Origin of the sequence: Thermopolyspora flexuosa, from assembly GCF_006716785.1 — a bacterium.
Lineage (GTDB): Bacteria > Actinomycetota > Actinomycetes > Streptosporangiales > Streptosporangiaceae > Thermopolyspora > Thermopolyspora flexuosa.
Window position 1 is genome coordinate 2,181,809 of sequence record NZ_VFPQ01000001.1, and the last position, 57,671, is coordinate 2,239,479.

Below are 57,671 nucleotides of genomic sequence, written 5' to 3' on the forward strand. Positions count from 1 at the left end.
GCGTCGAAGTGCTCCGCCTGGATGCCCAACCCCGCGTGCGCCTCGTCCATGGTCTTGCCCCGGTACGTCTGGGGCCCGCCGAGGGCGGCGGCGACGAAGCTGCGCTGGTGCGCCTTGAGCTTGCCCATGTCGGTGTTCGCGAAGAACCCGCTCAGCAACGGGTCCGCCAGCACGCGGTCGTAGAAGTCGTCGACGACCGCGGCGACGGCCTCGGAACCCCCGATCCGCTCGAAAATGGACGCCATGCTCGGCCCCCTCGTGTCACGCGGTTGACCTGATGTGTCACGAGGAGTGTCCACCCGGGCGGTTCCCCGATCATTAACGGTGTGAGACGGGGCGATTACGGCCTGCGCACTGCGGCGATTGCGTCGTCATCCGCCCTTCCGAAACCCGGGCAACGGCCGGTCCGGCCGGGGCGGTGAGCCGGACCTGGGAGGCGGGCGCATTCCCGGGCGAAGCGGCTCCGCGGCACCGAGGCGGCGGGCGCGGCGACAACGGGGATCCCGCCGCGCGCGCCCGCCAGGCGGCCACCACCGCGGGAGGGCCACCACGTCAGCGTGGGAGGGAGAGGACCGTTGGCCCGTACCGGGTCGGTCAGCCGGTGGTCCGGCACGTCCAGGGTGGAGGCCGGGTGCCGCCGGGGCGGCACCCGACGGCGGGCAGCGGCGGGGCGTGAACGGTCGGCGGCCTAGGCGGGTTCGGAGCCCTCACCGAACCGTGCGGCCACCTGCGCCCGCAGCTCGGCCGGAAGCAGCGGCACGGCCTCGGCGATCACCTCGGCGGCCGGGGCGAAGGCGTCGGCGTGGCGGAGCGCGATGTGCGCGGCGCGCTCCTGCACCTTGTGGGAGGGGTGCCCGAACGCGGCGGCGAGCGCCTTGGCGAGCTCGGCGGCGGTGCCGGGAGCGTCCCGTACCCGCTCCTCGAGCCAGCCGAGACCGGCGCGGGCCAGGGCGACCTCGGCGCGGACGGCGAGGGCGGCGATCGCCTCGACCGCGTCGGCGTCGTCGATCGGCCCGGCGGCGCGGATCCACCGCAGCGCCACCTCGGCGACCGGGGGGTGCGCGGCGGGCAGCAGCCGCAGGTAGTCTCGCCGCCGGGCGGCGATCTCCTGCGGGGTCGGGTCGATCGTCTCGTGCACCCGGAGGAAGAAGCCCAGATCCTGCGCCGACCCGCCGCGAAGGAACCGGCGGAGGCACGCGTCGAGCAGCCAGTCGCGGGACAGCCGGCCGCTGAAGGCCAGGTAGTGGATGGTGTCGGCCCAGATCCGCGTGAGTACGTCGTCACGCAGCGCGCGGCCCACGCCCTCGGCCTCGAAGAGCCTGGGCACCATCCTGTCGATCAGCGGATCGTCCATGCCGACGCCGGAGAGCAGCCAGGCCGACACGAGCGGGTCGTGCGCGGGCGGCTCGGCGCCGGTGGCGCGCAGCAGCTCGATGGCGAGGGGCGCGATCGCATCATGTGGGGTGCGGATCCGCCGGGCGAGCTGGACGGCGAGGTCGGCCTGCCACTCCCGCGGTCGCGCTGCGATCACCCGCATCAGGTGGCGGGATCCGGTGAGCGGCGGCGTCAACCGGGGGGGTGAGGTCGTCCCGCGCCAGCCAGTCCGCCGCCTCGGCCGGTTCGGGGATCGTGCCCGCGCCGGCGATGCGCAAGGTCCCCGCCAGCTCCCTCAGGACCCGGTCGGCGTGCTCCCGGGTGATCTGCCGGGCTCGCTCCCGGGCCCACTCGGGCCACTTGTTCTCGTTCTCGCCGTAGCGAACGGCCATTTCCCGGTGCGCGGCCTCCGCCGCGGCCTCGTAGATCTCGTCGATGCCGCCCGGTAGGTGCGCGGCCACCTCGGCCCGCTCGGCGGCGTCGAGTGCGATCACCCGGTCGGCGAGCGCCTGCTCGTTCCGCCCGGCGATGAGGGGGCCGATCTCCTCCATCCAGACGCTCACCGGACCACCTCCGCCCGGGCGCGGGCATGGGCGTCCTGCGCGCCCGCCCGGACGATGGCATCACACATCGGCGGGTTGCAGCCGACGTCGATGGTGCCGGGGTCGAACACCTCACCGTCGAGCGCGTCGCCGAGCAGGTTGAGCCGGGCGTCCCCGCCGCAGGTCACCACCGGATCGAAGAGCCCGGTCCGGCAGGGCTCGCCGTACCGGTCCATGACGGCGTCGGCGACCGCGAGGAGCGCGGCCGCGGCGGCGTCCGGCCGGGTCACGACACCGCTGAAGAACCGTGGGGCCACGGCGGGTCCGCTGCGCGTCCGGCCACCGCCGGTGGACGGCCCGAGCCTGCCACTGGCGAGCGCGGAGGGTGCGGCGTAGCCGAGGATCTGCGTCGCTGCGGTCATGGCGGCAGGTTAGTGGTCAAGAACGACATTTCCGGTCCGTGGCGCCGCAGGCCCTTCCTCACCTGCGGGTTTCCCGAATAGTGGAAGACCGGGCCGCATGTGGCCCACGGCTCTTTCACGCACTAGGGCGCCCGCACCGGCGGCCGACCCGCTACCGTACGGACGGGCGTGCGTCGGTTCCCCGCCGTGACCCGGCGAAACCGGCCGTTGGGCCGGTCGTTCGCCGTGATCACGGCGGCCGTGCGGCGCGCGCCGCCCGCCTTTTTCGCGGCTCGCCGGCAGGACACGGCGACGTTGCGTGTAGGCGGAAATGTCAACAGAATCGTGTTTGTCAACAGAATCTCTGGCATTATCGACAGGTAAGCGGCGTCATCATGACCGGGGCGGTACGCATGGCGGAAGAGAGCGGCGCGCTGGGGCGGGGAGCGCAGGGCAAGGCCATGGCGGTGAACTATCTCCGCTCGGCCATCCTGCGCGGAGACGTGGCTCCCGGCCAGCGTCTGGTGGAGGCGGAGCTGGTCGAGACGATCGGCGTGACGCGCGGCAGCGTGCGTGCCGCGATCGACGAGCTCGTCGCCGAGGGCCTGCTGGAGCGCATCCACAACCGCGGGGCGCGGGTGCGCACCATCACGCTGGACCAGGCGATCGAGATCCTCGAGTGCCGCAAGGTGCTGGAGGGGCTGATCGCCGCCAAGGCGGCCGAGCGCATCGGCCCGTGGGACGTGACGCGGCTGCGCGAGCTCGGCACCCAGCTCTCCGACGCGGTGCGCGACGGCGAGCTGATGAAGTACTCGACCCTCAACCAGGAGCTGCACGGCATGCTCGCCGAGATCTCCGGGCAGAGCACCGCGGCGAACCTCATCGGGCGGCTCAACGCCCAGGTCGTGCGGCACCAGTTCCAGCTCTCCCTGCAGCCGGGCCGCCCGCAGATCTCCCTCCAGCAGCACCTGGCGATCATCGACGCCGTCGTGTCCGGCGACCCGGCCGAGGCCGAGCGCGCCATGCACGCCCACCTCGACAGCGTGATCGAGACGCTGCGCGGGCTCTCCTCCTGACCTTTCCTCCGGTACGTCCTCTCGTACGGCCCGGGCGGGCAGGCCGGCCGGGCCAACGGTCATCGCCCTCGGACGACGGTTCGAGGGCTTCTCGTCTTCCCGGCGTCCTTCCGGTGCCCGTGGCGTACCCGTGGCCGCCACCGGGCCGATCCCGGGGCGGCCTCGGTACGGCCAGGCCCCGCGAGAGCCCGGGTGCCCCGGCGGGCCGCGCGATCAAGGCGGCCCGCCGTTCGGATCTCTCGCGCTGCGGCGGCCGAGTTTCGCATCACGCTACGTTTCGGAATGGCAGGCATATACTGGGCGCGTTCTTGAACCGTTTTTCCGCTGTCCGAAACGGCTCTTGTGGTGACATCGCCGGACTCGTACGGTCGGTCCCGCCTCCCGGAGCCCCGGGCGGCGGTCGAATCACGAGTACCCCCGCTTCCGGCCGTGTTCCCGCCTCCCTGGCCCACTCCGCGTGGCCAAGCGTCCGTTCTCCAAGGAGGAGATCCATGAAGGTGACCGCAGCGGTCGTCGACGAGCTGCATGGACCGTTCCGAATCGAGGAGCTGGAGCTCGACGAGCCCGGCCCCGGTGAGGCGCTGGTCCGCATCGTCGCCTCGGGCATCTGCCACACCGACGAGATCACCCGGCACGGCGACCTGCCGATGCCGTTCCCCGGCGTGCTCGGCCACGAGGGCGCGGGCGTGGTGGAGGCCGTGGGCGAGGGGGTCACCTCGGTACGCCCCGGCGACCACGTGGTGATCGGCTGGCCGTACTGCGGCACCTGCCGGAACTGCCGGGACGGCGAGCCGCGGTACTGCGCCCGGCTCGGCGAGGCGGTCGCCGGCGGCCACCGGCTGCTCGGCCCGCGGGCGGGCGAGCCCGCGTTCCGCCGGGCCGGCGGGTCGCGGGTGCACAGCCACTTCTTCGGCCAGTCGTCGTTCGCCACGTACTCGCTCACCTGGGCGGACGCGCTCGTCACGGTGCCGCAGGACGCCCCGCTCGAGCTGCTCGGCCCGCTCGCCTGCGGCATCTCCACCGGCGCGGGCGCGGTGATGAACACCTGCCGGCCCGGCCCCGGGGCGAGCATCGTGGTGTACGGCGCGGGCGCGGTCGGCCTCTCCGCGGTGCTCGCGGCCCGGCTCAGCCCGGCCACGAAGATCATCGCGGTCGACCTGCACGACAACCGGCTCAGGCTCGCCGAGGAGCTCGGCGCCACCCACACGATCAACGCCCGGGAGACCGACCCGGTGGCCGAGGTGCACCGCATCTGCGGCGGCCCGGCCGACTTCGCCCTGGAGTGCACCGGCGTGATCTCCGTGGTACGGCAGGCCGCCGACAGCGTCGGCATGCTCGGCACCTGCGTGCTCATCGGCGGCGCGCCCGCTGGCGCGGAGTTCTCCCTCGACCACACCACCACGCTGTGGGGCAAGCGGGTGGTCGGCACCCTCGGCGGCAGCGGCCGCAGCGAGACCCTGATCGGCACCCTGGTCGAGCTGCACCGGCAGGGCCGGTTCCCGTACGACCGGATGGTGCGGTTCTACGAGCTCGACGAGGTCGAGAAGGCGCTCGAGGACTCCCGCAAGGGCGAGGTGCTCAAGCCCGTGCTGCGCATGAAGCACTGATCCCGCAGGGCGGGCCGCCGTGCGCCCGCCGTCCGGGTACGGCCCGGCCGCCCCGCCGCGCACGCGGCCCCGGGCGGCCGGGCCGTACGCATGCCGGCACGAGGCCCGCGATGACGGTCACACCAGGACCGGGGCCGCGAAACCCGCGGGGCCGGGAATGCGCGCCGCGATGCGCGGGTTGGCTGGGAAAGGGGGTGCCGAAGTGGTTTTCACCCCCGCCGATAAAGTTGGGATGACCGGATGAGCGGACCATTGTCCCGCTCGGTACCGGCCGGTCAGCAGAACGTGCGCGCTCGCCTGACGCGCTCGATTCACTTGGGGAGTGCTGTGGCCAAGCCCATATTGCAGATCATCGTGGGAAGCACCCGGCCCGGCCGGGTCGGCCTGCCCGTCGCGGAGTGGTTCCGGGATCGTGCCGTGGCGCACGGTGGCTTCGACGTGGAGCTGATCGACCTCGCCGAGGTCGATCTGCCGTTCATGAACGAGCCGAACCACCCGCGGCTGCGGCAGTACGTCCACGCGCACACCAAGGAGTGGAGCGCGACGATCGAGCGGGGCGACGCCTTCGTGTTCGTCACGCCCGAGTACAACCACGGCTACAACGCCGTGCTGAAGAACGCCCTCGACTACCTGCACCAGGAGTGGGCGTACAAGCCGGCCGGGTTCGTCGGCTACGGCGGTGTGTCGGCCGGCACCCGGGCGATCCAGGCGCTCAAGCCCGTCGTGGCCGCGCTGCGGATGACGCCCGTGGTCGAGGCGGTCACCATCCCGTTCGTCTTCAAGCTCATCGAGGACGGGCGGCTGCGCGCCGACGACCTCCTGAACGGCGCCGCCGACGCGATGCTCGCCGAGCTCGCCCGGCTCGCCGAGGCGGGCCGCAGGCTGCGCGCCGAGGCCGCCGCGGTCTGAGCGCGGCCTGATCGTCGCCTCGACCGGCGGATCCGGCCGTGAGGAAGCGGCCGGCGCGGCTGGGGGACGCCGCGCGTTCGGGGGCACGGCCTCGGCCGTGCGGCCGGATCCGCGAACGGGCGGGCGCGACGCCGTACGGCCCGCCCGGGCCGCGCTACGGGGAGAGCTCGCCGTACCTTTCACGATCTTTCAGGGGGGCGTCCGTGGGCCGTCGCCGGGTGGCGGCCACATACCGGAAACTCCGGCATTCCCTTTCCTCCGGGTGCCGCGCACAATGTGCGGATGACGATGCGATCAACCAACTGGGCGGGCAACGTCGTCTTCCGGGCGAGCGAGCTGCACCGGCCGGCATCGATCGACGAGCTGCGCCGGGTGGTGGCGCGCAGCCCCAAGGTCCGGGTGCTGGGCAGCGGGCACTCCTTCAACGAGATCACCGACACCGACGGCACGCTGGTCTCACTCGACGCGCTGCCGCCCGAGGTGGAGATCGACGGCGCCACCGGCACCGCGCGGATCTCCGCCGGGCTGCGGTACGGCGAGCTGAGCCGCCGCCTGCACGCGGCGGGCCACGCGCTCGCCAACCTCGCCTCCCTGCCGCACATCTGCGTCGCGGGCGCGTGCGCCACCGGCACCCACGGCTCGGGGGACGGCAACGGCGGGCTCGCCACCTCGGTCACCGCGGTCGAGCTCGTCACCGGCGAGGGCGATCTGGTCACGCTGAGCCGGGACGCCGACCCCGACCGCTTCCCCGGCGCGGTCGTCTCGCTGGGCGCGCTCGGCGTGGTGGTCGCCATGACCCTCCGCCTGGTGCCCGCGTTCGAGGTACGGCAGCGGGTCTACGAGAACCTCCCGGCCGAGGCCCTCGCCGGCCACTTCGACGAGATCATGGCCTCCGGCTACAGCGTGAGCCTGTTCACCGACTGGCGCGGTGACCGCATCAGCCAGGTCTGGGTCAAGGAGCGCGTCGACGCGTCATCGGGTGCCCCGGGTGACGAGCGGGAGCCGGTGGTGGCCGCGCTCGGCGCCACCCCCGCCGACGGGCCGCGCCACCCGGTGCCGGGTATGCCCGCCGTCAACTGCACCGAGCAGCTCGGCGTCCCCGGCCCCTGGTTCGAGCGCCTGCCGCACTTCCGGCCCGAGTTCACCCCGAGCAGCGGCGACGAGCTCCAGGCCGAGTACCTGCTGCCGCGGCGGCACGCGGTCGCGGCCTTCCAGGCCCTCGCCGGCATCGCCGACCGCATCGCCCCGGTGCTGCACATCTCCGAGATCCGCACCGTCGCCGCCGACGACCTGTGGCTGAGCCCGTTCCACGGCCGCGACACCGTGGCGTTCCACTTCACGTGGAAGCGGGACGAGGCCGCGGTGCTCGACGTGCTGGGCCTGATGGAGGACGTGCTCGCCCCGTTCGAGCCACGCCCGCACTGGGGCAAGCTCTTCACCATCCCGCCGAAGGTGCTGCACTCCCGCTACGACCGCATGGCCGATTTCCGCGCGCTCGCCCGCGAGCTCGACCCCGCCGGAAAGTTCGCCAACGCGTTCGTTGCGCGTCATGTCCTCGAGATCGAGTGATGTATGTGAACTGATATCACACTCGATATTGCGGTTATAATGCCCTCAATTCGTTACCTGGTCGTTCTCGTCCGTCGTCTTCGTGTGGCTTGGATGGCCGCAGATCCGACGAGATCGGTACGGAGGGCATGTGGAGCCGGAGCCGTTGCTGCCGAGTGATCCGCGGGAGATCGGAGGCTACCGCGTCGTCGGCCGCCTCGGGAACGGCGGCATGGGCGTGGTGTACGCGGCCGTGGACACCTCCGGACGGCGCGTGGCGGTGAAGCTCGTGCACGACCATCTCGCGGTCGACCTCGAGTTCCGCCGCCGGTTCAGCCGGGAGGTCCGGGTGCTTCGGGAGGTCGAGGGCGCGTGCCTGGCACGGGTGCTCGACTCCGACCCCGGCGCCGAGCGGCCGTGGCTCGCCACCGAGTTCATCCCCGGTCTCACGCTCGAGCAGCACGTGCTCCGGCACGGGCCGCTCACCGGCGACCCGCTGTACGGCCTCGCCGCCGGGCTCGCCGAGGCGCTGATGGCGATGCACGCGGCCGGGGTGGTGCACCGCGACCTCAAGCCGTCGAACGTCATCCTCTCTCCGGAGGGGCCGCGGGTGATCGACTTCGGTATCGCGAAGGTCGTGGACGGCACCTCGGTCACCCATACCGGAATGCTGATCGGCTCGCCCGGCTGGATCAGCCCGGAGGAGTACGGCGACGGCCCGGTCGGCACCGCGGCCGACGTGTACGGCTGGGGCCTGCTCGTGCTCTACGCGGCGAGCGGCGAGCCGCCGTACGGGACCGGGCGGCCGGAGGTGCTCGCCGTACGGGTGCTGAAGGACCGGCCCGACCTGGAGCCCGTTCCCGAGGACCTGCGCGACCTGGTGCGGCGGGCGATCGCCAAGGACCCGGCCGAGCGGCCGCTCGCCGCCGACCTGCTCGCCGGCGTCGTGGAGTGCCGCCGCGACGCGTGGGACGAGGCGGAGAACGGCGGCGAGCGGCCGGGGGAGGACGACGCGGCCTCCGCCGTCACCGCGCTCCTGCTCCAGCGCACCTGGGTGCTGCCGCCGGAGGAGGCCCCCGACTGGCCCGGCGCCGGCACGCCGTCTCCCGGGGCCGAGCGATCCGCGGACGGCGAGGCGGACGCGCCGGAGCACACGCCGGACGCCGCGGAGGAGGCTGCGCCGGACGCGCGGGAGGGCACCGAGCAGGCCAGGGACGCCGAGAAGGAGGTGCCGAAGGACACGGCGGAGGCGGGCACGCCCGCGGCGACCGATGCGGGCACGGGCGAGCCCGCGGCGACCGGGCCCGCCGCTGCCGAGCGCCCCGGCGCCGAGGGCTCCGCCGGTAAGGCGCAGGACGGGGACACGGGCGAATCCGCCACGAAGGTCGAACCGTCCGGCGGTGCGGTGGCCCGCCGTCCCGAGTCGGCCGTTCCGCCGACCGTGCCGGTGGGAACCGTGCCCGCCCAGGCCGGCGCCGCGCGGCCCGGCGGCTCGTGGCTGCACGCGTACGTGGTCACCGTCGCGGCGATCACCGTGATCGCGGTCACCGCGATCATCGTGGGCGGGATGACGGAACGCTCCACCCCTGCGGCCGGCTCGGCGATCGTCCCGCACGCCGCGCCCACCGGTCCCGCGCCCGCCACCGCGGCCACCGGCGGCGCATCGGCCGCCCCGGCGACGCCGACGAGCACCCCCAGCGTGACGGCGAGCGCCACCGCGCAGGGGAAGCCCAAGAAGCGCAAGAAGCGCCGTCCCGCCGGAACGCGCGTCTCGTTCCGCGGCATCACCTTCACCCTGCCCAAGGGGTGGCGCATGGTCCGGATGCACAGCGATCTCGCCTGCATAGAGTCGCCCGGTGCCCAAAAGAGCGATCGCATCATGGACTATCACTGCCGCGCGAGTGCCATGGCGGTGGCCACCGACTCGCGCGCGGACGAGTGGCCGGGCATCGTCATCGACGACAAGGAGGACGGCTGGTACTTCCTCGGGAAGCACTGGGGCTGGTATTTCCTCGACAGCCCCGTTGTGCCATGCCTGCGGGACGGCCGGGTTTGGGTGGACGGCCAAGACTTCGTCGCCGCCCAGTACGCCACGCTGACCGAGTTCAGCCTGCGGCGGATGGCGGACGGCAGGCGCGCCGCCTACCGGGAGTGGTCGGTGACCTGCGCGGACTTCGGCTACTCGACGATGAAGATCTGGCACCTGCCCAAGTCGAAGGTCTCCCTCTACGTGCTGAGCGCGCTCGACGAGGACCTCGACGAGCTCGACCGGATCGCCGCCTCGGCCAACCTGCTCGGCTACAGGTACGCCGCGCCGGTGTGACGGCCGACGCGGTCAGTTGGTCCGGGTGTTGGGGAGGTGGTCGCCCAGGTAGCCGATCCAGATCTTGCCCGTGGCTCCGGCGGAGTCGTCGTGGAAGTACATGCGCGGCGCCGGGTACCCGACGGGACGCAGCTTGATGTGCGCCTCCATGAGGATGCGCCCGCTCGGGTCCACCTCCTCGGGGACGCGGAAGGTGCGCGCGCTGCTGAACTTGGCCCGGCTGGTCACCGACTGCGACTCACGCATCGCGATCATCCGGGCGGGGATGGTGAACCGGTCGTCACAGCCCTCGTTGCACCAGTCGAAGAACCCGCCGGAGAACTCGCCCGACGACCGGGCCTTGGCGTAGTCGTTGAGCGCGAGCAACGCCGACCAGGCCCGCGCCGCCCACACCCGGCTCCACTGCGGATGCAGCACGTCGAGCTGCCCGGCCTCCTCGGCCACCCCGTCACACAGGCGCACATGCTGCAGGCGCTCCTTCGCCGCCACCAGCACCGCGGCGATGCTGTCCGGCTCGAAGGCGTCCTCCTCGTCCCCGCGGCCGTACTCGGGACGGCCCGCGTCGACGAGCCTGCGTTCGAGGTAGCGGATGCGGGCCTTGAGCCTGCTGACGGTGTGGATCGTCTCGGAGTGCTCGGCGAGCAGGCGGTCGTGCTCCTCCTGCAGCCGTTTCAGGCGTTCGGCGAGCGAGCCCTGCCCGTCCTGCGGTCTGGCCTGGGCGTCGGCACCGGACAGCCGGGCGGCGAGCAGCTCGCGGATACCGGCGAGGTGGATGGCGAGGGTCTCCACCTGACGGGCGGCCCGTGCGCCCTCGTGGGCGGCGAGGGAGAGGGCCGTCTCCAGCTCGGGGCGGAGTTCCTTGACGACGTGCTCGGCCACGGCCTCGGCGAGGCCGGGTACGGCACCCGCGGCGGCGTCGGCCGGGTCGGCCGGCGGCTCGGTGTCCGTGGTCGCGGACGCGTCGGCGGCCGGCTGCGGTTCGGCGCCCGAGCCGTCGTCGTCCGCGGCCGGCTCGGGTTCCTGCCGCCGCGTCTCGGCGGCCGCCCGGACCACCTCCATCATGCGCCGGCGCAGGTCCAGCTTCGCCGGGTCGAGGTCGGGCCCGCGCGCGGCGGCCGCCTCGGCGAGCCGCCGGGGCTCGGCGCGGCCGAGGAGCAGGTTGTGCACCACGGGCAGCGTGCGCGCCACGTCGTCCGGCAGCTCCCGCCACAGCGTCTGCCCGATGACGCCGTCGACGAGCTGCTGCAGGGCCTGATCGCCCTGGCTGCGCAGCCGCTGGCCGCTCATCACCCGGTGCCGGCCGGCGGTGCGCCGGTCGGCCGGGTCGAATCCGGCCGCGTAGGTGCGCACGCCACCGCCGTACACGCGCAGATCGTCGGCCACCATCCTGTTGAACAGGTTCTGCGCGCGCAGGTCGGCGAACCGTGCGACGATCGCCACCCCGGCCGTCGCCTCGAATATGCGGGCCGCCCAGTGCCGGGACGCGTTCGCGTTCTTCGGGTCGATCGAGACGACCACGACCGGCACCCGGCGGTTCTGCTCGGTGAGCGTCTGGAGGAACCGCGGCACCTCCTGCTCGTCCACCGTCACCGGGCCGCCCTCCAGGTGCACCGCGCCGTCGGTGATCCGCGCGGTGTCGAGGTAGGCGGGGAGGAAGCCGGGCGCGTTGGCGGTCACGTGCTCGGGGCCGCCGACCTGCTCGACGTCCACCACCACCCAGCCGGTCATGTCGTCGACGGTCTCGGTGTAGGTGACCGTGGTCCGCAGCGTGCCGCCGTCGCACGGCTCCTCCAGGGTGAACCGGCCCGAATCGTGGCGGCGCTCCACGCGCAGCCGCGCGCCGTCCGCCTCCTGTTCGTCCCGCGGCAGCCCGGCGTTGATCGGCTCGAAGCCCTTGCGGGTCACCCAGTCCGAGAAGGTACGGCGCAGCCGGATCGAGAGCGGGGGTCGCGCGTCCCGCAGTACGGCCCGATAAAGCCTCGTCGTGCCCGCCGCCATCGTCGCATCACGCCCGCGCGTGCCCGGAGGCCATCACCCCGCCGGTACGTGCCCGGGAGCGGACCGCGGCGTGTCCGCCGTCCCCGCCCGTGCCCGGGAACGTCGCCGGAAGGGCGGTGACCTGGCCAGAATCGGGGGAGTAATCCGGGCTCATACCGCTATGCAACGACGTGCTCCTAAACCGGGGGTTGGGCGGTTCTTGCGCTAGATGCGTGATGATAGTGGCTCTCAATCCGTCGATGGCAGTGATGAAACCTGATCGGCGGTAGTGTCACCATAAATCCGACCGGTGGTTGCGTGGCGTCGTAAAGGGGCTGGGCTGTGCTCGCGTTCCGCCGTGTGTATGACCGATGCCTCGTAGCCCTCATGAGCCGGCCGTGCCGATCGACGTCGGCCGCAGGATGACCGCACCCTTGGACAGGAGGCGGCCGTCGAGTGGCTGTGGCTCGCGGACACGCGGGTCAGGGCCGCAACGCGGGCCAGGCCGTGCACGGGCATCGGCGCGGCCGCGTCGAGCCGGGCCCGCCGTACCGTACCGACGCCGGGCGCGGCCTGGGCGGCACGCGCGGCAGAAGCGGGGTAGGGCGGCTCGGCCGCGTCGAGCCGGGCCCGCCGGTGCCCGGCTGTCACCGTCGTGGTCTCGACGAACGGGTGGTCCGGGGGCGGGCGGCGGTTGTCCTCCGCCACGTGATCGTTCATCGTGGCACGAGGAGGCCCACGCGGCGTGCCCGTCGCCTCGGCCCGTTTCGCGCGCCTTCACGCATGGGAACGCGGTGGGTCGGCGGTCGGCCGTGTGCCCGGCCGGCGCGGCATCTGAGGAGGAGGCCCACGTGGTGAACCGCACCGATCAGATCGGCGAGGCAGTCGGATCGGCCGCGCGCATCGGCGCCGGGATCATGGCGTTCGCCTGCGGGGACGCGCTCGGCGTGCCGTGGGAGAACCGGCCCGTCTCCGAGATCGACGCCGGACGCCTGGACGAGCTGCCGCAGCGCCCGGGCTGGCCGCCCGGCGCCACCTCGGACGACACCCAGCAGCTGATCATGCTCGCCGAGAACCTGATCGCCACCGGCGGCGACGGCGACCCGCGCGCCTTCCTCACCGCGCTCGCGGCGGCCCGGGACACGATCCGCGGCATCGGCCCCACCACGCGCCGCGCGATCCTCCGCTTCACCGAGACCGGTGCGTTGCACGCCGGGGACGGATCGTCCAACGGTGCGGTGATGCGCGTCCTGCCACTGGGCTGGGCCACCCGCCCCGCCGACGCCGAGCGCCGCCGCGCCCTCGTCGAGAGGATGACCGTCACCACGCACGGCGCGCCCGCCGCCGTCGCCGGGGCGTGCGCGGTCGCCGCGATGGGCTCCTACGCCGTGGCGGGTTATCCGGCCGAGCGGCTCATCGCCGTCGCCCTCGCGGAGATCGAGCGGTTCGACCTCGGTGCCGCGGCCCGGCCGGTACGGCTCGCCGCCGAGGGCGAGTGGCGTCCCGGCCCCGGCGGTGTCACGCTGGACGTCCTCGACACGGTGGCCGCCGTGCTGCACACGATCCGCCAGGCCGGCGAGCCCGCGGAGGCGATGCGGCGGGCCGTCCTGCTCGGCGGCGACACCGACACGGTCGCCGCGATCGTCGGCGGGATCCTCGGCGGCAGGCACGACACCGTCGCGATCCCGTGGGCCGCCCGCGTGGAGCTCCCCGGCGACATCGACGCGCTCGCCACCGGCCTGTGGCACATCCGTGCCCGCCCCGCCGAGGCCCCGTCCTGAGTCGCCACCGCGGACTCGGGGCCGCCAAAGGGCGGCGTCAGTTCGCCCCCTCCCGCGGCATGCCGTACGAGGCGGGCACGAGCGCGGCGCTGAGCAGCCGGTCCACCGAGCGCACGGTGCGGCGGACCTGCGTCTCTTCCCCGTAGAACCCGATGTCCATCGCGAGCCCCCACAGCAGGTCCCCGACCAGCCGGGTGAGCGCCTCGATGTCGACGTCCGGCTCGACGTCGCCGTCCCGCCGGGCCGCCTCGAGGGTCTCCCGCACGAACCTGCCGGCCGTCTCCAGCGGCAGCAGCGCGTGGTCGCGCAGCTCGGGGTGCCGGGTGGCGTCCACGGTGGCGGTGACGAAGAACCGCACGAACGTCCGGTCGGTCCAGCCGAAGTCGGTCGCCGACTCCACCAGCGCCATGATCCGCCGGTGCGCGGGCCCCGGCACGGCCGACGCCCGGTTGATGATCCGCTCCACCGCGACCTCCTGCACGGAGGCGAGCGCGGCGAGATACAGGTCGATCTTGCTCGGGTAGTAGTTGGCGATCGCGTTACGCGTCAGGCCCGCGTCCGCGGCGATCTGCTTCAGGCTCGCCTGGTCGAACCCGATGGTGCTGAACACCTGGCGGGCACTCTGCAATATCCGCAGCCGGGTCTCTGCGCTGTCGGATCCGGGCGGGCGACCGGGGCCACGCCTCCTGGTCGGGCCACTCACTCACCGTATCGTACCGCATACTCCGCGCTCATATGCGGAGCGCGCAGGCTAGGCCATCTCCGCGATCCAGGCCGCCACCGCCGCCTCCAGGTCGTCGGCGGCGGCCCGGAGCAGCTCCCGGCCCTGCTCCGCGCTCGCCCCCGCCGGGTCGCCGAGCACGCCGTTCGGGCTCACCGCCCGCACCCCGCGCTCGCGCAGCGCGGGCATGAGCTCGGCGAGATCCCCGGCCGCGCCCGCCTCGGCCCGGTCCGCGCGCACCCGCTCCGGGCCGAGCGCGAGCTGCACCGACGTCTCGGTACGGCCCGCGTGCCAGTCGCCTCGCCACTTCGGCGACCAGGCGAGTACCCGGCGGCCCTCGTAGCGCAGCCGCCGCACCGCCCGCGACACCGCGAGCGCGTTGCCGCCGTGGCCCACCACGAGCAGCATCGCCCGGAAGCTGAGCGACGCCGACCTGCCCAGCTCGATCAGCACCAGCTCGAGCGCCTCGTGGCCGATCGACAGCGTGCCGGGGAAGTCCGCGTGCTCCCCGCTCGCCCCGTACGGCAGGGCCGGGGCGACCACCACGTCGGGGCGGCGGCGCGCCAGCTCGGCCGCGAGCGCCGCGGCCACGTCGGTGTCGGTGGACAGCGGCAGGTGCGGCCCGTGCTGCTCGGTCGAGCCGACCGGGACGGCGAGGGTGCGCCCCGCCATCCCCTCGGCCTCCGGCCAGGTCAGGTCGGCGAGCCGGGTCATCGCGCGGCCGCGTCGGCGGCGTCCTGCGCCTCGAGGTGCCCGGTGCGCCGCAGGAAGTCGAGCAGCGCGTCGGCCGCCTCGGCCGCGTCCACCGGGCCGATCACCGTGGGCGGCTCGTGCGTGTCGAGCACGCCGGTGAGCCGCAGCAGCCGCTCCCGCGCGCTCGCCCCGGCCGGCGGCGGCACCACCCGCGCCCGCGGCCGGAACGGCCGGGCCCGGCCCACGGTCACCTGCGGGCCACCGGCCGGGGCGGCCGCCGCGACCGGCACCTGCGCGGAGGCGGCGGCGAGCAGGCCCGGCAGGCCCGCCCGGCGCAGCCGTACCCCGGCCGCCTCCACCGAGCACACCGCGGGCCGCGGCACGCGCAGCCGCTCCCGGCGCCCGCCGTCGAGGCGGCGCTCGGCGACGAGGTGATCGCCTGTGGCCTCCAGGCCGACGAGGCCGAGCGCCTGGGCGGCGCCGAGCTCGTGCGCCAGGTAGGCGGGCAGCGCGCCGGTGCCGCGGTCGGCCGAGCGGTCGCCGGTCAGCACGAGCGCCGGGCCGTCCGGGCCGGTCGCCTTCCGGATCGCCGCGGCGAGCGCCGCCGCCAGGGCCCGCTCGTCGGCCGCGAGGTCGGCGACGTACTCCTCGTCCGCCGCGTGCCACGGCACCCGGAGCACCTCGACGCCGAGCGCGGCGACCTGCCGCAGCACCTCGTCGGCCGACGCGTCGCCCGCGGTCACCGCCAGCACCCGGCCCGACCAGGCCTCGGCGACGCGCAGGCCGTACTCGAGGGCGGCGGCCTCGGCGGGCGGCAGGCCGAGCATGCCCGGGTCGCGGTCGACGTGCCCGCTCACCGGGTCGACCCGGGCCGCCGGGTCGGCGGGCCGCAGGCACACCACGATCACGGGCCCCGCCGACCCGGACCCTGCCTTGCTCATCGGGCACCTCCGAGGGTGACTGTCGCAGTGGAAGATCGGATGCCCCGGCGGGCCGGGGCGGCTCGGTCCGGGCCCGCCGCCGTCGCGCGGGCGGGCCCGGGGATCAGCCGTGGCGGAAGATGACGCCGTGGCCGCCGTCCGGGTAGGTCCAGGTGATGGCGCCCTCCCGGTTGCAGATCTGGTAGCAGGTGCCGCACTCGAAGCACTGCTCGTAGTTGAACAGGATGCCGCCGTCCGCGGTGGGGGCGAACAGGTTCGCCGGGCACGCGGTCACGCAGTCCCGGGTGGTGCACGAGCGGCACACGTCCGAGTCGACGACGATGTGCGGCCGTTCGCTCACCCGGAAGTCGACGGTGGCCATGCGGTCCTCGAACGACACCTCGCCCCACCGCTCGGGCGTGCCGGGCCGGGCCGGGGCGGTGGCGGCCGCCGGTGCGGCCGGGGCGTCGATGGTCGCGGCGCCGCGCCGCCTGCGCAGGATCATCGGAACACCCGCCCGCCGCGCAGGCCGTCCGCCAGCAGGTGGCGCAGCTTCACGTCGTTGCGCCGGGCGGCCCGCCTCAGCAGCGCGAGCAGGCCCGGCTTGGGCTTGGGATCGGTCACGGTGAACATCCCCTCGACCAGGTCGGCGACGAGTCCCGGGTAGCGGCGCTGCACGCGCTCGGAGAGCACGAGGTCCGGTGCGCCGCGCAGCCGCTCGTGGTTGGCGAGCACGAACCCCTTCTCCAGCTCCCGCTGGTAGACCGAGAGCCCGGAGGCGGACAGGTCCCCGGCGTCGAGCGCCTTGGCGGCGGCCCGGCCCGCGGCGAGCCCGGACCCGATGGCGAAGTTCACGCCCTCGAGCCAGATGCCCGCGGCGAGGCACATCCCGGCGGCGTCCCCGGCGACGAGCATGCCGTCGGTGTACAGGGCCGGCATGTGGTTGTAGCCGCCCTCGGGGATCAGGTGCGCGCCGTACTCCTTGAGCGTCGCGCCCCGCAGGTACGGCGCGATCGCCGGGTGGGCCTTGAGCCCGGCGATCACCTCCTCCGGGCGTTTGCCCGCCTTGCCGAGGTGGGCCAGCGACAGCACCACGCCGACCGAGACCGTGTCGCCGTTGGTGTAGAGGAAGCCGCCGCCGGGGATGTCGCCGGTGCAGCCGAGGATCTCGATGTCGAGGCCCTCGTCGCCGCGCAGCCCGAACCGCTCGTCGATCACCTCGCGGGGCAGCGCGAGCACCTCCTTGACGCCGAGCGTGAGGTGCTCGGGGTTGGTGCGCGGCAGCAGCCGGGCCTCCTTCGCCAGGAACGAGTTCACCCCGTCACAGGCGATCACGATCCTGGCGCGCAGGTCGCCGTCCGGGCGGTCGGTGCGCACCCCGGCGATCCGCCCGGCCTCGTCCCGCAGCAGCCCGGTCGCCACCGTGGAGGTGACGAGCGTCGCGCCCGCCTCCACCGCCTTGCCGGCGAGCCACCGGTCGAAGTCCGCCCGGTAGACGGTCATCCCGTTGTACGGCGGCCGCCCCCACGCCTGGGTGCGGAAGTCGACGGTGAGCGCCTGGGTGGCGGTCATCACCATGGTGGAGCGGCGCACCACCCAGCGCTGGACCGGGACCTCCTCCCACCAGCGCGGCACGATCTCGTCGAGGATGCGGCCGTACACCACGCCGCCGTAGAGGTTCTTGCTGCCGGGGAAGGGGCCGCGTTCCAGCAGCACCACCGACTTCCCGGCCCGGGCGAGCGCCCACGCCGCCGCGGACCCGGCCGGCCCGGCCCCGACGACGACCGCGTCGACCTCGGCGGCCGCCCGGCCGTTCACGCGCGGATCAGCCATGCCCCGGCCTCCTTCGTCCCATGCCGGCCGCCGCCGCGGCCGGAGTCGGCCGCCACGGGCCGACGGTCCCTGCACATCGCTCGTCCTGCCTCACGCATCGGCGGCCCTCTTCCCGGCCCCGGCGCCCGCCACGGCCTCCGGTACGGCGACGCCGAGGCGCCGGGCCAGCTCCACCAGGAGCGCGCGGGCGTCGGTGACGAGGCCGAGGTCGGCCATGGCCGTCATCGGGCAGTGCGGGTCGGTGTTCACGCTCACCACGTGCCGGGGCGAGCCGAGCCCGCCGGTGTGCTGGCTCGCGCCGGACACCCCGAACGCGATGTAGAGGTCCGGGTCGATCGCCACGCCGGTGGTGCCGATCTGCCGGTCGTGCCCGACCCAGCCCGCGTCGGTGACCACCCGGGTGGCGCCGGTGGACGCGCCCAGCCGCGCCCCGACCCGGGCGAGCAGGTCGAGCACGGCGCGGGCCTCGGCCTCGTCGCTGCTCGGCGGCACCAGCCCGGCGCCCGCGCCGAGCACCCGCTTCGCCTCGGCGAGGTCCATCGTCGCCACGTCCGGCTCGAGCACCTCGAGCAGCTCCACGTCGGGCCGTTCCGGCACCGGCCCCAGCTCGAGCGGGGTCACCCGGCCGTCGGTGACCGGGGTCGCGGTGCGCGAGCCGGGCACCAGGGTCACCACCGCCGGCCCCGCCACGGTGGCCGGGACGAGCAGCCGGTCGTCGAGCCGGGCCAGCTCGGCCCGCACCTCGGCGCCGGTCCACTCGGCCCGGATCGCCTGGGCGAGCAGGGCCCGGCCGAGCGCGGCGGCGAGCCGCGGCGCGAGGTCGCGCCCGTCCGGCGAGGCGGGCAGCACCACGAGCGGCGCCTCGGCGAGCACGGGGGCGAGCGCCTCGGCGAGCGGCCCGAACCGGACCGCGGCCCCGGTGTCGCACCACCAGGCCAGCTCGGCGGCGGTCAGCTCCTTGGCCGCCCGCTCGGCGCCCGAGCCGACCACGAGCGCCGCGCCGCCCGCCTCGGCCACCGCCTCGTCCGCCCCGGCCGGCAGCGCGCCGTCCCGGGCCACCACCACGGCCACCGGCCGCCCGGCCGGCGCCGTACGCGCGCTCATCGTGCCGCTCACAGCGCCACCGCCACTCGGTGGCCCTCGACGACCGCGGCGTGCGCCCGGCGCGGGGCGAGGCAGTCGCCGACCCGGTGGACCGGGAACGGCGCGCCGCGCAGCGCGTGCCACAGCTCGTTCTCGGGCTGCTGGTGCACGGCACAGACCACCCAGTCGGCGGTGCGGGTCTGGTCGGTGCCGGTGGGGTGGTGCTGCAGGGTGAGCGTCACCCGGCCGTCGTCGGTCGCGGCGGCGCCCATCGGCACCAGGTCGGTGCTCTGCCGGATGCCGCGTTCGTGCGCCTTCACGTTCCACGTCTCCAGGTCGAGGGTGATGCCGAGGTCCTGGCCGACCACCATGCCGGGCGTGACGATCTCCACGTCGCAGCCGCGGTCGGCGAGCAGCTCGGCGACCGAGGTCGCCTGGTGGAAGCCGAGCTCGTCGACGACCACCACCTGGCCGGTCGGGTTCGCGCGGCCCTCGAGCACGTCCCGCACGTCGACCACCCGGTCGTGGCCGCCGGCCCACCAGGGCCGGGCCGGGCGGGCGCCGGTGGCGAGGATCACCGCGTCCGGGTTCTCCGCCCGCAGCATCGCCGCGTCGGCCTCGACGCCGGTGCGCACGTCCACGCCGAGGTGGCGCACCCGGGCCGCGAGGTTGCGGGTGAGGTCGAGGAACTCGGCCCGGGACGGCACCGACGCCGCCACCGCCACCTGGCCGCCGAGCGTCGGCGCGCGCTCGTACAGGGTGACGTGGTGGCCGCGCTCGGCCGCGGTGACCGCGGCCTGCAGCCCGCCGGGGCCGCCGCCGACCACGAGCACCCGCCGGCCGCGGCGGCGCGGCTCGGGCAGCCGGATCGCCTCCCGGCCGGTGCGCGGGTTCTCGATGCAGCCGAGCCACCGGTTGAGGCCCATGCGGCCGACGCACTCCTGGTTGCACGACAGGCAGGTGCGGATGCGGTCGGCGTGCCCGGAGCGGGCCTTCGCCGTGAAGTCGGGGTCGGCGATCTGGCCGCGGACCACGCCGATGAGGTCGGCGTGGCCCTCCTGCAGCGCCCGGTCGGCCTGCAGCGGGTCCTTGAACCGGCCCACGCCGACGACCGGCAGCCGCACCGCGGCGCGGATCGCGCTCGGGATGAACATCGCGTACCCCGGCGGGATCCGCATGCTCGCCTCGATCATGTACAGGGTCGAGGTGGCGACGCCGATCGAGGTGTTGATGTAGTCGACCTTGCCGCTCGCCTCGACCATCTTCGCCACGGCCACGGCCTCGTCGATCGTGGTGCCGCCCTCGATCAGCTCGTCGCCGCAGAGCCGTACCCCGAGCACCTTGCGCGGGCCGATCACCTCGCGCACCGCGGCGACGATCTCCAGCAGCAGCCGGGCCCGGTTCTCCAGCGACCCGCCCCACCGGTCGGTGCGCTTGTTGGTCGCCGGGGAGAGGAAGCCGCGCACGATCGAGGAGTGCGAGCACTGCAGCTCGACGCCGTCGAAGCCGCCCTCCATGCAGTGCCCGGCGACCTTGGCGTACCCGGCGATGATGTCGCGGATCTCGTGCTCCTCGACCGCCTTCGGCACCTCGCGGAACAGCGGGTCGGCGACCGGGCTCGGCGCCCACACCGGCAGCCGCGAGTACATGCCCGAGGCCTGGCCGCCGTTGTGGTTGATCTGGGCGAGGATCGGCACCCCGTGCGCGTGCACCGCCTCGGTGATCCGCCGGTAGCCGGGGATCACCTCCGGGTGGAAGCCGTGGATGAGCTTCTCGTACGGCCAGTCGGTCGGGTGGGTGGAGTGCTCCTCGGTGATGATCATCCCGGCGCCGCCGGCCGCCCGCGCCGCGTAGTAGGCGGCGTGCTGCTCGCTCGGCAGCCCGTCCTCGGCGTAGTTGGTGAGGTGCGCCGAGAACACGATCCGGTTCCGCAGCGTCAACGGGCCCAGCCGCAGCGGGCTGAACAGGTACCGGTACCGGCCGGTTCCGCTCATCGTGCTCCTCCGGTGGCGAGTTCCACGGCGCGGCGGCGGCCCTCCAGCACGGCCTCCATCACGGTGCGCGGGGCGACGCAGTCCCCGGCGCGCGGCGTGCCGGGCCGGGCGAGGTAGAGCGACTCCTCGGGGAGCTCGTGGCCGCAGTCCACCAGCACCGCGCAGGGCAGCTGTCGCTTCTCGCCGGTCCACACGTGCTCCACGGTGACGTGGCCGTCGGCGACCGCGCGCAGCCGGGAGCGCAGCACGCGCTCCACCCCGGCCCGCTGCAGGCGGGCGTTGGCGTCGGCGAGGTCGCCGGTGAGGGCGAGCTTGTTGCCCGCCGTACCGTCCTGGGTGATCAGCGCGACGGTACGGCCGGCCGCGGCGAGCCACTCCGCGGCGGCGACCGCGATCGGGCCGCCCACCGGGTCGTCGAGCACGACCGGGCCGTCGGGCAGCGCGGCCGGGCCGCGCTCGCACAGGTCGCGGATGCCGATCACGGCCACCGTGCCGTCCGGGCAGACGGGCCGCGGCCCGGGGCGGGCGCCGGTGGCGAGCACCACCTCGCCGTCCAGGTCGGCGGCGGTGGCCTCGACCCCGGTGTCGATGCGCACCCCGAGGCGGCGGCACTCGGCCTCCAGCCAGTCGGCGAGCCGCGCGAGCCGTTCCCGGGACGGGCCGCCGACCGCGGCGAGCCGCAGCGCCCCGCCGGCGCGGTCGCGGGCCTCGACCACCCGCACCCTGCGGCCGAGCGTGGCGAGCACCCGGGCGCACTCGAGCCCGGCGGGCCCGGCGCCCACCACCAGCACCTCGCGGTCCGTGGCGGCGGAGGCGGCCACGGCGGGCGTCTCGCCGGGAAGCGCGTCGAGGTAGGCGTCCTCGGTCTCGTGGCCGCTGCCCGGGTCGCCGATGCAGGTGACGATCGGGTTGCGGTTGTCACGCACCAGGCAGGTCTGGTTGCACAGCACGCACGGCCGCGCCCGGTCGGCGAGCCCGGCCCGGGCGAGCGCCACCAGCCGCGGCTCGGCGATCTGCGCCCGGGTCATCTCCACCAGGTCGGCCGCGCCCGCGTCGAGCGCCGCCTGCGCCGCGTCGAGGTCGACGACACTGCCCTGCAGCGCCACCGGCACCCGGCCCGCGGCGGCCTTGCGCATCGCGTGGCACAGGTCGAGGTTGAAGTTCGGCGGAGTGTGCCCGTCGGGCCGGTAGGCGGAGGTGGAGAACGGCCCGCCGCGGACCACGGTCAGCAGGTCGATCGCGTCGGCGAGCGCGTCCACCTGGGCGGCGGCCTGCTCGGGGGTGACCCCGGCCCAGGGGGCGAGCTCGTCACAGGACAGCCGCAGCGCGAGCACCCGGTCCGGGCCGATCGCCTCCCGCACGGCGGCGATCACCTCGCGGGTGAGCTTGAGTTTGTCCTCGCCGTAGGCGTCGCCGCGCAGGTTGGTCAGCCCGGAGTGGAACTGGCGGAGCAGCGAGAACGCGCCCGCGTCGAGCTCCACGCCGTCGAGCCCGGCCTGCACCGCGCGCCGGGCGCCGTCGGCGAACCCGGCGATCACGGCGTCGATCTGCTCCTGCTCCATCTCGGCCGGCATCTCGCGGCTCGCCGCGTCGGCCACCGGCGAGGGCGCCCACAGCACCGACTGGGAGTACGCGCTCGACCCCTGGGAGCCGGTGTGCCCGAGCCCGGCGAGCACCACCGTGCCGTACGGCCGGCACGCCTCGGCGATCGCCGCCCAGCCGGGCTCGCAGTCCGCGGCGAGCGGGGCGCGCTCGTAGGGGTGGTCGTCCGGGGTGACCGAGGCGGTCTCCACCACGATCACCCCGGCGCCGCCGGCCGCCCGCCGCCGGTAGTAGGCGACGTGGCGGTCGGTGAGCGCGCGGCGGCGGCCCAGGTTGGTCACGTGCGGGCCGAAGATCACACGCGAGGGGGCGGTACGGCCGGCCAGCCCGATCGGGTCGGTCAGCCTGGGGGATTCTTCGGTCACGGCCGCTCCACACCGGACGCTGCGCCGGCCATCGCCGCCTCCTCGGCGGCGCGCGGCGCGGGCATGCCGCTCAGCGGGTTCTCGTCACACGGCTTGGCCGGGGCGTTCGCGGGCGTGGCCGCGCGGGCGGGCTCGGGCAGCGGCATGCCGCTGAGCGGGTTCTCGTCGCAGGGCTTCGACGGCATGGCCGCCGGGGTGGCGGGGCGGCGCATGCCGATCGTCACCGGCACCGGCCCGCCGCGGCGGCGCGGCTTGGCGGTGCGGGAGTGGTCCTGCGACGGCCTGGGCACGCTGTCCGCGGCGACCGTGGCGAGCGCGGCCTGGCCCTCGCCCCGCACGCACTCGGGGTCGGGGCCGTCGAGCGGCAGCCCGGTGAAGAACTTCGCGGCCATGCAGCCGCCCTGGCAGGCGTCGTAGTGGCCGCACGAGGCGCACGCGCCCGCGGCCTGCGGCCGGCGCAGCTCGCGGAAGAGCGGCGACTCCCGCCACACCTTGGCGAAGCCGCCCTCGTCGCGCACGTTCCCGGCGAGGAAGGCGTCGTGGATGGCGAACGGGCAGGCGTACACGTCACCGATCGGGTCGATGAGGCACACCACGCGGCCCGCGCCGCACAGGTTGAGGCCCGGCAGCTGCTTGCCGTACGCGGACAGGTGGAAGAACGAGTCGCCGGTGAGCACGTTGTCGCCGTGCACCAGCAGCCACTCATAGAGCCGGCGCTGCTGCTCCGGCAGCGGGTGCAGCTCGTCCCAGGTGTCGGCGCCGCGGCCCGAGGGGCGCAGCCGGGTGATGCGCAGCTGCGCGCCGTACCGGTCGGCGATCGCCTTGAACTCGTCGAGCTGGGGGATGTTGTGGCGGGTGGCGACCACGGAGAGCTTGAAGCCGCGGAAGCCCGCGTTGGCGAGGTTCTCCATCGCCCGGATGGCGGTGGCGTACGAGCCGGGCCCGCGCACCGCGTCGTTCACCTCGGCGGTGGCGCCGTCGAGCGAGATCTGCACGTCGACGTAGTCGCTCTTGGCGAGCCGCTCGGCGATCCGCGGGGTGATGCGCACCCCGTTGGTGGAGAACTTCACCCCGACGTGGTGGGCGGTGGCGTAGTCGACGATCTCCCAGAAGTCGGAGCGCACGGTCGGCTCGCCGCCACCGATGTTGACGTAGAAGACCTGCATGCGCTCCAGCTCGTCGATGACGGCCTTGCACTCGTCGGTGGTGAGCTCGCGCGGGTCGCGGCGGCCCGAGCTGGACAGGCAGTGGACGCAGGCGAGGTTGCAGGCGTAGGTGAGCTCCCAGGTGAGGCAGATCGGCGCGTCCAGACCGGCCTTGAAATGGTCGACCAGGGCGGTCATGTGTCCTCCGAATCGGCGGGCCCGCGGCGGCGCTCGACGATCATGTCGGTGCGGGCGAGCACGTCCAGGGCCTTGGCGTAGCGGGCGATCGCGGCGTCGCCGGTGACCCCGGCGGCGGCGCACGCGGCGCGGGCGGTGGGATGGGATCCCAGCGCCCGCACCACGTCGAGCAGCACCCGGTCCTTCAGAAACGACAGGCGCCTGGTGCCGAAGTGGTAGAGCAGGGCCCCGAAGGGCTCGGGGCGGACGGACACCTGCGGGTGCAGGTCCCAGGCCCGGTCGAGGTCGAAACCGTTCATCTCATCGGCCCTTCGGGGGCGTGTCGGATGCGGTGGGATCAGTAGACGCCGCACATGCCGTCGATGGACACGTCCTCGACGAGCAGCTCGTCCTCGATCATGTCGGTCGTCTCGATGGCCGGAGCGATGTCGGACATGGCAGGCTCCTCTGTGTACGTAGGGGCAGGTTGGGTCCCGGGCGTGACGCCGCCCGGAGCGTGTTGCCCCATATTTAACGCACTGAGTGCAAAAAAGGGAAGGGGCAGGTGATGGAGACGTCGCGACCGGTCGCCGTCGACCGGCCGGCGCGGGGCCGCAGGCAGCGCACGTCGCACGCCGAGCTGGAACGCGTCGCCTTCGGCCTGTTCGCGGAGAAGGGCTTCGACCAGACGACGATCGACGACATCGCCGAGGCGGCGGGGATCGGGCGGCGGACGTTCTTCAACTACTACGCGTCCAAGAACGACCTGGTCTGGGGCCGGTTCGAGCACGACGTGGCCCGGCTGCGGCGGCTGCTCGCCGCCGCCCCGCCGGACGTGCCGATCATGGACGCGCTGCGCGAGGCCGTGGTCGAGTTCAACACCTACGACCCGTCGGTCCTGCCCGAGCACCGCACCCGGATGCGCCTGATCCTCAACGTCCCGGCGCTGCAGGCCGACTCCACCCTGCGCTACCACCTGTGGGCCGCGGCGGTCGCCGAGTTCGTCGCGCACCGCACCGGGCACCCGGTCGACGGGCTCGTGCCCCGGCTGGTCGGCCAGACCGCCCTCGCCGCGGCCATCACCGCCTACCGCCAGTGGCTCGACGACGAGTCGAGCGACCTCACCGCGCTGATCGCGGAGGCGATGCGGCTGATCGGCACCGGGTTCACCGACGAGGCGCTCACCGCGGATCGGTGAGGCCGCCCGCGCCTGCGTCAGACGGTGAGCCCGCCGTCGACGGGGATGACCGCCCCGGTGCACCCGGAACCGGCGGGGGAGCAGAGCCAGAAGATCGCCTCGGCGATCTCGGCGGGCTCGAGCAGCCGGCGGGCGAGCTGCTGCTCGGCGAATCTCTCCTGGTCGGGCAGGCCGTAGATGGCGGCGCTCGCCTCGAGCATGGCGCCCCGGGTGGAGCCGGGGCAGATCGCGTTCGCGGTCACGCCGGTGCCGTCGAGGTCGGCGGCGAGCGCGCGCACGTACCCGATGACCGCGGCCTTCGCGGCCGAGTACGCGCCGAGCTTGCGCATGCCGCGCAGGCCCGCGGCCGAGGCGACCGCGACGAACCTGCCGGTCCCGGCCGCGATCATCGCGGGCACGGTCGCCTCGGCGAGACGGCGGACGCCGTGCAGGTTGACGCGGAGCAGCACGTCCCAGGCGTCGTCGCCGGTGGCCCAGGCGTCCGCGCCGTGGATGACCCCGGCGACCGCGATCGCCGCCGCGGGGGTACGGCCGGCCAGGCCGGCCCGCACCAGGGCGGGCAGGCCGGGGTCGCCGACGTCCGCGATCCGGGTGGCCACCCCGGCGGCGCCCTGCCGCAGGCACTCGTCGGCCACGGCCTCGAGGTCGTCCGGGTCCGGCATGCCGTACCCGATCGGCGGCTGCGGGCGGCACGCGTCGATGAGCAGCAGCGCCCAGCCGTCCCGCGCCAGCCGCAGCGCGGTGGCCGCGCCGATGCCGCGGGCCGCGCCGGTGATCACGGCGATCGGGGCGTCCTCGCCGAACATGGATCCTCTCCCTCCCCGCCGGGCCGGAGCCGCCCGGCACCCGGCCGTCGCCGGTCCTCGTCCAGCGGATGCCCGCCTCGTCGCCTCAGCGGTCGGCGGGTCGAGGCGCCGATCGTCGGCGCACCCGCCCAAGCGGGCCGCCGACCATGATGGCACCGGCCGGATCCGGGCACGGGAAGCGCCACCTGTTGGCGGAGGCCGAGGGACCAGGGCGGTGACACACCCGCCCCGGCGTGTCAGATCTCGGGCGAGCGGCGCCGGACGAGCTGGGTCGTGACGACGACGTCTTCGTCGAGGTTGACCAGCAGCACCGTACGGGTTCCGTCCTCCTCCCGGCGGACGAACATGCACCGGTACTCACCGCAGGCGACCTGCCGCAGGTCCGGGTAGCCGTATCGGCAGCCGGATCGGCGGTCCCTTATCACGGGCACCGGGAGGGCGAGGTTCCGCCCGGCGCACAGCATGACGGGCCGGTTGGTGTCGACCTCTTTGGCGGCCGCGACGCCGCTTTTCTGCGCGTAGACGCCCATGATCCACAACGCGAAGAATGTGTCGATGAGAATGATGGCGGCAGCGATCGCGCTTGCGGCCAGCGCGCTCATGTTCGGCCAGCGCCGGCAGAGAAACGCGCCATACGGCACGAGAATGACCGCGGCCGCGATAAGCATGGGCGGGATCGGGTGGCTTGTACTGAATATGTACAGATCGACCACTCCGATCAAACCCAGTGCCAGGGCGATGGCGCCCATGACGGCGCATCCCGTCCCGATGGCGAAACGAGCCCTGTGGGAGAGTTTGCGGATGCCGGCGTGCGCGAGGAACAGCGCAAGACTGATCCCGGCGGTGATGCCCACTGATATCGCGGCCTGCCTGATCCCTCTTTCGAGGTAATCGTCCAGCGACGGGTTGAGGAGGCCGACGCTCATGCCAAAGTGAGCGGCAAGGGCGCTGTAGCGGTGCAGCCCGAGATAGATCGCGAGAGCGACGAAGGTGGGTGCGGAGACGACCGGGACCAGCCATCGCGCCGCCCGCGACAGGTGCGTGAGTACCTGGTCAGGGTCGTTCGGCATCGTCCGTTATTCCGGGCAGTTCTTCCGTCATTTCCGGCAGTTCTTCGGGGATTACCATCTCTTCCCAGAAAAGCCTGATTTCGGGAAAACCGGGGTTTCCCGGGTCCGCTTCCTCCATCTCTTCGGCCAGCGGGCCGAACGTGTCGGTCTCGATGGGCTCGGGAGTGGGATCGTCGGGAGGGAGGGGCTTGGGCGACGGCGCCGTGGAGGGCGGTGGCGTGGCCGTCTTCCGGGACGTCGGCCGGGCGGGAGGCGGGACCGCCGGAGGCGTGGTCGTGCCCGTCAGCCGCTGCCGGACGGGGACCGCGGACGGCTCGTCCTTTTCGTCCTGAGTGTGGGATCGATCCTCATCGAATCGGGTTTGTTCGGGATCGGGGAACAGGTATGTGCCCGGAGACGGCGAGACATCCGGTTCGTCCGGACGTCGCTCGCGGGTGTTCGTCAGGGAAAGGACGTATATCGCTGTCGCCGATATAAAAAGGAACGCACAGCACACCGCCGCGAGCAGGCCGATGCTCACGCGGCGTCGGTTGTTTCTCTCCATTTCGTCGCCTCCCGCGAAGTCCGGGCGGTCGGCGTCCTTCGCTGGATAAGCGGTCGCCGTCGCCAGAACCGAGTCTCAGGAAGACGGAAACCGCCTTCACGGACGGCGATCATACATTACTCCGAGTGTTGGCGGGAAACGCTTATTGGTGCACGGGATGCTCTGCGGGAAAGCGGATCCAGGGCTTTTGAAGGAATCGTGTGGGACGCTTTTCTGAGCGATTGCGCAGGCTGGGAATGATCTTTGCGCACGCTCGGCCCCGAGGGACCCGGGGCGGGCTGCGCAAGAGGGTCGTGGCCGGTGCGGGTGCGGGTGAACGGGGACGCCCGCGTTCTCTTTTCGCCTTCCGTTCCGTGTGCGGGCGCGAAATACCTGAATCACTCTCACATGCCGCTGCGTGACCGAGAAGGCCGATTGCGATCGCGCAAATGTGTTCGCGGCGGAGCGTACGCGTTCTCCCATTCCGCACGCCTCCTGGAGAAAGGTGCGGCGTACACCCCGTCGCAGGGGAGACGCGAAGCCGTACCGGCGGAGATCACCCGGGAGAACCGGGCGCGGGGAACGCTCAGACCCGTCGGCGGCCCCACCGCCACCATCGGCGCCGCCGGGGAACGGGCTCCTCGCGAACCGGCGGCGGCTCCCTTTCGGCCTCGGCGGCGGCCTCGGCCTCCCGGGCGCGGCGGGCCTCCCGCCACAGCTCCAGCATCTCGTCGAGGTCCACCAGCCCGACCGGGATGGGCGGCCCGGACGGCGCGCGCCAGTGCTCCCGGATCTGCGCGTTGAGGTCCTCGACCGCGTCCCGGACCGCCTGCTCGGACGGCAAATCGCCGACCGTGTCCCGCAGGCGCTGCCGCTCCTTGCGCAGCCGCAGGGCGGGCGGCAGCATCGCGGACGGGTCGAGCCCTTCGGCGATGGCCTTCTCCCGCGCCCACCACATCGGGTCGCTCGCCCGGTGCAGGTTGCGCAGCGGCTTGCCCGCGCCGGGCAGGTTGTCGAACTTGCCCTCCTCGATCGCCCGGCGGATCTGTATCTCCACCCAGGTCTCCTGGCTCATGCCGGGCGGCTTGCGCTCGGTGATGGTGCCCTCCTCGACGCCCACGTCCCGGACAGGTTCGGCCCGCCTCCCACGTTAGGCCGTGCCGTACGCGGGAGGCGGGCCGGGCGTCGGTGCAGCGGGGTCAGCGGCGGGTCAGGGTCCAGGCGCCGTCCGCCTTGACCGTGACGAGCCGGGTGCCGCTGGGGAGGACGACCTTGCCGCGGTAGCGGCCGATCCTGTTCACCAGGAGGTCGGGGAAGTCACCGATCCGGGTGTAGCCGTGGACGATGAAGTTCGACCTGCCGGTGTGGGTGGCGCGCATGGTGCGCAGGCCGCGCGTGGGGGAGAGCCTGAGCACCTGGTCGCCCCGGCCGCTGATGGTGGCCTTGCACCAGCAGCGGGCCTTGCCGACCGGCATGAACGTGGCGGTCCAGTGGCCGTCGGCCCGGATGCTCACGGCCGCGACCTCCCGGGAGCGGTGCCCGTTGTAGAGGACGGTGCCGTCGTACCTGCCGATCTCGTTGACGAGGTACTCGCTCACCCGCCCCTTGCGGTCGAGCGTGTGCACGATGAAGTTCGAGGCGCCGTCGTGGGTGAACCGGATCAGCCCCGGCTTGCGCGTGGCCCGGATGCGGATGACGTTGTCGCCCACCCCCTGGTGGCGCCGGTCGGCGGCGGAGTCCGGCCGGGCGGCCTGTTCGGCGGCGGCCGTGGCGGCCGGGGCGGTGACGAACGCGGTGATGAGCACCGTGGCGAGCACGGCCGGTACGGCGAGCATGCGGCGCAGCATGAGATCTCCTCGACGAGCGGGATGTGCTGGGACTGCTGAGCGGGCGGCCGGGCCCGGGAGACGGGCGCGTGGCGGGTGCGCACGGGACGCCCGTGATGGCCGGAGGAACGAGGGCCGGCCGCCGGAGGGAGGTGCGGGTCAGCGGAGCGCGACGGTGACGCCGCCGGAGAAGGGGGAGTCGTGCAGCTCGATGGCGGTGAGCACGGCGTCCTTCGGCACGTCGAACAGCAGGATCCCCTTGACGCTGTTCCCGGGGTTGATCTGGTTGAGGAAGGCGTTGGAGTCCTTCAGGCTGACGGCGGCGGTGCCGGAGGAGGCGTCGAAGCGGCGGCCCTTGGCGTCGATGAGCCGCTGCGACGAGTCGTCGAAGATCTGGGCTTCGTCGCCGATGTTCTTCACGGTCACGTAGACAAGCACGTACTGGCCCTGGGCGGTGGACGCGGTGAAGCCCTCACCCACCTGGGACAGGCCCTTGCGCACCTTGGTCACCTTGAACGCGAACTTGCCGTCGCGCACCACGTCCCCGATGCCGGGCTGCGCGGGCTTCCGCCGCTCTCCCGCGTCGTCGCCGCCCCCGGACGACCTGCGGCCGGATTCGCCCGCCGCCGCGGATCCGGTACGGCCGGCCGCGGTGCCGTCACCGCCGCCGGAGCCGTCGCCGAACAGGGTGCCGACGATGCCGAGCACCAGGAGCACGGCGACGCCGGTCAGCGCCGCCGTGAGGCAGCCGCCGCGCCGCCGCTTTCCCGCGGGCTGCGGGTGGTACGGCATCGGCTCGCGGGGCGGCCGCTGCGCGGGGTGGCCGTACGGGTTCGGATACGGGCCGGGATGACCTGGGTTGTTGCTGTGCACGTAACTCCAAGCGGTGTGGAGCGGGGACAAGGACGGAGGACACGGACCCGCCGGGACGCCCGGCGGGCGACTGCGGCGGGTCCCGTCGCCGCGGCCACGGGCGGGTGCGCACGACGAGGCCGAGGCGACCCCGTCGTGCCCCTCGCCACACCGTCACCCGAACTGGCGACGGCCACCATTAGATCACTTGTGTACTGAAAACACAAGTGAATGAGAGATGTTCCGATCCACGCGGGAGAATAAACGGTGAGGCGTCATGAAGGTGCGCGGAGATGCCATCGGGCGACCGGACCACACCCGCCACGGTGATCAGGAGACGCGAAGCCCGCCGCGAGCCTGCTCTCGTCCGGCGTTCTGACCCCCGCCACCGCGGTGCCCTGGCGTCTTCACGCAATGAACCGGAGGCGAAAGGTCAACGCGGCGTCGAACCGCCACCCAGGAGATCGCGCCCATCCGGGCGTGGCGTGAGAGCCGGAGATGCTTCGGGTACGGCGGGCACGACCACGGCCGTTCGTCAGGGGCGTGGCGGAGCCGGCGCGAGCAGGATCAGGAGCGGCAGGGTTCGGCCCGGCCGTCCGCCGCCGGGAGCCGATGAGCCGGCGGGGAAGCATCGCGAGATGTGCCGCCCGTGGGGGTACCGAGACCGGCCGCCACCCGCGCGCCGGGCCCGCCGGGCACCTCCCGCGTCGCGCCGCCGGGGTCGGCGCCGGGGAAGGCGATGCCGAGGACGCGCAGCAGCGGGATCGCCTTGACCGCGGTCTCCTCGTACTCCGCCGCGGGGTCGGAGAGCGCGACGATCGCCCCGCCCACGCCGTACGACAGGCCGTCGGGCGTGATCACGGCGGTGCGGATCACCATGCTGAGGTCGGCCGCGCCGGTGAGCGAGAAGAAGCCGATCGCGCCGGAGTAGACGCCGCGCGGCCCGGCCTCCAGCTCGTCGATGATCTGCATCGTGCGGATCTTGGGCGCGCCGGTCATCGAGCCGCCGGGGAACGCGGCCCGCACGCAGTCGACCGCCGAGGCGTCCGGCCGCAGCCGTGCCCGCACCGTGCTGACGAGCTGGTGCACGGTCGCGTACGTCTCCACGTCGAAGATCTTGGCGACGTGCACCGAGCCGACCTCGGCGACCCGGCCCAGGTCGTTGCGGACCAGGTCGACGATCATCAGGTTCTCGGCGACGTCCTTCTCGCAGGTGGCGAGCTCCTTGGCGATGAGCGCGTCCTCGGCGGGGGTACGGCCGCGCGGCCGGGTGCCCTTGATCGGCTTGGACTCCATGGTGCCGTCGGCCGACACCCGCAGGAACCGCTCGGGCGAGGAGCTCAGCACCGACACCGGGCCGAGCCGCAGGTACGCGCCGAACGTGGCCGGGCTGATCCGGCGCAGCGCCCGGTAGCACTGCCAGGCGTCGAACGCGCCCGCCACGTGGAGCATGTTGGTGAGGCACACCTCGTACGTCTCGCCGCGGCGGATCGCCTCCTGGCAGGCGGCGATCAGCTCCAGGTAGCGGGCCCGGTCGTGCCGCAGCCGGACCGGCCCCGCCGTACCGGGGGAGCCGACCGGGCCGGGGCGGCGGCCGGCGAGAGCGCGCAGCCGCGCCGTGGTCTCCTCGAACCAGGCGAGCGCGGCGGCCTTGTCACCGTCGACGGCGAGCGCGAGCAGGTACGTGGTCGCGGTGGCGTGGTCGAACACGATCGCCCGGTCGGCGAAGATCATCGCCGCGTCCGGGGTGGGGGAGCGGTGCGCGTCCGCGCCCCCGCACTCGGCCTTCAGCTCGTAGCCGAGGTAGCCGACCCAGCCGAGCGCGAACTCCAGCGGCAGCGACGGCACCCGCGCCCGCCACCGCCGCAGGTCGGCGTCGAGCCAGTCGAGGAAACCGCGCTCCACGGTGCGCGTCCGCCCGCCCTCGGCCACGGTCACCGTGCCGTGCCGTACGTCGGCGGTCACCACGCGGGCGAGCGGCCCGGAGGCGTCGCCCATCACCGAGAACCGCCCGGCGCCCTCGTGCACCAGGCCGCTGTCGAGCCAGAAGGCGTGCTCGGCGTCCCCGAACAGCGCCTCGAAGGCCACCTCGTCGTGCCACTCGGTGGGCAGCGAGCGGACCAGCACCTCCGCCTCCACCGGATCCGGCACCGGCGGCCGCTCCGGCACGGCGGGGGACGCCGGGGCGGGCGCGGCGGAGATCCGGACCGTGGGGCGGGGACGGGGGAGTTCGCGGGTGAGGTCGCGGAAGTTCGCCAGGATGCGGTGGCCGTACTGGGTGCGGATCGACTCGGGGTGGAACTGCAGGCCCCAGATCGGGCGGGTGCGGTGGCGCAGCGCCATGAGCACCCCGTCCGGGGTCCACGCGGTCGCCTCCAGCTCCTCCGGCAGCGAGGTCACCGCCAGCGAGTGGTAGCGCACCACCTGGAACGGGGACGGCACCCCGGCGAACAGGCGGTCGCCGCGGTGCTCCACCGGGGAGAGGCGGCCGTGGCGCGGCTCGGGCGCGGGGCCGACCGTGCCGCCGTGCACGTACGCGACCCCCTGGTGACCGAGGCAGACGCCGAGCAGCGGGATCTCGGCCCGCTCGATCACCTCACGGCAGACGCCGAAGTCGGCCTCCCGGTACGGCGTGCCCGGGCCGGGCGAGATGACGACGTTGTCGAAGTGCGCGAGGTCGGACGGCCGCCAGCGCGGGTCGTCGTTGCGGATGACTACCGGCGGGTGGCCGTTGAGCTCCGCGAGGTAGTGCCAGAGGTTGTAGGTGAACGAGTCGTAGTTGTCTATCAGCAGCGTCCGCATGTTCCCCGCCCGCCGCCATCGCACCCGGACGGCGCCCGGCACTCGATCGGCGTGCCCGCGTCGCTCCCGCCCTGGCGGATGACCGTCCTGTGACCCGGTCATGATCGCGGGGATGACGGGCGGCCGGTAGGCCGACGATCCGGTCGTCCCTCGCGAGGCACTTCATCCTAGGTCAGCCGGGAGAAAACGGGCACAGTGCAACGTCGCGGCGCCGCTCGGAGCCATGACGCGGCCGCCCACCGTCATTTGACGGATGCGCCCGCGCCCCGGCCGAATCCCGCACCGGGTGCGCGGCCGGACCGTCGGCCTCGGGGCGCGCCGGAGCTGCGCGGAGACCGCCGAGGTGTGCGCGCCATGTGACGTCGTCGCGTGACACGTCCCCTTGACCCGCCGAGGGTCGCGATAGGTCAATTGCGGCAAAACACGCTCCCCGTCTGCGCCAATATGGGCAGGTACCGATCTGACGGGGGAGGAATCAGATGAACGAGGGACGAGCAGAGCAGACGGATGTCACGCTGCCGTCCTGGAAGGAGGTGCTGTCGACGCCTCCGCCCCGGCGGGTGCTCGACGACGAACCGCCGCCGGCGGACGAGCCCGAGGTGCGGGACCGCGTCCTGGTGCACGTGATCTGGGAGGTCCTGCTGGCGGTCGCCGCGGTGGGGCTCGTGCTGGCGAACCTCTCCCAGGCGCCCGCGCAGCACCTCACCGAGCTGTTCGGCTCGGCGGCCGTGGTGGGCCTGCTCGCGGTGGGCCTGTCGTTCTCGCTGCGCACCGCCACGCCCAACCTCGCCGTCGGGGTGATCGCGGGCGGCACCGGCGCGCTCACCGCCGTCCTGATCCGGGACGACTGGCCGGTCCCGGTGGCGATCGCGGCGGGTCTCGGCGCGGCCCTGGGGACCGGCGTGCTGCTCGGCCTGCTCGTCATGCTGCTGTCCGTGCCCGCCTGGGCGGTGACGCTCGGCGCGGCCGCGGCGCTGCTCGCGGTCGTCTCCGGGCTCACCCGGGGGGCCACGGTACCGGCCGATCTCGGTACGTATCCGGCCGTTCCGGCGTTCGTCGTGTTCGCCGGGCTGTCCATGGGCGGGGGAGCGGTGTGGCTCATCCCGGGAGTACGGCGGGCGCTCGGCGGCCTGCGGCGGGAGGGGGAGCCAGCCGAACGGCCCGGGCTGCGCGCCGGGCTCGGCGCGCTCGCCGGGCTGGCCGGGTCGAGCCTGCTCGCGGGGGTGGCCGGGATCGCCGACCTGCTGCGCCAGCAGGGGGCCGTGGTGCCGGTGGAGGCCGTGCCGGTGACGGCGCTCGCCGCGGTCCTGATCGGGGGCGTGAGCGTCTACGGGCGGCGGGCCGGCATCTTCGGCACCCTCTTCGGCGTCGTGATCATGGTGAGCGCGGCGTCGCTGCTCGCCCTGAAGGACACGCCCGCGTGGATCGTGCAGGCGTTCGCCGGGGGCATGGTCGTGGCCGGCCTGCTCGTGACCCGGCTGATCGAGGGCTCGAACGCGGTGCTCAATCGGGACCGCAAGCGGCGGCGGCCGCGCGCTGCCGCCCTGGATGCCAGAAAAGTATGAAACGGCAGGTAGTGGGTGATCTGCCGGTAGCGTGACAAACCGCGCTCGCCGCCGTTCCCCATCCCCACGGCGGCGGCGGGCGCCCCTTCCGCCCTGCCCACGCCGAAGGCCCGCTTTCCCCGAGGATTCGCACGCCGTCCGCGCTCATCGCGCCGAGGCGGGAGGCGGGCCGACGGGCGTACGAGTGCCCGGGACACGAGAGGGACGAAGAACGATCCGGCCTGCCCTCGCCCGGACGGTCGGGCGGTGCATGTGCGTGCGCGCAGGAAACGCGTTAGCATTGACGCTTGCACGCCAATAACGCATCAAGACGCAATACCTCGCCTTTATTATAGCGGAAGGGTGGCAATTGGTCAACAGCGAGATCGCGCGCGAGCAGGCGTACGTCGGGCGGCTCTACCGGCGCGTCGACGAGCTGCGTGACGAGGCCGAACGACGGCTCGCCACGGTGCTGCGCGAGCACGGGGAGACCGAGCAGTCGCTCGTCGAGCGGGAGGCCGCGTTCGCCGGGTACGCCATGCGGGTGGCGCGGCTGGAGGCGGCCGAGCACGGCCTCTGCTTCGGGCGCCTCGACATGCGCGACGGCCGCCGTCGCTACATCGGGCGCATCGGCATCTCCGCCGGCCCCGGCGCCGGGGACGACGACGAGCCGTTGCTGCTCGACTGGCGCGCCCCGGCCGCCCGCCCCTTCTACGTCGCCACCGCCGCCGCCCCCGAGGGCGTACGGCGGCGCCGCCACATCGCCCTGCGCGGCCGCCGCGTGGTCGCCATCGACGACGAGATCCTCGACCGGGACGCGGTCGACGCCGAGGAGGGCCTGGTCGGCGAGGCCGCGCTGCTCGCCGCGGTGAACGCCGCGCGGACCGGCCGCATGCGCGACATCGTCGAGACCATCCAGGCCGAGCAGGACGAGATCATCCGCGCCGACGCGGGCGGCGTGCTCGTCGTGCAGGGCGGCCCCGGCACCGGCAAGACCGCGGTCGCGCTGCACCGCGCCGCGTACCTGCTCTACACCCACCCGCACCTCGCCGCCCGCGGCGTGCTCGTGGTCGGCCCCAACAGCGCCTTCCTCCGCTACATCGCCCAGGTGCTGCCCGGCCTCGGCGAGACGAGCGTGCTGCTCACCACCGTCGGCGCGATGTTCCCCGGGGTCGTCGCCGACCGCGGTGAGCCGCCGGAGACGGCCGAGATCAAGGGCCGGGCGGTGATGGCCGAGGTGATCGCCGCCGCGGTGCGGGACCGCCAGGCGCCGCCCCGCGGGGACATCGAGATCCCGTACGGCGAGGGTGTGCTGCGGCTGGCCGAGCGCGACTACCTGCGGCTCGCCGAGCGGGTCCGCGCCCGCCACGCCACCCACAACGACGCGGGACGGGTCTTCCAGCGGGCGGTCGTCGACCTGCTCGCCCGGCAGGTCGCCGAGCGGCTCGAGTCCGTGGTGCTCGACGAGAACGGCGAGCCGCTCGACGGCGGCGACCCCGGCGGCGTGCTCACCGAGGCCGACCGGCGCGCCCTGGTCGCCGCCGGATACCCCACGGCGCTGCTCGACCTCGAGGTCGGCCTGTCCGGCGACCGCGCCACCGAGAACCAGGGCCCGCTGCTCGACGAGACCGACCTCGCCGAGATCCGCCGGGAGCTCGCCGCCGACCCCGGCGTGCGGGCCGTGCTGCGCGACCTGTGGCCCATCCTCACCCCGCAGCGGCTGCTGTCGGACCTGTACGCCGACCCCGGCCGGCTCGCCGCCGCCGCGCCCATGCTCACCGAGCGGGAGCGCGGGCTGCTGCGGCGCGAGCCCGGCGGCGGCTGGAGCACGGCCGACGTGCCGCTGCTCGACGAGGCCGCCGAGCTGCTCGGCGAGGCCCGCCGTACCGGCCGCACCCGGGAGGAGATCGAGCGCGCCAAGGAGATCGCCTACGCGCAGGGCGTGCTCGACGTGCTCGTCGGCTCCCGGTCGAGCGACCTGAACGAGGGCGAGGAGGCGGAGATCCTCATCGCGACCGACGTGATCGACGCCCACCGGCTCGCCGACCGGCACCGCATGGCCGACCTGCGCACCCTCGCCGAGCGCGCCGCCGGCGACCGGACCTGGACGTTCGGGCACGTCGTGGTCGACGAGGCGCAGGAGCTGTCGCAGATGGCCTGGCGCATGCTCATGCGGCGCTGCCCCACCCGGTCGATGACGATCGTCGGCGACGTGGCCCAGACCGGCGACGCCGCGGGCACCACGTCCTGGGCCCGGGTGCTCGAGCCGCACGTGGGCGACCGGTGGCGGCTCGCCCGGCTCACCGTCAACTACCGCACCCCCGCCGAGATCATGACCGCGGCGACGCGGGCGCTGGCCGCCTCGGCCACCGGCGCCGACCCGGACCTCGAGGCGGAGGCGCCCCGCTCGGTGCGGCGCACCGGCGTGCCCCCGTGGCGGATCTCCACCACGCCGGAGGAGCTGCCGCGCATGCTCGCCTCCTGCGCCGCCTTCGAGCTGGCCACGCTGGAGGAGGGGCGGCTCGCGGTGATCGTCCCGGACGCCCGGCGCGACGAGCTGGGCAAGGCGGTCGCCGCCGCCGTGCCGGACGCCTCCTACGGTGACGACCCGGACCTGGAGAGCCCGCTGGTGGTGCTCGGCGTGCGCCAGGCCAAGGGCCTGGAGTTCGACTCGGTGCTCATCGCCGACCCGGCCGGCATCCTCGCCGCGAACCCGCGCGGGCGCAACGACCTGTACGTCGCGATGACCCGCGCCACCCAGCGGCTCGGCGTCATCCACGCGGGCCCGGCGCCCGAGCCGATCGCGGCCGCCATCCCCGGGCCGGACGAGGAGGGCTGATCCGGGGCCGCCGGGCCGTACCGGAACCCGATGACCGAAACCGGCGATCTTCCGGGGACGCCCGCGGCACGGCGGAATGCGCCCGGGAGGGCGATGTGCGAATACGGCTGCCGTGGCGGGCGTCCCGCCGGCCGCAGCGGCGGACACGGCTCGCGGCGTACGTGGTGTGCCTGCGCGACGACGAGGTGCTGCTCGCGCACCGGATCGGCCACGAACGGCCGCGCTGGATACCGCCCGGGGCGGGGTCGACCTGGGGGAGGACCCGTACGACGCGGCGATCCGGGAGGTGGCCGAGGAGACCGGCTACCGGGTGGAGATCGAGCGGCTGCTCGGCATCCACACCGTGGTGCTGCCGCCGAGCGAGGCGGGCTCGGACGCGGTCCACGCGGTGCGGGTCGTCTACGAGGGCCGGGTCGTCGGCGGCGAGCTGCGGCACGAGGTCGGCGGCTCCACCGACCGCGCCGCCTGGGTTGCGCTCGACCGGGTCCCCGAGCTCGACCGGGTCACCCTGGTGGACGTCGCCCTCGACCTGTACCGGACGCGGCCGCCGGACGGCCGTTCCCGACTCGCAATCTCCTGAGGTGCCGTCCCGTCACCGGTGTTCTGTACGGTGATGGGCGAATTCGTGAACGATCGATCGACCGGTGCCGAGGTCCGGCCCGGCCGGCTGGAGAGGGACGTCCGTGCCAGAACCTCGGCCGCTGAACCCGGGAGACCCCACCCACATCGGCGCCTACCGGATCGTGGGGAGACTGGGGCAGGGCGGACAGGGCACCGTCTACCTGGGCGAGTCCGAGTCCGGTCCGGTGGCCGTCAAGATCCTGCACGAGCGGCACGCCGCCGACGAGGACGCCCGCGAGCGGCTGCTGCGCGAGGTCGAGGCGGCGCGCAAGGTGCCCGCGTTCTGCACCGCGCGGGTGCTCGAGGTCGGCCTCTTCGGGGACCTGCCGTACGTGGTGAGCGAGTACATCGACGGCGAGTCGCTCGACCGGCGGGTGAAGACCCGCGGCCCGCTCGACCCCGGCGCGCTGGAGCGGCTCGCCATCGGCACGGCCACCGCGCTCGTCGCCATCCACAGCGCGGGCATCGTGCACCGCGACTTCAAGCCCGCCAACGTGCTGCTCTCCTCCGACGGGCCGCGGGTGGTCGACTTCGGCATCGCCCGCGCCATCGACCTGGTCACCTCGTCGGTGTCCGTGGCGGGCACGCCGCCGTACATGTCGCCCGAGCAGTTCTCCGGCGAGGGGATAGGCACCGCCTCGGACATCTTCAGCTGGGGCGGGACGATGATCTTCGCGGCGACCGGGAGGCTGCCGTTCGGTGAGGGCTCCATGTTCGCGATCGTGAACCGGGTGCTGCACCAGGAGCCCGACCTGTCCGGGCTGCCGGAGAGCCTGCTCCCGATCGTCGCGGCGTGCATGGCGAAGAACCCGGACGACCGCCCCACCGCCCGCGACCTGCTCATGCGGCTCATCACCGGCTCGGCCGCGGTTCCGGCGGCCCCGGCCTCGGAGAACGAGCTGCTCGAGACCGCGACCGCGCGCATCCGCGGCGCCGCCCCGCCGCTCGCGCCGGCCCTGCTCGCCCCGCCCTTGGCGGGCGCGGGCGCCCAGGGCACGGCGCCCACCGTGGTGGACCCCTCGGCGGCGCCTCCGGGCGCGGCCGCCGCGCCGCCCGCCGCCGGGCCGCAGCCTCCGGCGTGGCCGTCGCCCGGCGTCCCGGGCGCGCCGCAGCCGACGGTCGCGAACGCGGCGCCCGCCGGTACCGCCCCAGGTGCTCCGCCGGGCTGGCCGCAGGCCGGTGTGAGCGGCGGAGCCCCGCCGGTGGCGGCCCCCGGCGCCGCGCCGGGCACTTCGGCCGGGTGGCCGCCCGCCGGTGGTGCGGGCGGGGGGACGCCGCCCGGCGCCAGGCCCGCGGGCACCGCCCCGCCCGCTGCTCCGCCGGTCACCAGACCGTCGGACGGGCTGACGCCGGGGCGCCGCGCGTTCCTCATCGCCGTGGGCCTGCTCGTCCCGGCGGCCGGAGCCGGGGCGATCATGTACGCCGACCGCCTGTTCGGTCCCGGCACCGCCGACCCCGCCGCCTCCCCGTCCGGGGACGCCGCCTCCCGGGCCGGCGGCGGCACCCCGTCGCCCGCGGGGAGCGCCACGGGAACGGCCGCGCCGTCCCCGGCGTCGAGCGGCGAGACGGCCGTCGCCGGCGGGGGCGACGGCGCCACCCAGGGGCCCGGCGGATCACCCGAACCCACGCCCTCCACCGGCGCGACCGGCGGATTCACGCTGGGCAGGCAGCTCCTGCTGCCGCATGACGCGCAGGTGATGAGCGTCGCGATCACGCCGGACGGGAAGACCGTGGTGACCGGCGACTGGAACGGCCGGATCCACGTCTGGGACACCGTCACCGGCAGGCTGCGGTACCGGCTCAACGACCGTGGGTCCTACATCGACGACCTGGCGATCAGCCCCGACGGCCGGCTGGTGGTCACCGTCGGCGGCGTGGAGGACACCAAGATCCGGATGTGGGACCTGACCACGCGGAACGCGCGCGGCGGCAGGACGATCAAGGGCGCGATCTTCGCCGAGTTCAGCCCGGACGGCACGGCGTTCGTCACCGGCAGCGGCTACGAGTGGGCCAACCTGTGGCGCACCTCGGACCGCCGCCAGGTCGGGTCGTCGATGCGGAACGGCGTGCTCGCCAAGGGGGCGGCGTTCAGCCCGGACGGCCGCGTGCTCGCCGTCGCCTCCTGGGACCGGACCGTGCGGCTGTGGAAGCCCGCCAACGGCTCCGCCATGGGCACGCTCACCGGCCACCGCGAGGAGGTGAACTCGGTCGTCTTCGTCGGCCCCCGGCTGCTCGCCAGCGCCGGCTACGACCAGGTGGTGCGGTTCTGGGACGTCGACGCCCGCAAGGCGGACGGCGGCACGCTCAAGGGACCCGTGTCGCAGATCAACAGCATCGCCTACTCCCCGGCGGGCGTGCTCGCCGCCGGCGAGGACAAGGGCCTCGTCTGGCTGTGGAACCCGGCCACGCGGCGTCCCCTCGTCGAGGAACCGCTGGTCGCGCCCGGGCAGGTGCGCAAGGTGCGGTTCAGCCCGGACGGCCGCGTGCTCGCCATCGCGGGCGGCACCGCCGTGCAGGTGTGGGAGATCGCCTCGGCGGGAGGCTGAGGACCCGCGCCCGCCACCCGGCACGCGCCCGGGTACGGCACGGCCGCGCCGTACCCGTACGGACACATCCCCGGATCCGCGGATGCCCCGGCCCTGACGGGGAAGGGACCAGGGACCGCCGGGAGCCGGGAGGTGACGAGCCATGGGGTTCGGACGGAACCGCAGCGGGACCGAGCCGGTCACCGCGCGCAGCCCGCTGCGGGCGCGCGCCGTGCTGTCGGGGATCGCGCTGCCGGTCGCCCTGATCGCCGCGGTCTACTTCGTGGTCCGCGCGCTGCGCGAGGGCGATGCGGTCTGGTGGGCCGAGGCGATCATCGCGGGCGCGGTCGCCGTGATCGCGGCGATCGACCTGCTCGTGCTGCGGCGGCGCATGCGCGAGGCCCGCGAGGCGGCCGCGGCCGGGGATGCCGCCGCGCGGCGCGACGGCGGCGTGTCCCGCATGTGACGGCTCAGCCGGCCGCGCGCACGAGCGCGAGGGACTGCGCCGCGATCTCGAGCTCCTCGTCGGTGGGGACGACGATGACGGCCACCTCGGCGTCCGGCGGGGAGATGAACCGCTCGGCCGGGGACCTGGCGAAGTTCCGCTCGGGGTCGACGGCGATGCCCAGCCGGGTGAGCCCGGACAGCGAGTCGGCCCGGGTGTACGGGTCGTTCTCGCCCACCCCGCCGGTGAACACCACCGCGTCCACCCGGCCCAGCACCGCGTAGTACGCGCCGACGTACTTGCGGATGCGGTAGCAGTACACCCCCAGGGCGAGCCGGGCGCCCTCGTCACCGGCCTCGGCCTTGGCGCGCACCGTGCGCATGTCGCTCGCCCCGGCGAGGGCGAGCAGGCCGCTCCGCCGGGTCAGCGCGTCGTCGACCTGCTGCAGCGTGAGGCCCGCCGTACGGGCGAGGTGGGCGGGCAGGGCCGGGTCCACGTCGCCGGAGCGGGTGCCCATCACCAGGCCCTCCAGCGGCGTCAGCCCCATCGAGGTGTCCACGCTGCGCCCGCCCTCGATCGCCGCCGCGCTCGCCCCGTTGCCGAGGTGCAGCACGATCAGGTTCACCTCGGACGGGTCCCTGCCGAGCAGCTCGGCCGCGCGCCGCGACACGTAGGCGTAGGAGGTGCCGTGGAAGCCGTAGCGGCGCACCCCGTGCTCGGCGGCCCACTCGACCGGCACCGCGTAGGTGTAGGCGACCGGCGGGAGCGTCTGGTGGAACGCGGTGTCGAACACCGCGACCTGCGGGATGCCCGGGAAGATGCGCAGCGCCGCCCGGATGCCGATGAGGTTGCCGGGGTTGTGCAGCGGCGCGAGCACCGACAGGTCCTCGATGGTGCGCAGCACCTCGTCGTCGATGAGCACGGGGTCGCGGAACCGGGCGCCGCCGTGCACCACCCGGTGCCCGACCGCGCGCAGGCTGAGCCGCTCCAGCGCCAGCCCGGTCTCGGCGAACGCCCGCACCACCGCGGCCATCCCGGCCTCGTGGTCGGGGTACGGCTCGTGCCGCACGTACGGCTCGGCGTCCGCGGGCCGGTGGGTGAGCGTGCCCTCCTCCTGGCCGATGCGCTCCACCAGCCCGGTGGCGAGCCGGTGGCGCCCGGTCATGTCGAGCAGCTCGTACTTGATCGAGGAGGAGCCGATGTTGAGCACCAGGACGTGTTCGGGCGTCTCCGTCACCGCTTCCTCACCGTCTCCCGCAACCCCCAGCACCGTCGTCGGCGCCCTGCCGGCGCCGCCCCGTCACGGCCGCGTCCGGACCCCGAGCCTGGCCTCCCGGACGCGCGGGCGGGGCTCCGCCGCCGGCGTCCGGTTTCCGCGCGTCTCCACCCTATCCAGATCTTTCTCCGTCCCTGGTCCGGGGTGCTCGGCAGGGTGGCGGGGCCGGAGAGACACACCGGCCGGCCCCCGGCGTACCATCGGGGACCGGCCGGCGCGTGTGCGGGTCACCGGATCACCTGGGAATCCAGTCCTGCCACACGATCTTGTTGGCGTCGACCCACTTCTTCGCCGCCTGCTCCGGCTTGAGGCCGTTGTTCACGATGTCGTTGGCGACCTGGTTCTGGTCGTCGTTGGTCCACTGGAAGTTGCGGACCAGCTCGTACGCCTTCCCGCCCTTCTCCGCGAACTCCTTCGACACGATCTTGTCGAGCAGGTAGGGCGGGTAGTCGCAGGCCACCTTCTTGGGGTCGGCGTCGCAGCCGATCGCGTACGGCGGCAGGTTGACCTTCACGAGCTTGAGCTGGGTGAACAGCCACTGCGGCTCGTAGAAGTACATCAGCAGCGGGGTCTTGTTCCGGGTGGCGCGCTTCGCGGCCGCGATGAGCGCGTTCTCCGAGCCGCCGTAGACCACCTTGTAGTCCAGCTTCAGGTTCCGCACCAGCGCCTCGTCGTTGGTGACGTAGGTCGGGTCGCCGTCGAGGAGCTGGCCCTTGTCGCCGGACTTGGCGGTGCGGAACAGGCTCGCGTACTTGTTGAGGTTCCGCCAGTCGGTGATGTCGGGGTACTTCTCGGCCATCCACTGGGGCACGTACCAACCGATCACCCCGATGTTGCCGTTGACCCCGGCGTTCACCGCGAGCTTCTTCCGCTCGATGTACTCCTTCTTCTCGGCCTCGCGGCCCCAGTTCTCGATGATGATGTCGACCGAGCCGTCCTCGAACCCCTTCCACGACTCGGGCTCGGTCAGCTCCCTGGTCTCGACCTTGTAGCCGAGCTCGTGCTCGAGCAGGTACTTCACCACGGCGGCGCTGGCGTGGTAGCCCACCCAGGGGTTGATCGCGAGGCGGATCGGGCGGTCGAGGCGGCCCTCGGCCGCGCCACCGCCCGTCTCCGTCTCCCCGTCGCCGCTGCACGCGGCGAGCGGGAGGATGACCGATAATGCCGCGATCACCGCGAGGGCCCGGCGGCCGGACCGCCGTCCGGCGGAGCCGACGCCGATCATTGCGGGATCCACGCCTTCCACTTGTCCGGATTCGCGTCGACCCACTTCTTCGCCGCCTGCTCCGGCGTCATCCCGTTGTTGACCATGTCGTTGGCGACCTGGTTCTGGTCGTCGTTGGTCCACTGGAAGTTCTTCACGAGCTGGTACGCCTTGCCACCGGTCTCGGCGAACCGCTTTGACACAATCTTGTCAAGGTCGTACTGCGGATAGTCACAGGCGACCTTCTTCGGGTCGGCGTCGCAGCCCTCGGTGTATTCCGGCAGCTTCACCCGCACCAGTTCGATCTGGGAGAACAGCCACTGGGGTTCGTAGAAATACATCAGCAGCGGCTTGCGCTGGGCGGTGGCCTGCTGCGCCGCCTTGATGAGCGCCGGCTCGCTGCCCGCGTACACCACCTTGAAGTTCAGCTTCAGATTCTTGACCAGCGCCTCGTCGTTGGTGACGAATGACGGGTCGCCGTCGAGCAGCTGTCCCTTATCGCCGGATTCGGACGTCTTAAATAGGTCGGCATACTTGTTGAGATTCCGCCAGTCGGTGATGTCGGGGTACTTCTCGACCATCCATTTCGGGACATACCACCCGATAACCCCCTTGTTGCCGGTCGGGCCGGCCTCCACGGCGACCTTGTCCTGCTCGATGTACTTTTTCTTCAGGTCCTCGTGGCCCCAGTTCTCAAGGATGACGTCGACCTCACCGTTGGCGAACCCCTGCCAGGAGATCTCCTCCTTGAGCTCCTTCTTCTCGACCTTGTAGCCCAGCTCATGCTCGAGCAGGTAGGCGACGACCGCCGCGTTCGCCTCGTATCCGACCCACGGGTTGATGGCGATCTTCACGGTGCCGGCGGGCGACGCCGCTCCGGAGGCCCCCGCCGACGGAGCCGCCGAACCGGAGGACGTTCCGCCGTCCACCGTCGCGCCACCGCAGCTCGTCGAGGCGAGGGCGAGCAGGAGTGCCCCGGTGATGAGCCGAATTCGTCGCATATCCGTGTCCTCCAGAGGCGTTGACCCGGCGTCGGGAGTCGCCGGTGACGACGCACGTTACGGTCCAGTTGCCATTTGTGGCCGACGACTCCGGCGGCCAATCCGTCGACCGGTTATACCGGCATGGGCTCCGTAGGGATCCCGCCGGGACCGTGGAACGCTTCCGCGGCGTATCTGAGCCTACGAGCACTTCGCGGGAGGATAGGGCAAAACGCCGGGAATCTGGGTGCCGTGATCCTATGGAGATGGCGTGACGTCCATTCCGTAACCTAACTCACTGCTCCGGATGTTGCGCTTGATGTCCGGTTCTACCCATGATGTGCGCATTTGCGCAAGCCTGCGGCAAGTTGGGACTCCAGCTTTCTGGTAATGAGGGGTGTCAGATCCCTTTTTTCATGACTACGTTCAACTTGGTGCGCCTGGTATTGGTGTGCTCAAATTGCTGCTCCCCCAACTGGCTTCTTCAGGGGTCGCTTGGCTCACCTAGGCCGGGCGTCCTGCTGTGGGCCGAGGTCGGCGAGAGGTCGGACCTGGCGTGAGTACGACATATGTGCCCCACACCGGAGGGGAACCCGGTGCCGCGCCCGCCAAGGGCGCACCGCAGGCGAGCGCTCCCGCCGCGGCCAAGGCGCGGCCGGCGCTGCCGGGCGGTCTGCTGAGCTATCTCGACGTGCGCAACTGGCGGGTGCGCACCCGGCTGGTCGCCCTCATCCTGGTGCCCACCGTCGCGGTGGTGCTGATCGGCGGCTACCAGATCACCTCCGCGATGAGCGCCGCCGACGAGTTCCAGCGCGTCAACCAGCTCGCCAAGCTGGTGCAGAGCGTCGCGGAGCTCGGGCACGAGCTCGCCGCGGAACGTGACATGACCGCCATGCACATCGCGCGCGGCCACCCCGACGCGGAGAAGGCCGGCCTGGACGGCCAGATGGCGCGGGTGGACGCCGCGGCGGCCGCGGTGCGCACGCAGGCGGCGGTGGTGCAGAACGAGGTCACCGGTCGCACCGCGGACGAGGTGGCGACCGTGATCAACCGGATCGGCAACCTGCCCACGCTGCGTCGGCAGGCCGCGAGCAGGCAGCTGCTGCCGGACGCCGCGTTCGGGCAGTACTCGTTGATCATCGAGGACCTGCTCTCCCTCTACGACGAGCTGGGCAAGGGCAGCAACGACGACGCCCTGTTCGGCGGCGCGGTGACGCTGGAGTCCCTCACCAAGGCGAAGGAGGCGCTCTCCCGGCAGCGCGGCCTCGTCGCCATCGTGGTCACCGCCGGGCGCTTCGAGCAGCAGCAGATGCAGGACTTCCTCGGCGCGATCTCCCAGGAGGAGGCCCACCGCCGGGCCTTCCTCGCCGAGGTGAGCCGGGCCGACCGGCGGTTCTACGACGAGACGGTCAACAGCACCGTCACCGAGCGGGCGTTCTTCCTGCGCCGGCTGGTGCTGATCCGCGCCACCGTGGGCGCGAGCCTCAAGGGCCTCGACCTCACCCGGGGCAGGCAGGACGACGCGCAGGAGTGGTTCAAGGCCTCCACCGCCGTGATCGACGCGATGCACCGGGTCGAGCAGCGGCAGATGCAGGCGATCCTCAACCGCAGCGCCGACCTGGAGAGCTCCGAGCGCGGCTCGGCCTTCCTGCTCGCCGGTGTGATCGCGGGCATCGTGATCGTGGTCCTCCTCGTCACCACCGGCGTCGCCCAGTCCCTGGTACGGCCGCTGCGGCGGCTGCGCAGCGACGCGCTCGACGTGGCCCTGCGCCGCCTGCCGGAGGTGGTGCAGAAGCTCCGGGAGAGCACCTCGGACGCGCCCCCGCCGGAGGTCGCCCCGATCGGCATCCACACCAAGGACGAGATCGGCGAGGTCGCCCGGGCGTTCGACGAGGTCCACCGCGAGGCGGTGCGCCTGGCGAGCGAGGAGGCGCGGCTGCGCAGCAACATCAACGCGATCTTCGTCAACCTGTCGCGGCGCAGCCAGACGCTGGTCGAGCGCCAGCTCGCCCTGATCGAGCGGCTGGAGCAGGGCGAGGAGAACGAGCGGCGGCTCGCCGACCTGTTCACCCTCGACCACCTCGCCACCCGCATGCGCCGCAACAGCGAGAACCTGCTGGTCCTCGCGGGCCAGGACGCGGTGCGGCGGCACAGCGAGCCGGTCGAGCTGATGGACGTGGTGCGCGCCGCGCTGTCGGAGGTGGAGAACTACGAGCGCGCCGTGCTGCGCCTGCAGTCGGAGGTCGCGATCGCCGGGCAGGCGGTCAACGACGTGGTCCACCTGCTCGCCGAGCTGATCGAGAACGCGCTGTGGTTCTCCCCGGCCGACACCAAGGTCTTCATCTCCAGCAACCGCATCGACGGCAGCGGCGTGATGATCTCGGTGACCGACCAGGGCATCGGCATGTCGCCGGAGGAGCTCGCCCAGGTCAACTGGCGGCTCGCCGACCCGCCGGTGGTGGACGTGGCCGCCTCCCGGCGCATGGGCCTGTACGTGGTCGGCCGCCTGGCGATGCGGCACGGCATCCGGGTGCAGCTCCGCTCCCAGGACTCCGGTGGCCTCACCGCGATGGTGCTGCTCCCGGAGAACCTCATCGTGCCGATCCCCGGCGCGCTCCCCGGCATGCCGCTCGGGCACGGCGCGGCGCCGATGCCCCCGGCGGGCGGAGGGTTCGGGCCCCCGCCGCAGCCCGCCGCCGCGTCGTTCGGCGCGCCCCCGGTCCCGCCGCAGGCCGGTCCCGGCCCGCTGTCCGGCCCCACGGAGGTCGGCCCGTTCGCCGGGACGGCCCCGTCCGGCGGCCCGGCCGCGCGGACCGGCGAGACGTTCAGCATGGACCGGCTCCGGCCGTTCACGCCCCCGGAGCCACCGCACCTGAACGCGCCCTGGCCGGGCGCGGAGACGCTCGACGCCCCGGCCGAGCAGGCCGGGGGCACCGGCCCGTCCTGGCCGGAGCTGCCCCCCGTGCAGTCCGGCGGCTTCCCCGAGCCCCCGGCGTTCCGCCCCGTCACGGGCGGCCCGAAGGCCGATCCCCCGGCCGAGACGCGGACCGGTTGGGGCGCCCCGCCGCCCGCGACCGGCGACCAGGGCAACACCCCCGGCGGCGAGTGGGGCGTCGGCTCCGAGCAGCCCGCCGCGCCGGAGCCCGGGCAGGCCGCCAAGGAGCAGGCCGACGAGTACCTGCCCATCTACGCCGAGGTCGAGTCGAACTGGTTCCGGCGCTCCACCCCCGGCTCCGGTGACCGGAAGCAGGGCGAGTCCTCCGGCTGGTCCTCGCCCGCCGACGAGGGCTGGCGCGCGGCCCAGTCCGTGGCCCAGCCCACCAAGGGCGGCGTCACCGCGGGCGGCCTGCCGAAGCGGGTGCCGAAGGCGAACCTCGTCCCCGGCCGGGCGGGCCCCGCCGCCCCGTCGGGCCCCGCCCCGCGGCCGCAGCTCTCGCCCGACCGCATGCGCAGCCGGCTGTCCAGCTACCAGTCCGGCCTGCGGCGGGGGCGGGACGCGATCCGCCGGGAGAGCGCGGGCGCCGCGGCCGACGGCGCGACCGGAACCACCGAGGAGAAAGGCGAGTGAGACGGATGGTCAGCGCGCTTCGCGTGAGTCGTTTATTCCGCCACGAGATGTGACAGGAGAGACGCGTTGTCAGGTGGATCCTGGAACCCCCCGGAACGCCCGCACTACGGCGGCGCCTACCGGCAGGAGCCGCAGGAGCCGAGACCGTCCCTGGTGCGGATGTACACCGTCACCGGCGGGCGGACCGCCCCGCGCATGCACCTCGCGCTCGAGGCGCTGGTCTCCTCGGCCACGTCGATGCAGCTCGGCCTCAACTACTCCCGCGAATACCGGGCGATCAGCCAGCTCTGCCTCCAGGTACGGTCGGTGGCGGAGATCTCCGCACTGCTCAACATCCCGCTCGGCGTGACCCGCGTGCTGGTCGCGGACATGGCCAACGAGGGCCTGGTGCGCGTCTACCAGCCGCAGCTCGAGTCGAGCGGCGCCCCCGACCGGAACCTGCTGGAACGCGTCCTCACCGGCCTGCGCAGGCTCTGACGGCCGGCCGCCGCCGACGGGGGACGCGTGCCCTCACCGGGCCTCCGCCGTACCGCACCGCGGCGGGGCCGAGGGCGGCCCTCGCGGGGAGCGCGCCGGCACCCGCTCCCGCCGACGACCGAATGGCACCCCGGCCAGGGGTGACGCCCGGCCCGCATGCTGCGCGTGAACCGGCCCCGGACGGCGCGCCGGAGCCGCGGGCTCACGAGCGCGTTGCGCCGCCTGTCGTGCCCGGCCCGGAGGACGCGCCCCGGCCCGCCGCCGCGGCGGACGGCTCCTCGTGGAACAGCCGCTCGGCGACCCGGGCGGCGGTGCGGTACGCCCGGCGGCCGGTCGTGGCGAGGCCCAGGGCGAGCACGAGCGCGCCGTACCCGGCGACCATCCACCACACCGCCTCGCTCGCGTGGGCGAACTCCGGCCCCCGCGGTACGGCGAGCGAGGAGGCGACGATCGAGCCGGCGATCGCCACGCCGAGCAGCTGGCCCACCTGACGGCCGGTGGACGACACCGCGGCGGCCACCCCCGCCTGGGCGCGCGGCATGCCGGACACCGCGGTGTTGGTCAGCGGCGCGTTCACCAGCCCGAACCCGGCGCCGAACACCACGTACACCACGAGCAGCGGGAGCACCGGCGTGTCCGCGGTCACCCGGGTGAGGAGCAGCCCGGCGAGCGTGATCAGCACCCCGGCGACGGTCAGCGGCGGGCGCGCCCCGCGCGCGGCGACCAGGCGGCCCGACACCGGGGAGAGCACGAGCGTGGCCAGGGCCATCGGCAGCGTGTAGATCCCGGCCTCGAGCGGCGTGAGGCCGCGCACGTTCTGCAGGTAGATCGTGTTGATGAACAGGAAGCCGCCCAGCGCCGCGAACGAGCACACCGCGATCGCCACCGCGCCGGAGAACGGCGCGCTGCGGAAGAACCGCAGGTCGATCAGCGGGTCGTCGCGCCGCGGCTCGTACCACAGCAGGGCGGCCAGGCAGAGCGCGGCGACCGCGAAGCAGCCGAGCACCGGGGCCGCGCTCCACCCCAGGTTGGGGCCCTCGATGATGCCGAAGCACAGCGTCGTCAGCGTCGCCATGACGAGCAGCTGGCCGAGCGGGTCGAGGCGGCGCGGGCGCGGCGCCCGCGACTCGGGCACGAGCAGCGCGGTGAGCACGATCGTCGCGACGCCGATCGGCACGTTGATCCAGAAGATGCCCGGCCAGCCCAGCGTCTCCACGATGAGCCCGCCGACCGGCGGTCCCGCCGCCAGGCTGATGCCGCCGATGCCGCCCCACACCCCGATCGCCCGGGCGCGCTCCCGCGGGTCGGTGAATACGTTCGCGATGATCGACATCGCCACCGGGTTGAGCATCGAGCCGCCGGTTGCCTGCAGCATGCGGAACGCGATCAGCCAGCCCAGGCTCGGGGCGACGCTGCACAGCAGCGAGCCGAGCGAGAACAGCGCGAGGCCGATCTGGAACACCCGGCGCCGGCCGACCCGGTCGGCGGTGGAGCCGGAGAGCATGAGCAGGCCGCCTACCACGAGCACGTAGGCGTCGACCACCCACTGCATGCCGGAGATCGGGGCGTGCAGGTCCCGGGCGATCACCGGCAGCGCGATGTTCACGATGGTCGCGTCCAGCGACACGATGAACAGGCTCGTGCAGCACAGCAGCAGGACCGCGATCCGCCGGCGGCGGCTGAGCTCGGTCACGGTGACACCATTTCGTTGAACCCCGGTGCAGACGACGACGGTTGCGAGCCTATTCGGGGGCCTCAGCTGCGCCGACGCCGCCCTCCGGCGAGCGCCGGACGCCCGCGCACCCCGCCGGGAGCGGCGGCGTCGCGCCACGGGGCCGGACCGCTCCGCGGCGGCCGGCCGCGTCCCGTGCCGTTTTCTCCCCGTTCCGGGCGGCCGTCACGCCCTCCCCGAGGAGGCGTGGCCCGCCCGCCGCGCCGGCCCGGCGCCCCATGGTCACCCCGGCTGGGGTTGAGTGCACCGTACGCGAAGAGCGACATATTAATTACGGAGAGCAATCTCTTGCCCGATTTCGTGGGCTTTCGCGGTTAGGATCGCAGTAATTGATCTTTTTGGCGAACCGTTCACGGGGGGATCGCGTGCTGAAGGGCATCGACGTCTCGAACTGGCAGCGCCGCGTCGACTGGCGGGCGCATGCCGAGCGCGGTGTCGCCTTCGCCTTCGCCAAGGCCACCGAGGGCGACACGTTCGTCGACCCGTGGTTCGAACGCAACTGGGAGGGCATGCGGGAGAACTGGATCGTCCGCGGCGCCTACCACTTCGCCCGGCCGGGCGGCAAGAACCCCGAGGAGCAGGCGATGCACTTCCTCAAGGCGGTACGGCGGGCCTGCGCCGCCTCCGGGCGCCCCGGGCTGCGCCACGGCGACCTGCTCGCCCTCGACCTGGAGACGAACGACCGCCGCAGGCCGCACGAGGTGGCCCGGTTCGCCCGCCGCTGGTGCGCCGCGGTGATCGAGCGCACCGGCGTGCGGCCGTTCGTCTACACCCACTACACCTTCGCCATGCAGGGCCACTGCGACGGGCTCGAGGTGCTGCCGCTGTGGATCGCCGCGCCCAGCTACCCCAAGGGCGATCCGGTCGTGCCCGAGCCGTGGGAGACCTGGACGATCCACCAGTACGCCAACAGCCCCATCGACCGGAACGTCTTCGACGGCACCCGGGGCGAGCTCGTCCGGTACGGCAAGCGGCGCCGCAGGCCCGCCGCCCGGCGCCGCGCCCGCGACCGCCGCGCCGACCGGTGACCCGGGCCGCCGCCGCGGCCGGGGCGGTCACGGGCCGGGTCCGCGCGGCCGGGCGTGCGCGCGCCGCGGCGGGCGTATCATGGGGGACATGGCGGCCGCGGTCGAGTTCCTGACGACCACGCCGGGCCCGGCCCGGCGGTGCGGTCGCGTGCACTGAGGAAGTGGCGTAGCCAGCAGCCCCGGGAGCGGTCCCGGGGTTTTGTTCTTCCTCGGCCCGCTCCCCTCGACGGTGGAAGGAGAGGAGCGCATGGCGCCGCCGGTACCCGGTGACGGCCGTGACTCGGTAGCATCTGACCCCAGCGAATCAGCCTCATCGACCAGTCAAGGAGTCCGTGTGTCCACCGTGTCCCAGATCCGCATCACCCTCGACGGAACCGAGCGTGCGGTGGCGGCGGGCACCACGGCCGGTGAGGCGCTCTCCGCCGACGGCCGCACCGTGATCGCGGCCAGGGTGAACGGCCAGGCCCGCGACCTTTCCCACGTGCTCGCCGAGGGCGACGTGGTCGAGCCGATCACCATCGACTCGGAGGAGGGCCGGGCGATCATGCGGCACTCCACCGCGCACGTGCTCGCCCAGGCCGTGCAGGACCTGTTCCCCGAGGCGAAGCTCGGCATCGGCCCGCCGGTGGAGAACGGCTTCTACTACGACTTCGACGTCGCCCAGCCGTTCACCCCGGAGGATCTCAAGCGCATCGAGAAGCGCATGCGCGAGATCGTCAAGCAGGGGCAGGAGTTCCGGCGGCGCCGGGTCAGCGACGAGGAGGCACGGCAGGAGCTCGCGGCCGAGCCGTACAAGCTGGAGCTGATCGGGCTCAAGGGCGGTGCCTCCGAGGAGGAGAGCGTCGAGGTCGGCGGGGCCGAGCTGACCATCTACGACAACCTCGACCCCAAGACCGGCGAGGTGCGCTGGAAGGACCTGTGCCGGGGGCCGCACGTGCCGTCGACCAAGGCGATCGCCGCCTTCAAGCTGATGCGCAGCGGCGGCGCGTACTGGCGCGGCAGTGAGAAGAACCCGCAGCTGCAGCGCATCTACGGCACCGCCTGGGAGTCGAAGGAGCGGCAGGACGAGTACCTGCACATGCTCGAGGAGGCCGAGAAGCGCGACCACCGCAAGCTCGGCGTCGAGCTCGACCTGTTCTCCTTCCCGCCGGAGATCGGCGGCGGCCTCGCGGTGTGGCACCCCAAGGGCGGCATCACCCGCCGGGTGCTGGAGGAGTACTCGCGGCGGCGGCACGAGCGGGCCGGCTACCAGTTCGTGGTCACCCCGCACATCTCCAAGTCGACCCTGTTCGAGATCTCCGGGCACCTGGGGTGGTACGCCGAGGGCATGTACCCCCCGATGGAGATGGAGGGGGCGACCTACTACCCCAAGCCGATGAACTGCCCCTTCCACATCATGATCTACAAGTCGAGGGGGCGGTCCTACCGCGACCTGCCGCTGCGCATGTTCGAGCTCGGCACCGTGTACCGGTTCGAGAAGTCGGGCGTGCTGCACGGCCTCACCCGGGCGCGGGGCTTCACCCAGGACGACTCGCACATCTTCTGCACCCCCGAGCAGCTCGCCGACGAGCTCGCCTCGCTGCTGCAGTTCGTGCTCGACCTGCTGCGCGACTACGGGCTCACCGAGTTCGAGGCCGAGCTGTCCACCCGGCCGGAGAAGTTCGTCGGCGAGATCGAGCAGTGGGAGGAGGCCACCGAGGCGCTGCGGCACGCGCTGGAGAAGTCCGGCCTGCCGTACAAGGTCGCCGAGGGTGAGGGCGCCTTCTACGCCCCGAAGATCGACGTCCACATCAAGGACGCGATCGGCCGCCGCTGGCAGCTGTCCACCCTCCAGGTCGACCTGCAGATGCCGCAGCGGTTCGACCTGGAGTACCAGGCGGCCGACGGCACCCGGCGCCGGCCGTACATGATCCACCGGGCGCTGTTCGGGTCGGTCGAGCGGTTCTTCGCCATCCTGCTCGAGCACTACGCGGGCGCGCTGCCGCCGTGGCTCGCCCCGGTGCAGGTGGTCGGCATCCCGATCGCGGACGAGCACGTGCCGCACCTGGAGCGGGTGGTGGCGAGGCTGCGCGAGAAGGGCATCCGGGCCGAGGTCGACGCCTCCGCGGACCGCATGCAGAAGAAGATCCGCAACGCGCAGAAGCAGAAGATCCCCTACATGCTTCTCGCGGGCGACGACGACGTGTCGAAGAACGCGGTGTCCTTCCGGTACCGCACCGGCGAGCAGAAGAACGGCGTGCCGATCGACGAGGCGATCGAGGAGATCGTGAACGCCGTGGAGAACCGCATCCAGATCTGAGCGTGACCGTCGCCGCGGGGCGCCCCGGACGACCGGGCGTGCCCCGCGGTGTCGTTTCCGCGCGCTTTTCCAGCGGCCCTGGCGGAGGATCCGTGCCTGACCGGCGGCGGGTACGGCCGGGCGTCGTCTGACGCTCGCCCGCGCGCCGCGACGACCTCCGAGACGTCGCGCAGCCCCTGAAGGCGCGGTGGCCGGTGGGAGGCCCGCCGCGCCTTCGTGCGGCCTCGCCCGGCGAGCCGTGGGGGAGGGCCGTCCCGCCGGGATCAGGCGAGCGCGGCGGCCTCGCCGTCGTTCTGCGGGCCCGGGTGGGACGGGCCCGGCATCCGCACGTCCTCCACGGTGACGTTGACCTCGACCACGCGCAGGCCGACCATGCGGCTCACCGCCCGGGCCACGTTGATCTTGACCTCGTTCGCGACGTCGAGGATCACGCGGCCGTACTCGACGACGATGGTGACGTCGATCGCGACCTGGCGTTCCTCCACCTGCGCGCGCACGCCCGGGATCGGGCGGACGCCCTCGGCCCCCGCCCGGCCGTCCGGTTCGTGGCCGTGCTCCGGATCGCTGCCGAGGTCGGCCACGCCGGGCACCTCCCGGGTGGCGAGGGCCGCGATCTTCTCCACCACCTCGTCCGCGACCCTTATCCGGCCCTTCACCACGGCCGCGGTGACCGTCTCCATCGTGGTGGCGCCCCGCAGCGGGCGCGGCCGGGGCGTCACCCGGACGGCGGGCTCCGCGTCGGCCACGGGCACGACCGCGCCGGAGACGGCATCGGCGTCCGAGTCCGAGGCGTCGGCGGCGGAGCGTTCCGTGCCGGAGGAGTCCGGCGACGGGGACTCGGCCGCGGCCGGGGCGGTGCTCGTCGTGGACGCGGTCCACAGGGAGACCGACATCGTGGTCACCGCGCCGGAGGCGGACGACGTCGCGAACGGCTCCGCCTCGGACGGCGCGGCGTCGGCCGGGCCGGAGTCCACCGGGTCGGAGGATGCGGGGCCGGACGCCCCCGGGTCGGCCGGCGCCGGCTCGGAGGCCGCGCTGTCGGTCACCGCCGAGGCGGCCTCCGCCGGGTCGGCGGAGGCCGCAAGGCCGGAGGCGCCGGTCTCGGGCCGCTCGGGCTCGGCCTGCGTGTCCTCGGCCGAGCCGTACGACGAGCCGGTGTAGCCCGTCGCGGCGAACCCGGAGGCGGTGTGGCCGGTGGTGGTGAGCCGCGGCGAGGAGGGCTCGGAGTCGAACCCGGAGGACGACTCGGCCGAGGCGGGCTCGGCCGAGGAGAACCGCTCGGACGAGAACACCGAGGTGGAGTAGTCGGTCGCCGCGGGCTCCGCGGAGAACACCGAGGTGGCGAACGTGGACGAAGAGAACGCCGATGAGGAGGACGGCGACGGGCGCGAAGGGACGTGCTCGTCGCCCTCGGCGCCGCGGGCCGTGCCGGGCGTCGTCTCGGCCGAATCCTCTGCGGCGATGGCTTCGCTCATTGGTGGATCGCTCCTTCGGGTGCCTCTGCGCAGCGATTCGGAATTCTGCCCGATCTTTCCGCCCCTGTCGCCTCGGATGTCACACACACCACAGGCCGGTTCCGGGCATCCGTCCGGAAGCGGACGACCGTCCCGTCGGGGGCACCCTGCCCGGAACGGGCCGCGGGGGTCCTATGCTGCAAGACATGCAGGAGCCGATTGAGCAGGCCGGGGTGGGGGTGCCGGACAACTTCCAGCGCCTGTGGACGCCTCACCGCATGGCCTACATCAGAGGGGAGAACAAGCCGACCGGCTCCGGACCGGGAGACGGCTGCCCGTTCTGCGAGATCCCGAAGATGAGCGACGAGGACGGGCTCATCCTCGCGCGCGGCAGTACCGTCTTCGCCGTCCTCAACCTGTACCCGTACAACTCGGGTCACCTGATGATCTGCCCGTACCGGCACATCGCCGACTACGTGGAGCTGAACGAGGCGGAGACGGCCGAGATCGCGGACTTCACCAAGCGCGCCATCCAGGCCCTCCGCAAGGCGAGCGGCGCCCAGGGCTTCAACGTCGGCCTCAACCTCGGCCAGGTCGCGGGCGCCGGGATCGCCGCCCACCTGCACCAGCACATCGTCCCGCGGTGGGGCGGCGACACCAACTTCATGCCGATCGTCGGCCACACCCGCGTCCTGCCCCAGCTGCTCCGCGAGACCCGCGAGCTCGTCGCCGAGGCCTGGCCCTCCTGACCGTCCCGGCCCGGCCGCGTGCCGGGCGGCGGTCCCGCCACCCGGCACCGGCACGCCGTACGGCCGGGCCACCGGGCACGGTCAGATCAGGCCGGGCAGGCCCTCGGCGCGGCCCGAGGAGTCCGTGGCGGGCTTGTCGCAGGGCGCCCGGTGCGCGGTGCCGGGGGAGCCCTCGCGCCCGCCGGACGGGCCGTCGGAGGGCCCTGGGGAGGCCTCGCCCGCCGGGCCGATCGGGGCGAGACGCCCGTTCTCGCGGAGCATGCCGATCCCCGTGGCGAGGACCAGCGGCACCGCGAGGCCGAGCACCATGGACAGCACGGCGACGCCCGAGTCGTTGACGAGGGTGCCGACGACGCCGCAGACCAGGGAGCCCACCAGGCCCGCCTTGAGCATCGGCGACCGCTCGAAGGCGAGCGGGACGAGGCCCGCGCTGACCGTGCCCGGGCGGAGCACCGCGAAGACCAGGAACCCGAGCGCGGTGACCACGATCGGCATGAGGTTCGGGTTCAGCATCGTCTGGAGCATCGCGTCGAGCTTGCGGGCGATCACCGGAAGGTAGGTGCCGTCGGCGACCTGCCCGACGAAGCGGCCCAGGTGGGTCTGGTCGGCCGGGGGACGCAGGTGGTCGAGGAACGCGATCGCCATGATGAGCACGCCCCCGGCCGCGCAGAAGCCGCCGAGCCGGACGATCGACACCCGCGCCCCCGCCACGAGGAGGGCGGTGACGGCGATGCCCGGGAGGAAGGCGATCACGCCGCCGAAGTCGCTGCCGATGCCCGGCCAGCCGTCGAGGAGCATGGCCACCCCGCCGCACCCGGCGATGAACCCCACCGCCGCCCGCGGCCGCCCGGCGGTGACCAGCCGCTCCGCGCCCGCGGCGGCGAGCAGCAGCACCGAGGTGGCCAGCAGCGCGAAGGACACGTTGCCCAGGCCGTGGTACCGGCCGCCCACCACGGCGGTGTACCCCATCAGGCCGTCGATCTGCAGCGTGGTGCCGGTGAGCATGTCGCCGAGCAGCACGGCGGCGGTGACGCCGGTGACCACCGCGGCGGGGCCGAACGGGTGCCGCCGCCAGGGGCCGGCGAGGGCGGCCACGGCGAGCAGCACGACGATCGCGGCGACACAGCCGATCAGCGTCGCCGTGGGCGCCGCCGTGCGGTCCCACGGGAACAGGTTCGCCAGCGAGGTGGCGATCGGGATCGAGGCGAGCGCCACCGCCGCGACCCGCACCCCGCCGAGCGCACGCCGCCTGCGCAGCAGCACGAACGCGGCCACGTAGAACAGCACCTGAAGCGCCGCCACGCCGTAGAAGAAGAACCGGGTCGCGTTGCGCACGGTCTGCCCGCGCAGGTCGGCGCGGCGCACGATGTCCAGCGCCTCCTCGAGCGGGGCGGCGGCGGTGAGCCGCCACGGCGCGCCGATCACCACGGCGGGCACCTCGACGCCGGCCTGGACGAGCATCGTCGCGGTGATGTCGGGGAGCAGCACGATGTGGTCGCGGTGCGTGGACGCGGTGCCGACGAGCCGCCCGGTGCCGCCCGGGGTGCGCCACATCGCGACGCGCAGGTGCGGCACGCCGCCGTGGTCGGACAGGCCCGCGAGCAGCACGGCGGTGTCCGCCGGGAGGCGCTCGAGCACCGCGCCGACCTTCGCGTCGGCCGCGGCGACCGCCGCGGCGCGCTCGGCGGGGGAGAGCAGGTCGGGCTCCTTGGTGAGCACGCCGTCGCGCAGGTAGGGGCGGATCAGGTCGTCGACGTCCACCGCGAGCAGCGGGCAGCGCGA

Annotated in this window: 46 protein-coding genes (2 of these 46 running past the window's edge); 17 read left to right on the forward strand and 29 right to left on the reverse strand. The window is 73.7% G+C overall.

What is annotated here, in order from left to right; translation table 11 throughout:
- From FHX40_RS09205 to FHX40_RS09220, 4 genes are all read right to left on the reverse strand, one after another.
- Positions 1 to 245, reverse strand: the 5' portion of a protein-coding gene (locus FHX40_RS09205) for a group I truncated hemoglobin (protein WP_142259219.1). It extends 124 nt beyond the left edge of the window; 245 of the gene's 369 nt are visible here — the first part of the coding sequence; it begins with the start codon at positions 243 to 245; its stop codon lies beyond the left edge, outside the window.
- 443 nt (positions 246 to 688) lie between these two features.
- Positions 689 to 1,531, reverse strand: a complete 843-nt coding sequence (locus FHX40_RS09210; RefSeq protein WP_142259220.1) for a DUF6493 family protein — start codon at positions 1,529 to 1,531, stop codon at positions 689 to 691.
- Complete coding sequence (locus tag FHX40_RS09215) at positions 1,455 to 1,937, reverse strand: hypothetical protein (RefSeq protein ID WP_142259221.1); 483 nt, start codon at positions 1,935 to 1,937, stop codon at positions 1,455 to 1,457. Before FHX40_RS09215 ends, FHX40_RS09210 begins: the two co-directional genes overlap by 77 nt.
- Positions 1,934 to 2,338, reverse strand: coding sequence for a hypothetical protein (locus tag FHX40_RS09220; RefSeq protein WP_142259222.1), 405 nt, complete (start codon positions 2,336 to 2,338; stop codon positions 1,934 to 1,936). Before FHX40_RS09220 ends, FHX40_RS09215 begins: the two co-directional genes overlap by 4 nt.
- A 392-nt stretch (positions 2,339 to 2,730) precedes the next feature.
- On the opposite strand from FHX40_RS09220, the gene FHX40_RS09225 reads away from it, so the two are divergent.
- From FHX40_RS09225 to FHX40_RS09245, 5 genes are all read left to right on the forward strand, one after another.
- Positions 2,731 to 3,393, forward strand: coding sequence for a GntR family transcriptional regulator (locus FHX40_RS09225; protein WP_142259223.1), 663 nt, complete (start codon positions 2,731 to 2,733; stop codon positions 3,391 to 3,393).
- A 491-nt stretch (positions 3,394 to 3,884) separates the two neighbouring features.
- A complete protein-coding gene (locus tag FHX40_RS09230; protein ID WP_142259224.1) occupies positions 3,885 to 5,000 on the forward strand; it encodes an NAD(P)-dependent alcohol dehydrogenase in 1,116 nt (371 codons plus the stop codon).
- A 327-nt stretch (positions 5,001 to 5,327) separates the two neighbouring features.
- Positions 5,328 to 5,909 carry an NADPH-dependent FMN reductase gene (locus FHX40_RS09235; protein WP_211350220.1) on the forward strand — a complete coding sequence of 194 codons (582 nt, stop codon included), beginning with the start codon at positions 5,328 to 5,330 and terminating at the stop codon, positions 5,907 to 5,909.
- A 282-nt stretch (positions 5,910 to 6,191) separates the two neighbouring features.
- Positions 6,192 to 7,478: a D-arabinono-1,4-lactone oxidase gene (locus FHX40_RS09240; protein WP_142259226.1), complete on the forward strand. Its 1,287-nt coding sequence runs from the start codon at positions 6,192 to 6,194 to the stop codon at positions 7,476 to 7,478.
- Between the two features lie 130 nt (positions 7,479 to 7,608).
- Complete coding sequence (locus FHX40_RS09245; protein ID WP_142259227.1) at positions 7,609 to 9,780, forward strand: serine/threonine protein kinase; 2,172 nt, start codon at positions 7,609 to 7,611, stop codon at positions 9,778 to 9,780.
- 12 nt (positions 9,781 to 9,792) lie between these two features.
- On the opposite strand, the gene FHX40_RS09250 is transcribed toward FHX40_RS09245, so the two are convergent.
- Complete coding sequence (locus tag FHX40_RS09250) at positions 9,793 to 11,778, reverse strand: hypothetical protein (RefSeq protein ID WP_142259228.1); 1,986 nt, start codon at positions 11,776 to 11,778, stop codon at positions 9,793 to 9,795.
- Positions 11,779 to 12,611: 833 nt separating this feature from the next.
- On the opposite strand from FHX40_RS09250, the gene FHX40_RS09255 reads away from it, so the two are divergent.
- Complete coding sequence (locus FHX40_RS09255) at positions 12,612 to 13,538, forward strand: ADP-ribosylglycohydrolase family protein (RefSeq protein WP_142259229.1); 927 nt, start codon at positions 12,612 to 12,614, stop codon at positions 13,536 to 13,538.
- Positions 13,539 to 13,575: 37 nt separating this feature from the next.
- Here the strand turns inward: FHX40_RS09255 and FHX40_RS09260 are convergent, their stop codons facing one another.
- From FHX40_RS09260 to mftA, 11 genes are all read right to left on the reverse strand, one after another.
- Positions 13,576 to 14,241, reverse strand: a complete 666-nt coding sequence (locus tag FHX40_RS09260) for a TetR/AcrR family transcriptional regulator (RefSeq protein ID WP_142259230.1) — start codon at positions 14,239 to 14,241, stop codon at positions 13,576 to 13,578.
- A 48-nt stretch (positions 14,242 to 14,289) separates the two neighbouring features.
- Positions 14,290 to 14,973 (reverse strand): mycofactocin biosynthesis peptidyl-dipeptidase MftE, encoded by a 684-nt coding sequence (mftE, locus tag FHX40_RS09265; RefSeq protein WP_142259231.1) that lies wholly within the window; start codon positions 14,971 to 14,973, stop codon positions 14,290 to 14,292.
- Complete coding sequence (locus tag FHX40_RS09270) at positions 14,970 to 15,893, reverse strand: mycofactocin-associated electron transfer flavoprotein beta subunit (protein WP_142259232.1); 924 nt, start codon at positions 15,891 to 15,893, stop codon at positions 14,970 to 14,972. The genes mftE and FHX40_RS09270 overlap by 4 nt, the downstream gene beginning before the upstream one ends.
- Before the next feature lie 103 nt (positions 15,894 to 15,996).
- A complete protein-coding gene (locus FHX40_RS09275; RefSeq protein WP_142259233.1) occupies positions 15,997 to 16,377 on the reverse strand; it encodes a ferredoxin family protein in 381 nt (126 codons plus the stop codon).
- Positions 16,374 to 17,705, reverse strand: coding sequence for an FAD-dependent oxidoreductase (locus FHX40_RS09280; RefSeq protein ID WP_142259234.1), 1,332 nt, complete (start codon positions 17,703 to 17,705; stop codon positions 16,374 to 16,376). Before FHX40_RS09280 ends, FHX40_RS09275 begins: the two co-directional genes overlap by 4 nt.
- Positions 17,706 to 17,795: 90 nt before the next feature.
- Positions 17,796 to 18,809 (reverse strand): mycofactocin-associated electron transfer flavoprotein alpha subunit, encoded by a 1,014-nt coding sequence (locus tag FHX40_RS09285; protein WP_142259235.1) that lies wholly within the window; start codon positions 18,807 to 18,809, stop codon positions 17,796 to 17,798.
- 8 nt (positions 18,810 to 18,817) lie between these two features.
- Positions 18,818 to 20,782, reverse strand: coding sequence for a mycofactocin system FadH/OYE family oxidoreductase 2 (locus FHX40_RS09290; protein WP_142259236.1), 1,965 nt, complete (start codon positions 20,780 to 20,782; stop codon positions 18,818 to 18,820).
- Positions 20,779 to 22,749, reverse strand: a complete 1,971-nt coding sequence (locus FHX40_RS09295; RefSeq protein WP_142259237.1) for a mycofactocin system FadH/OYE family oxidoreductase 1 — start codon at positions 22,747 to 22,749, stop codon at positions 20,779 to 20,781. Before FHX40_RS09295 ends, FHX40_RS09290 begins: the two co-directional genes overlap by 4 nt.
- Positions 22,746 to 24,092: a mycofactocin radical SAM maturase gene (gene mftC / locus FHX40_RS09300; RefSeq protein WP_142259238.1), complete on the reverse strand. Its 1,347-nt coding sequence runs from the start codon at positions 24,090 to 24,092 to the stop codon at positions 22,746 to 22,748. The genes FHX40_RS09295 and mftC overlap by 4 nt, the downstream gene beginning before the upstream one ends.
- Positions 24,089 to 24,391, reverse strand: a complete 303-nt coding sequence (gene mftB / locus FHX40_RS09305; protein WP_142259239.1) for a mycofactocin biosynthesis chaperone MftB — start codon at positions 24,389 to 24,391, stop codon at positions 24,089 to 24,091. The genes mftC and mftB overlap by 4 nt, the downstream gene beginning before the upstream one ends.
- A gap of 38 nt (positions 24,392 to 24,429) precedes the next feature.
- Entirely contained in the window at positions 24,430 to 24,528 is a 99-nt protein-coding gene (gene mftA, locus FHX40_RS25040; RefSeq protein ID WP_170198781.1) for a mycofactocin precursor MftA, read from the reverse strand.
- A 111-nt stretch (positions 24,529 to 24,639) separates the two neighbouring features.
- Between mftA and mftR the strand changes: the two genes are divergently transcribed.
- Complete coding sequence (gene mftR / locus FHX40_RS09315; RefSeq protein ID WP_142259241.1) at positions 24,640 to 25,269, forward strand: mycofactocin system transcriptional regulator; 630 nt, start codon at positions 24,640 to 24,642, stop codon at positions 25,267 to 25,269.
- Between the two features lie 17 nt (positions 25,270 to 25,286).
- Here mftR and FHX40_RS09320 read toward each other — a convergent pair whose 3' ends face one another.
- From FHX40_RS09320 to pabB, 7 genes are all read right to left on the reverse strand, one after another.
- Positions 25,287 to 26,075 (reverse strand): mycofactocin-coupled SDR family oxidoreductase, encoded by a 789-nt coding sequence (locus tag FHX40_RS09320; protein WP_142259242.1) that lies wholly within the window; start codon positions 26,073 to 26,075, stop codon positions 25,287 to 25,289.
- Between the two features lie 236 nt (positions 26,076 to 26,311).
- Entirely contained in the window at positions 26,312 to 27,145 is an 834-nt protein-coding gene (locus FHX40_RS09325) for a hypothetical protein (protein WP_142259243.1), read from the reverse strand.
- On the reverse strand, positions 27,129 to 27,665 hold the full coding sequence (locus tag FHX40_RS09330) for a hypothetical protein (RefSeq protein ID WP_142259244.1): 537 nt from the start codon (positions 27,663 to 27,665) through the stop codon (positions 27,129 to 27,131). The genes FHX40_RS09325 and FHX40_RS09330 overlap by 17 nt, the downstream gene beginning before the upstream one ends.
- Before the next feature lie 589 nt (positions 27,666 to 28,254).
- Positions 28,255 to 28,788: a DnaJ family domain-containing protein gene (locus FHX40_RS09335; RefSeq protein WP_142259245.1), complete on the reverse strand. Its 534-nt coding sequence runs from the start codon at positions 28,786 to 28,788 to the stop codon at positions 28,255 to 28,257.
- 79 nt (positions 28,789 to 28,867) lie between these two features.
- A complete protein-coding gene (locus FHX40_RS09340; protein ID WP_142259246.1) occupies positions 28,868 to 29,515 on the reverse strand; it encodes a hypothetical protein in 648 nt (215 codons plus the stop codon).
- Between the two features lie 138 nt (positions 29,516 to 29,653).
- Positions 29,654 to 30,367: a DUF4352 domain-containing protein gene (locus tag FHX40_RS09345; RefSeq protein WP_142259247.1), complete on the reverse strand. Its 714-nt coding sequence runs from the start codon at positions 30,365 to 30,367 to the stop codon at positions 29,654 to 29,656.
- Positions 30,368 to 30,913: 546 nt separating this feature from the next.
- Positions 30,914 to 33,148 (reverse strand): aminodeoxychorismate synthase component I, encoded by a 2,235-nt coding sequence (pabB, locus tag FHX40_RS09350; RefSeq protein WP_142259248.1) that lies wholly within the window; start codon positions 33,146 to 33,148, stop codon positions 30,914 to 30,916.
- A 479-nt stretch (positions 33,149 to 33,627) separates the two neighbouring features.
- Here pabB and FHX40_RS09355 point away from each other — a divergent pair, with 479 nt between their 5' ends.
- The 5 genes from FHX40_RS09355 (at position 33,628) to FHX40_RS09375 (ending at position 41,143) form a co-directional block, all read left to right on the forward strand.
- Positions 33,628 to 34,713, forward strand: a complete 1,086-nt coding sequence (locus tag FHX40_RS09355; RefSeq protein ID WP_142259249.1) for an ABC transporter permease subunit — start codon at positions 33,628 to 33,630, stop codon at positions 34,711 to 34,713.
- 349 nt (positions 34,714 to 35,062) lie between these two features.
- Positions 35,063 to 37,531, forward strand: a complete 2,469-nt coding sequence (locus FHX40_RS09360) for a HelD family protein (RefSeq protein ID WP_142259250.1) — start codon at positions 35,063 to 35,065, stop codon at positions 37,529 to 37,531.
- A gap of 76 nt (positions 37,532 to 37,607) precedes the next feature.
- Positions 37,608 to 38,111 (forward strand): NUDIX hydrolase, encoded by a 504-nt coding sequence (locus FHX40_RS09365; protein WP_170198782.1) that lies wholly within the window; start codon positions 37,608 to 37,610, stop codon positions 38,109 to 38,111.
- Between the two features lie 103 nt (positions 38,112 to 38,214).
- Positions 38,215 to 40,698, forward strand: a complete 2,484-nt coding sequence (locus FHX40_RS09370) for a WD40 repeat domain-containing serine/threonine protein kinase (protein WP_142259251.1) — start codon at positions 38,215 to 38,217, stop codon at positions 40,696 to 40,698.
- Positions 40,699 to 40,840: 142 nt separating this feature from the next.
- The gene (locus FHX40_RS09375; RefSeq protein ID WP_189136280.1) at positions 40,841 to 41,143 is read left to right on the forward strand and encodes a DUF6343 family protein; all 303 of its coding nucleotides are present in this window, start codon (positions 40,841 to 40,843) and stop codon (positions 41,141 to 41,143) included.
- Positions 41,144 to 41,147: 4 nt separating this feature from the next.
- On the opposite strand, the gene FHX40_RS09380 is transcribed toward FHX40_RS09375, so the two are convergent.
- The 3 genes from FHX40_RS09380 to FHX40_RS09390 all read right to left on the reverse strand — a co-directional run bounded on the left by FHX40_RS09380 (position 41,148) and on the right by FHX40_RS09390 (position 44,603).
- The gene (locus tag FHX40_RS09380) at positions 41,148 to 42,359 is read right to left on the reverse strand and encodes an acetate/propionate family kinase (protein ID WP_142259252.1); all 1,212 of its coding nucleotides are present in this window, start codon (positions 42,357 to 42,359) and stop codon (positions 41,148 to 41,150) included.
- Positions 42,360 to 42,633: 274 nt separating this feature from the next.
- Positions 42,634 to 43,635: an ABC transporter substrate-binding protein gene (locus FHX40_RS09385; protein WP_229789120.1), complete on the reverse strand. Its 1,002-nt coding sequence runs from the start codon at positions 43,633 to 43,635 to the stop codon at positions 42,634 to 42,636.
- On the reverse strand, positions 43,620 to 44,603 hold the full coding sequence (locus FHX40_RS09390) for an ABC transporter substrate-binding protein (RefSeq protein WP_142259253.1): 984 nt from the start codon (positions 44,601 to 44,603) through the stop codon (positions 43,620 to 43,622). Before FHX40_RS09390 ends, FHX40_RS09385 begins: the two co-directional genes overlap by 16 nt.
- 535 nt (positions 44,604 to 45,138) lie before the next feature.
- Here FHX40_RS09390 and FHX40_RS09395 point away from each other — a divergent pair.
- Entirely contained in the window at positions 45,139 to 48,150 is a 3,012-nt protein-coding gene (locus tag FHX40_RS09395; protein WP_244941586.1) for a sensor histidine kinase, read from the forward strand.
- A 66-nt stretch (positions 48,151 to 48,216) separates the two neighbouring features.
- Positions 48,217 to 48,627, forward strand: coding sequence for a DUF742 domain-containing protein (locus FHX40_RS09400; RefSeq protein WP_373286908.1), 411 nt, complete (start codon positions 48,217 to 48,219; stop codon positions 48,625 to 48,627).
- 202 nt (positions 48,628 to 48,829) lie between these two features.
- Here the strand turns inward: FHX40_RS09400 and FHX40_RS09405 are convergent, their stop codons facing one another.
- On the reverse strand, positions 48,830 to 50,320 hold the full coding sequence (locus tag FHX40_RS09405) for an MFS transporter (RefSeq protein ID WP_142259254.1): 1,491 nt from the start codon (positions 50,318 to 50,320) through the stop codon (positions 48,830 to 48,832).
- 404 nt (positions 50,321 to 50,724) lie between these two features.
- Between FHX40_RS09405 and FHX40_RS09410 the strand changes: the two genes are divergently transcribed.
- Positions 50,725 to 51,387 (forward strand): glycoside hydrolase family 25 protein, encoded by a 663-nt coding sequence (locus tag FHX40_RS09410; protein WP_170198783.1) that lies wholly within the window; start codon positions 50,725 to 50,727, stop codon positions 51,385 to 51,387.
- Between the two features lie 334 nt (positions 51,388 to 51,721).
- Positions 51,722 to 53,686: a threonine--tRNA ligase gene (thrS, locus tag FHX40_RS09415; protein WP_142259256.1), complete on the forward strand. Its 1,965-nt coding sequence runs from the start codon at positions 51,722 to 51,724 to the stop codon at positions 53,684 to 53,686.
- A gap of 263 nt (positions 53,687 to 53,949) precedes the next feature.
- On the opposite strand, the gene FHX40_RS25465 is transcribed toward thrS, so the two are convergent.
- Positions 53,950 to 55,161, reverse strand: coding sequence for an Asp23/Gls24 family envelope stress response protein (locus FHX40_RS25465; protein ID WP_211350223.1), 1,212 nt, complete (start codon positions 55,159 to 55,161; stop codon positions 53,950 to 53,952).
- A 185-nt stretch (positions 55,162 to 55,346) separates the two neighbouring features.
- Between FHX40_RS25465 and FHX40_RS09425 the strand changes: the two genes are divergently transcribed.
- Entirely contained in the window at positions 55,347 to 55,889 is a 543-nt protein-coding gene (locus FHX40_RS09425; RefSeq protein WP_280525108.1) for an HIT family protein, read from the forward strand.
- Between the two features lie 81 nt (positions 55,890 to 55,970).
- Here the strand turns inward: FHX40_RS09425 and FHX40_RS09430 are convergent, their stop codons facing one another.
- On the reverse strand, positions 55,971 to 57,671 hold the 3' portion of the coding sequence (locus FHX40_RS09430; RefSeq protein WP_189136279.1) for a hypothetical protein. The gene runs 522 nt beyond the window's last position; the window shows 1,701 of its 2,223 coding nt (coding positions 523-2,223); the start codon falls outside the window, past its right edge; its stop codon occupies positions 55,971 to 55,973.

Coding starts and splice junctions, on each gene's coding strand:
- FHX40_RS09275 (WP_142259233.1), bottom strand. CDS start 16,377: ATGATCCTGCGCAGGCGGCGCGGCGCCGCGACCATCGACGCCCCGGCC.
- FHX40_RS09320 (WP_142259242.1), bottom strand. CDS start 26,075: ATGTTCGGCGAGGACGCCCCGATCGCCGTGATCACCGGCGCGGCCCGC.
- FHX40_RS09325 (WP_142259243.1), bottom strand. CDS start 27,145: ATGCCGAACGACCCTGACCAGGTACTCACGCACCTGTCGCGGGCGGCG.
- FHX40_RS09285 (WP_142259235.1), bottom strand. CDS start 18,809: ATGAGCGCGCGTACGGCGCCGGCCGGGCGGCCGGTGGCCGTGGTGGTG.
- FHX40_RS09340 (WP_142259246.1), bottom strand. CDS start 29,515: ATGCTGCGCCGCATGCTCGCCGTACCGGCCGTGCTCGCCACGGTGCTC.
- FHX40_RS09270 (WP_142259232.1), bottom strand. CDS start 15,893: ATGAGCAAGGCAGGGTCCGGGTCGGCGGGGCCCGTGATCGTGGTGTGC.
- mftE (WP_142259231.1), bottom strand. CDS start 14,973: ATGACCCGGCTCGCCGACCTGACCTGGCCGGAGGCCGAGGGGATGGCG.
- FHX40_RS09375 (WP_189136280.1), top strand. CDS start 40,841: ATGGGGTTCGGACGGAACCGCAGCGGGACCGAGCCGGTCACCGCGCGC.
- mftC (WP_142259238.1), bottom strand. CDS start 24,092: ATGACCGCCCTGGTCGACCATTTCAAGGCCGGTCTGGACGCGCCGATC.
- FHX40_RS09280 (WP_142259234.1), bottom strand. CDS start 17,705: ATGGCTGATCCGCGCGTGAACGGCCGGGCGGCCGCCGAGGTCGACGCG.
- FHX40_RS09230 (WP_142259224.1), top strand. CDS start 3,885: ATGAAGGTGACCGCAGCGGTCGTCGACGAGCTGCATGGACCGTTCCGA.
- FHX40_RS09220 (WP_142259222.1), bottom strand. CDS start 2,338: ATGACCGCAGCGACGCAGATCCTCGGCTACGCCGCACCCTCCGCGCTC.
- FHX40_RS09250 (WP_142259228.1), bottom strand. CDS start 11,778: ATGGCGGCGGGCACGACGAGGCTTTATCGGGCCGTACTGCGGGACGCG.
- FHX40_RS09290 (WP_142259236.1), bottom strand. CDS start 20,782: ATGAGCGGAACCGGCCGGTACCGGTACCTGTTCAGCCCGCTGCGGCTG.
- FHX40_RS09240 (WP_142259226.1), top strand. CDS start 6,192: ATGACGATGCGATCAACCAACTGGGCGGGCAACGTCGTCTTCCGGGCG.
- FHX40_RS09390 (WP_142259253.1), bottom strand. CDS start 44,603: ATGCGACGAATTCGGCTCATCACCGGGGCACTCCTGCTCGCCCTCGCC.
- mftA (WP_170198781.1), bottom strand. CDS start 24,528: ATGTCCGACATCGCTCCGGCCATCGAGACGACCGACATGATCGAGGAC.
- FHX40_RS09355 (WP_142259249.1), top strand. CDS start 33,628: ATGAACGAGGGACGAGCAGAGCAGACGGATGTCACGCTGCCGTCCTGG.
- FHX40_RS09365 (WP_170198782.1), top strand. CDS start 37,608: ATGCGCCCGGGAGGGCGATGTGCGAATACGGCTGCCGTGGCGGGCGTC.
- pabB (WP_142259248.1), bottom strand. CDS start 33,148: ATGCGGACGCTGCTGATAGACAACTACGACTCGTTCACCTACAACCTC.
- FHX40_RS09225 (WP_142259223.1), top strand. CDS start 2,731: ATGGCGGAAGAGAGCGGCGCGCTGGGGCGGGGAGCGCAGGGCAAGGCC.
- FHX40_RS09425 (WP_280525108.1), top strand. CDS start 55,347: ATGCAGGAGCCGATTGAGCAGGCCGGGGTGGGGGTGCCGGACAACTTC.
- mftR (WP_142259241.1), top strand. CDS start 24,640: ATGGAGACGTCGCGACCGGTCGCCGTCGACCGGCCGGCGCGGGGCCGC.
- FHX40_RS25465 (WP_211350223.1), bottom strand. CDS start 55,161: ATGAGCGAAGCCATCGCCGCAGAGGATTCGGCCGAGACGACGCCCGGC.
- mftB (WP_142259239.1), bottom strand. CDS start 24,391: ATGAACGGTTTCGACCTCGACCGGGCCTGGGACCTGCACCCGCAGGTG.